Origin of the sequence: Pseudorhodoferax sp. (genome assembly GCF_047601025.1) — a bacterium.
Classification (GTDB): Bacteria; Pseudomonadota; Gammaproteobacteria; order Burkholderiales; family Burkholderiaceae_C; genus Pseudorhodoferax.
Genome location: NZ_JASGJZ010000001.1, coordinates 3,296,853 through 3,352,631, shown reverse-complemented (window position 1 = coordinate 3,352,631; position 55,779 = coordinate 3,296,853). Strand labels below are relative to the sequence as shown.

Sequence of the window (55,779 nt, the reverse complement as noted above, 5' to 3'; positions counted from 1 at the left end):
CGACAGGATCTCGGGGCGCGTGATCAGGCTGCCGGCGGCGGCCAGCGAGGCTTCGGAAAGCGCCTCGGTCACGGCGATCATCATCGGCGTGTTCTCGCGCCCGCCCGGGGCGCTGCCGCCGAATTCCTCGGGAATGGACAGGCCGAAGACACCCATCTCGCGCATCGGCTGCAGCAGCGACTCGGGCACCGTGAGGTCGTGGCGGTGGATCTTCTCGGCCTCGGGCGCGACCACGTCGGCGGCGAAGCGGCGGAAGGCGTCGCGCGCCATGGCGGTGTCTTCGTCGAGCGGCACGTCGCCGATCTCGCCATCGGCCTCGGCCACGGCCTGGCCCAGGCGGGCCAGCGCCGTCATGCTGCCGGCGGCGCTGCGCAGGCGGCGCGCCGCGCCGCTGGCGCCCAGGGCGCGCAGCGCGGCATCGTCGAGGCCGCATTCCAGGAAGATGGTGGTCAGGCGTGCCAGCACGCTGTCCAGGGCTTCGCTGGCGAAGGCCAGGCCGAGCGCGGCATCGAGCGGGGAGACCTGCCCGCCCTGGCCGGCCAGGGCCTGGGCGGCCAGCAGGTCGGCGTTGGCGAGGGCCAGTTCGTAGCTCAGGCCCTGGTTGTCGTCGAGCAGGCGGGCGTCGAGCTTGCCGCCTTGGGCGCAGCGCTGCGCGATGGCGCGGGTGGCCTGGGCGAACAGGGCCTGGAGCTGCTCCAGCAAGGCCTTGGCGTCGGTGGAGGAAAAAACGTCGGTCATGGGATGGGTTCCAAGGGTTCGGGACGGGCCCCAACGAAGAACGGACAAGGCGCTTTGCAAATGGGCAAGCGTCTTGTCCGTACCTGCTCGGGCGTCAGTGGTGGCGTGTCAGCGCACGAGGCCCGCGTCGTGCAGTTGGCCGATCCGTGCGGCGGGCAGGTCGAGCACGCGGGCCAGCACGTCGTCGGTGTGCTCGCCCAGCCGGGGCGCGCACACGCCGGGCTCGCGCGGCAGGCCCGAGAACGCCGCGGCCGCGCCGGGCGCGGGATAGCGGTGCCCGCTGGGGTGCTCCAGCTCGGTGAACATCGGCCCGGCCAGCGACAGGCGCGGATCGTCGCGCAGCGCCTGCGACAGCGTGCGGTACGGACTCCAGCACACGCCCTGCGCGTCGAAGCGGTCGCGCACCTGGGCCAGCGCAAGCGCGCCGACGGCCCGCTCGAACAGCGGGAACAGCACGTCGCGGTGCACGAAACGCAAGCCCTCGTCGCGCTCGAACGACAGGCCCAGGCGCCCCTCGATGTCCTTGACCGCGGCGGTCAGGTCCAGCGCGGCGAGCAGCGTCGTCCATTGCTTGGGCGTGATGGCCACGACCATGACGCGCTCGCCGTCCGCCGTGGCGAAGTCGCGCCCGAAGGCGCCGAACAGCGCGTTGCCGTAGCGCGGCCGGTCGCCGCCGGTCAGCACCTCGGCCACCTGGCCGGTGTTGGCGAGGGCCGCCAGCGCCACGTCGGACAGCGGCACCGTCACCTCGTGCCCGCGGCCGGTGCGCAGGCGGTCGCGCTCCGCCGCCAGCGTGGAGAACGCGGCATAGGCGCCCGCCAGCAGGTCCCAGGCGGGCAGCACGTGGTTGACCGGGTTGGCACCGCTTTCCGCGCCCCCCGTCATGTAGGGGATGCCGATGGCGGCGTTGACGGTGTAGTCCACCGCCGAGCCGCCGTCGCCCCAGCCCATGACGCGCACCGAGATCAGGTCCTCGCGGCGCTTCTTCAGCCGTTCGTGGGCGAGGAAGCCTTCCTTGGGAAAGTTCGTCACCAGGATGCCGCCGTCGGCGCCGGGGGCGGTGATGAGGTCGGCGATGAGTTCCCGACCCTCGGGGCGCGAGAAGTCGATGGCGATCGACTGCTTGCCCTTGTTCAGGCCCTCCCAGTAGAAGCTGCCCCCGCCGGGCGAGACCGGCCAGCGCTTGAAGTCGGGCCCGCCGCCGATGGGGTCGATGCGGATGACTTCGGCGCCCAGCTGGCGCAGGTGCAGCGCGCACGAGGGCGCGGCGATGAACGACGCGCATTCGATGATGCGCAGGCCGGTCAGCAGCGGCACCATCACGCCACGCGCTCGAACACGGCGGCCAGGCCCTGCCCGCCGCCGATGCACATGGTCTCCAGGCCGTAGCGGGCCTCGCGGCGCGCCAGTTCGCGCAGCATCGTCGTCAGGATGCGCACGCCCGTGGCACCCACCGGGTGGCCCAGCGAGATGCCGGAGCCGTTCACGTTCAGCCGCGCGTAGTCGCCCTCGCCGAAGCCCAGGGCCGTGGTGCAGGCCAGCACCTGGGCCGCGAACGCCTCGTTCAGCTCGATCAGGTCCAGGTCCTTCAGCGCCAGGCTCGCGCGGCGCAGCACCAGCTCGACCGCCGGCACCGGGCCGATGCCCATGCGCTCCGGCTCCACCCCGGCCACCGCCCAGTTCACCAGGCGGCCGTAGGGCTTGAGGCCCAGCGCCTCGGCCTTTTCCGGCGTGGTCACGATGCAGGCCGCGGCGCCGTCGTTCTGGCCGCTGGCGTTGCCGGCCGTGACGGTCGCCTCCTTGTCGACGCCGGCGCGCACCGGCCGCAGCGTTCCGAGGCTGTCCAGCGTCACGTCGGCGCGCGGATGCTCGTCCACCGCCAGTTCGACCGGGCCTTTGCGGCCCTTGACCGTGACCGGCACGATCTCCTCGGCGAAGCGGCCGCTCTGCTGGGCCGCCACCGCGTTGGCGTGCGAGCGCGCCGCCAGTTCGTCCTGCGCCTGGCGCGTGATGCCGTACTCGCGGCGCAGGTTCTCCGCCGTCTCCAGCATGCCGCCCGGCACCGGGTGGTGCCTGCCGCCGGAGGTGATGCGCCCGCGCGCGATGCGGTCCCAGAACGGCTGCGAGTCGCCCTTCAGGCCGAAGCGCCCGCCCAGCACGTAGTGCTCGGCCTGGCTCATGCTCTCGGCGCCGCCGGCGATCACCAGGTCGCAGGCACCGGTCTGCACGCGCATGGCCGCGTCGATCACGGCCTGCAGCCCCGAGCCGCAGCGCCGGTCGATCTGCAGCCCCGGCACGCGGATGCCCAGCTGGGCGTTCAGCGCGGCCACGCGGCCGATGGCCGGCGCCTCGCCGTTGGGGTAGCACTGGCCGAAGATCACGTCGTCGATGTGCTTGGGGTCGAGCTTGGTGCGGGCGACCAGTTCGGTCAGCACCCGCTCGGCCAGGTCGGCCGCCGGAACGTCCTTGAACATGCCGCCGTAGCGGCCCACCGGCGTGCGCACCGGTTCGCAAATGACTGCTTGTCTCATGATTTTTCTCCCTCCCGCAGGGGGATGCTTTCCAAAGGGGTGGCGGGGTCGAGGGCGGACAGGTCGCCGATCGGCTCGCCGAGGTAGCGCGCGCGGATGGCGCGCCGCATGATCTTGCCATTCTTGGTCTTGGGCAGCGTATCCACGATGTGGATGCGCGAGGGCAGCATGCCCTTGCCGACCGCCGCGACCATCGCTGTCGACAGCTCTGCCTCGCCCAGCGTCGCGCCGGGGCGGGCAACGACGAAGGCCACCGCCGTCTGGCCCTTCATCTCGTCGGGCGCGCCGATCACGCCCGCCTCGGCCACGCCAGCCTGGGCCACCAGGGCGGACTCGATCTCCGCCGGGCCGATGCGCCGGCCGCTGATCTTCAGCGTGTCGTCGGAGCGGCCGTGGATGTGCCAGAAGCCCTGGGCATCGATGCTGGCGAGGTCGCCATGCACCCACACGTCGGGCCAGCGGCTCCAGTAGGTGTCGAGGAAGCGCGCGTCGTCGCGCCAGAAGCTGTGCGCCATGCCCGGCCAGGTGTTGAGCACCACCAGCTCGCCGACCTCGTCGGTGCTGCGGCCGTCGGCGTCGAACACGTCCACGTCCATCCCCGGCACGGGACCGCAGAATGATGCGGGCGCATGGGGCGCGATGGTGTAGCCGGAGATGATGCCGCCGCCGATCTCGGTGCCGCCCGAGTAGTTCAGGATGGGCAGGCGCTTTTGGCCCACGGTCTCGAACAGCCAGTGCCAGGTCGGCTCGTCCCAGGCTTCGCCGGTGGACGCGAAGGCGCGCAGGGTGGACAGGTCGGCCTCGGGGCGCCCGCCGTCGAGCGTCGTGCGCAGGCCGCGCGCCGCCGTGGGCGCGATGCCCAGGAAGGTGGAGCGGTTGCGCTCCACGATGCGCCAGAGCCTGTCGGCATCGGGGAAGTCGGGCACGCCCTCGATCAGCACCAGGGTCGCGCCCAGGTGCAGGCCGCCGATGAGCATCAGCGGCCCGAGCATCCAGCCCATGTCGGCGATCCAGGTGACGACGTCGTCCTGCTGGATATCGAACACGTAGCCGAAGTCGATGGCCGCCTTGAGCAGCATGCCCGCGTGCGAGTGCACGATGCCCTTGGGCGCGCCGGTGGTGCCCGAGGTGTAGAGCACGAACAGCGGGTCGTTGGGGTCGAGCGCCACGGTCGCGGGCGGGGTCAGTCCGGCCAGCGTGGGCAGCGTGTCCCACCAGTGGTCGCGGCCCGCCGCCATCGGCACGTCCTGGCCGCTGTTGCGCACCACGATGGTGTGGCGCACGGAGGGGGAGATGGCGACGGCGGCGTCCGCCGTCTCCTTCATGGAGATGCGCTTGCCGCGCCGCGTGGTGCCATCGACGGTGACGAGCAGCGCCGACTCCGACGCCTGCAGCCGCGTGGCGAGGGCATCGCTGCCGTAGCCCGAGAACGCCGGCACGAAGATGGCGCCGATCTTGGCGCAGCCCATCAGCACGACCGCCGCCTCGGGCGTGGGCGGGCCGAACAGGGTGACGCGGTCGCCCTTGCCGATGCCCAGCGCCTGGATGGCACCGGCGAACACATCGACCTCGGCGCGCAGCTGCGCATAGGTCAGGGAGCGGTGGTGGCCCGCATCGGCTTCATAGACGACGGCTTTCTTGCCGGCGGTCCGCGGGTCGGCGGCATGCCGCTCCACGCAGCTCCACACGGCGTTGAGCGTCTGCCCCGCGAACCAGCGCGGGAAGGCGCGGCCGCGGCTTTCGTCGCGCACCGCGCCGGGCGTGCCCTGGAAGACGACGCCCAGGTCCTGCGCGGCTTCGGGCCAGAACCAGTCGGGCCGCTCCACCGAGGCGCGGTGGAATTCCTCCAGGCCAGCGAAGCCCCAGCGCTTCATCGAATTCGCGAGCTTGCTGCGCGCGATGTGCTCGGGCCCCGGGCGCCACACCGCGTCGGCGGCGGCACCGAATCGTGATCGTCCCCGCATGGCTCAGGCCTGCTGCGCCTGCGCCTTGGCGCCTTCACGGGTGAGCATCAGGCCGACGCGTGTGCATTCGACGACGATCTCGTCGCGCTGGTTCAGCGCGACGTGCTTGAAGGTCACGATGCCCGAGTCGTTGCGCTTCTTGGAGAGGCGGCGGTCCAGGATCTCGGTGCGCACGCGGATGGTGTCGCCGTGGAAGGTGGGCTTGGGGAACTTGATTTCCTGGAAGCCGAGGTTGCCCAGCGTGGTGCCCAGGGTGGTTTCATACACCGTGATGCCGGCCACCAGGGCCAGCAGGAACATGCTGTTGACCAGGCGCTGGCCGTAGATGCTGGTCTTGCAGTACTCCGCGTCGATGTGCAGCGGCGCGCAGTTGTAGGTCATGGCGGAGAAGAGGAGGTTGTCCGTCTCTGTCACCGTCCTGCGGATCGCGTGCTCGACGACGGAGCCAGGCTCCAGATCTTCGTAGTACATGCCGGCCATGGTTTGCTCCTTGCTGTTGGTCTGAAACGAGAAAACGCGGGCGGGGAATCCGTCCGGTGCTCCGCATCCTATGCAGCCCCTTGGACAGCATCAATTTTCCTGTTGCGAAGCACCGGTTCAGTTTTGGCGAAGCCTCGGCCCCGCCGCACATTGCTTCGCGAAGCGAGAAGCCCGGATTCGGAAATCGAAAATTGGCTTGCAGGTCCCGCTCGCTTACCGTCCGGCTCCAGCTTCATTCCACCGAGGAAACAACAACATGAGACAAGACAGCACCGGCCCGCTGGCCGGAGTCAAGATCATCGAACTCGGCGGCATCGGCCCCGGGCCTTTCGCGGCCATGCTGCTGTCGGACCTCGGGGCCGACGTGCTGCGCATCGATCGCATCACCGCCTCGGACAGCGGCATCGCCATGCCCGAGAAATTCAACCTGCTGCACCGGGGCCGGCGCTCGGTGGCGATGGACCTCAAGAAGCCGCAGGCGGTCGAGGCCGTGCGCGAGCTGGTGGCGCAGGCCGACGCGCTCATCGAGGGTTTCCGCCCCGGCGTGGCCGAGCGGCTGGGCCTCGGGCCGGATGCCTGCCTGGCCGCCAATCCGCGCCTGGTCTATGGCCGCATGACCGGCTGGGGGCAGGACGGGCCGCTGGCGCAGGCGCCGGGGCACGACCTGAACTACATCGCCCTCACCGGCGTGCTGCACTCCATCGGCACGCGCGGCGGCCCGCCCGTGCCGCCACTGAACCTGGCGGGCGACTTCGGCGGCGGCGCGCTCTACCTCGCGCTGGGCATCGTCAGTGCCATCCTGGAAGCGCGCGGCAGCGGCAAGGGCCAGGTGGTCGATGCCGCCATGGTGGACGGCAGCGCCTCGCTGATGACCCTGATGTACGGCATGCGCGCGGCGGGCGTGTGGACGGACAAGCGCGGCGACAACCGGCTCGATTCGGGCGCGCCGTTCTACGGCGTCTACGAGACCAAGGACGGCAGGCACGTCGCGCTCGCGTCGAACGAGCCGCGCTTCTACCAGGTCACGCTGGAGAAGCTGGGCCTGTCCGCCGCCGAGATCGCGGCCCTGCCCGGCCAGCACGACCGCAGCGGCTGGGACGTGCTGAAGGACACCTTCGCCCGCATCTTCAAGACGCGCACCCGCGACGAGTGGTGCGCCGTCATGGAAGGCTCCGAGGTGTGCTTCGCCCCGGTGCTGTCCATGGGCGAGGCGCCGCAGCATCCGCACCTGAAGGCGCGCGGCACCTTCGTCGAGCACGACGGCGTGGTGCAGCCCGCCCCGGCCCCGCGCTTCAGCCGCACACCCGGCGCCATCCAGCGCGGCGCACCGCAGCCCGGCCAGCACACCGACGAGGCCCTGGCCGATTGGGGGCTGGGCGAGGCCCGGCGCGCCACGCTGCGCAACGCGGGAGCCATCCAATGAGCGCGCCCAGTTCTGCTCCGCGCCCGCTGGACGGCGTGCGCGTGCTCGCCATCGAGAACTTCATCGCCGGCCCCTTCGCCTCGATGTGGCTGGCCGATGCCGGTGCCGAGGTGGTGAAGATCGAGGAGCCCGGCAAGGGCGACCATTCGCGCAGCACCAGCCCCGTGCGGCCGGACGAGCAAGGCACGCCGCAGAGCCTGTCCTTCCTGCGCTCGAACCGCAACAAGCGCAGCGTCACGCTGAACCTCAAGACCGCGGAAGGCAAGCGCGTTTTCAAGCAACTGGCCGAGAAGGCCGACATCGTGCTGGAGAACCTGCGCCCCGGCGTGATGGACAAGCTGGGCCTGGGGTATGCCGACCTGCGCGAGCTCAACCCCGGGCTGATCTACGTCGCGATCTCCGGCTACGGCCACAGCGACGTGAAGCCCAGCCCCTATACCGAACACCCGGCCTTCGACATCGTGGCCCAGGCCCTCAGCGGCCTGATGTACCGCCCCGAGCGCAGCGGTGACCGCCCGATCTACCTGGGCGTCTCGCTCGGCGACATCCAGGCCGGCATCGTCGCCGCGCAGGGCGCACTGCTGGCGTTGCTGCAGCGCGGAAAGACCGGCAAGGGGCAGAAGGTCGACGTTTCGCTGTACGACGCGGCCATGGTCATCAACGAACTGCCGATCGCCATGTATTCGGCATTCAAGGAGAAGTACCCGCCCGGTGCGCATGCCCTCACGGCGCCGTTCGGCACCTATCGCACGACGGATGGCTACATCGTCATCGCGGTGCTGGGCGAGCACGTCTGGCACCGCTTCTGCGAGGCCATCGGCCAGCCGGAACTCGCCCATGACGAACGCTTCAAGGACGGCCTGTCGCGACGCAACAACCAGAAGGCCATGGATGCCTACATCGAGCCCTGGCTGACGGTACGCACCCGCGCCGAGGCGGTGCAGGCGTTGCTCGACCACGGCGTACCGGCATCGGTGGTCAACGACGTGGACGACCTGTTCGACTGCCCGCACGTCGCGGCACGAGACATGCTCGTGCGACTCGACGATCCGCTGTGGGGCAGCGTGCAGATCCCGGGCAACCCGATCAAGATGAGCGGAGTGCCCGACATCCCCCTCGCCCACCCGCCTCGCCTTGGCGAGCACACGGACGAGGTGCTCACCGGCTGGCTGGGGCTGGCGCCGGCGGAGGTGGTGGCGCTGCGGGCGCAGAAGGTCGTATGAGCCCTGCGGGACGCGCGCCGTCCACTGCCAAGGGCCACACGGCGAAGAACCCGGCATGGGCAGTCGCTCGCACCTGCTGGACCAGGGCGGCCGGCCGATTCGGCCTCCCTTTCCTGTCCCGACCTTCGTCGCCCCCCGGCCGGTCAGACCGGTCGCTCGACGAGTTGTGCGATGAAGTTGCGCGTCGCCACCGACACGCTGCGCCCCGCGGGCGTGGCCACGAACAGGCGACGCGCCGCCCAGGGCTCGTCCAGCGGCACCGTCTGGACGAACTTCAGGTCTTGCGGCGTGAGCATGTGGTCCGGCTGGATCGTGACGCCCTGGTTCACGCGCACCAGGCTCGCGGCCGCATAGACGCTGTTGACGGAGTACTTGGGCTTGAAGGGAATGCCCGCACTCCCCGCGGCGTGGCGCACCTGTGCCATGAGGCTGGTGAACGGAGCGATGGCGATGTAGTTGTGCGCGAGCAGTTCCACGATCTTCACACCGGACTGGCGGGCCAGCGGATGGCCGATGGGCACGACGGCGACGAGCCGGTCCGTCCGGTACTCGAGCACGTTGGGAAGCTCGTCGGTCAGGCCAGGCGCCGCGGCGAAGACTCCGACATCGACTTCGCCCTGCAGCACCGTACGCACCACCTCCGGATTGGCGCCCTCGCGCAGGTCGATATCGACCTGCGGGAAGCTGCGCGCGAACTCCCCGATCTCGCGCGACAGGTACTGAAAGATGATGCCGCCGGTCGATGCGACGCGGACCAGGCCACGCACGCCCTCGGTGAATTCGCTGATGTCGCTGCGGATGTCCTCGAAGATGCCGAAGACCTGCGTCAAATGGCGCGCGAGGACGAGGCCGGCCGCCGTGGGAATGACGCCGCGCGGATTGCGCTCGAACAGCGGCATGCCGACGATCTCTTCCAGATCCTGGATGCGCTTGGTGGCCGCCGAGGCAGCGATGTTCTCGCGCGCCGCGGCCCGCCCCACCTGCCCCTCCTCCACGACCGAGAGAAACAGCTTGAGCGTGAACAGGTCGACCTGGCGGATGAGGTGGACTTTATTGAAGGCTTTGGACATTTCCAGCAGTTGACTGTACTGCCGCATCGGGCCTGAGCGCCCCATTATTTTCCCTCACTCAATCCCATAGGAGACTCCCATGACGACACAGATGAAACCCATCCGCTCCTTTCTCTTCGTTCCGGGCAACAAGGAATCGATGCTGGACAAGGCGGCCAACGCCAAGGCCGACGCACTGATCCTCGACCTGGAGGACAGCGTGCCGCCCGCGGAGAAGATCGCCGCGCGCGCGCTGGTCGCGAGGAAGATCCCCGAGCTCATTCAACAAGGCCAGCGCATCTGGGTGCGCATCAACCGCACCGCGCACGTCTATGACCTGGACGACATCATCGCCGTCGCACAGCCCGGCGTGGAAGGCATCTTCATTTCCAAGCCCTGGGGGCCCGAGGACGTGCACATGGCCTCGTGCATGATCGCCGAGGCCGAGACCCGCGCCAACCTGCCGCTGGGATCCATCCACCTGATTCCGCTGCTGGAAACCGCCCGCTCGCTGCAGCTGTGCTTCGAGATCGCGCAGATGCCGCGGGTCGTCGCGCTCGTCGGCGCCACGGCCAAGAACGCCGACGTGGGCCGCGCACTGAAGTACGTGTGGACGGCCGAGGGCCGCGAGTCCGAATACATGAAGTCCCGCGTGGTGATGGCCGCGCGCGCCGCCGGCAAGCAGCCCATCGGCGGCATCTGGCAGCAGATCAAGGACCTGGAAGGCCTGGCCAAGGCGTCCGCGTTCGACCGGCAGCTGGGCATGTCCGGCGAACTGGCCCTGCACCCGATGCAGGTGGAGACCATCAACCGCACCTACACGCCGACGGCCGAGGAAGTCGCGTACTACCAGGGCATGATCGACGCACTCGAAGAAGCCCAGAAGCAGGGCCGCGCCTCGGTCATGTACGACGGCGAGCACATCGACATCGCCCACGTCAAGACCGCGCGCGAGATCATCGAGCTGGCGCAGTCGTTCGACCGCTGACCGCCAGGGCACCCATGCCGAATGCAGTGGCCCGCCCCCTGGAGGGCATCCGGGTGCTCGATCTGACCGCCGCCCTTGCCGGGCCCTACGGCGCGCTGCTGCTGGGCGGCATGGGGGCGGAAGTGATCCATGTCGAATCGCCCGGCGGCGGCGACATCGCGCGCACCGACCCGCCTTTCGTCGGAAGCTCCGGCATCCACTTCGGCGACAGGCAGGAGGAGGACATCTCCCTGACCATGCTCAACCGCGGCCGCAACAAGAGAAAGCGTCACGCCGGATCTCCAGCCGCCGCAGGGCCATGCGCTGTTCATGCGGCTGGCGAAGGAAGCCGACGCCGTCATCGAGAACATTCAAGACGGCCGGCGTGATCTGAACCGCACTCCTTCTCTCCCTATTCCAACCATGCGCTACGAAGACTTCCAATTCATTCTTTTCGACCGGCAGCCCGACGGTGTGCTGCTCGCCACCCTGAACCGCCCCGAGGTGATGAACGCCACCAACGCGCGCCTGCACTGGGAGCTCACCCAGCTCTGGAGCGTGGTGGACCAGGACCCCACCGTCAAGGTCGTCGTGGTCACGGGTGCCGGTGATCGCGCCTTCTCGGCCGGTGGCGACCTCGCCTTCGTGGAGGAGATGACGGGCAATCACGCGGTCATGTCGGTGGTGATGAAAGAAGCCAGCGACATCGTCTACAACATGCTCGCCTGCGAGAAGCCCATCGTCACCGCCATCAACGGCGTCGCCGTGGGCGCGGGCCTGGCCGTGGCGCTGCTGGCCGACGTGAGCGTGATGGCCGAGGGCGCCCGCATCACCGACGGCCATGCCCGACTGGGCGTGTCGGCCGGCGACCACGCGGCCATCATCTGGCCCCTGCTGTGCGGGGTGGCCAAGGCCAAGTACTACCTGATGACGGCCGACTTCATCGACGGCAAGGAGGCCGAGCGCCTGGGGCTCGTCACCTTCTGCGCGCCGCAGGCCGATGTCGTGCCCAAGGCTCTGGCCATCGCCGCCAAGCTCGCGCGGGGCAGCCAGACGGCGATCCGCGCGACCAAGAAATCGCTCAACAACTGGATGCGCATGGCAGGCCCGATCTTCGACAACTCGCTGGCGCTGGAGATGCTGGGCTTCCTCGGCGCCGATGCGAGGGAAGGCGTCGACGCGCTGCGCAACAAGCGGCAGCCCGACTTCCCGTCCGCCCGCCTGCCCTCCTGAGCGACCGGCATGGCAACCAGGCTACAGGCTCCGCGGCTGCTGGCGCGCGCGTTTTCGCCCATCGAGCACACCTACACGGCGCGCGACACGCGGCTGTATGCGCTGGGCGTCGGCTTCGGCGCCGACCCGCTCGACGCCGGGCAGTTGAACTACGTCTACGGCGGCGCGGACGACGAGACGCTCCTGGCCGTGCCGACCATGGCCAACGTGCTCGCCTACCCGGGTTTCTGGGCACGCGAACCCGATACGGGCATCGACTGGCAGCGGGTGGTCCACACCGAGCAGGAGATCGTGCTGCATGCGCCCATTCCACCCTGGGGGCGCGTCATCGGCACGACCCGGGTGCGCGCCCTGTGGGACAAGGGCCCCGGCAAGGGCGCGCTGATGCTGCAGCAGCGCGAGGTGCATGACGCCGCAACGCGCCAGCCCCTGGCCACCGTGCGGCAGTTGACGCTGTTGCGCGGCGACGGCGGCTTCGGCCCCGGCGCGAGCGAAGGCGCGCCGCCTGCTCAGCATCACCTGCCCGAGCGCGCGCCGGACGCCGCGTGCGACCTCGCGACCATTCCCCAGGCGGCGCTGATCTACCGCCTGAGCGGCGACCTCAACCCCCTGCACGCCGACCCGGCGGTGGCGCACGCCGCCGGCTTCGACCGGCCGCTGCTGCACGGCATGGCCACCATGGGCATCGCGGCCCACGCCGTGCTGCGCGCGGTACTGGCCTACGACGCCACCCGCTTCGCCGGCATGCGCGTGCGCTTCACCGCGCCGGTGGTGCCGGGCGACACGCTGCGCACCGAGCTCTGGATCGACGGCAAGACCGTTTCCCTGCGCACCACAGCGCTCGAGCGTGGCGTGGTCGTTCTGAACAACGCGCGGGTCGACCTGCGCTGACCCCCCAACTTCTCGAGGAGAAACACCGTGGATCTGGGTTTGACCGGCAAAGTCGCCATCGTCACCGGCTCGGCGCGCGGCCTGGGCGCCGCCACCGCGCGCCGCCTGGCGCAGGAGGGCGCCAAGGTCGTCATCACCGACATCAACGCCGAACTGGCACAGGCCACCGCCAAGGCGCTGCAGGCCGAAGGCCTGGCCGCGCACTGCATCGTGGGCGACATCACCAAGGCCGCCGACGTGCAGCGCCTGGTCGACGACACCGTGGCCCACTTCGGCGGCGTGCACGTCCTGGTGAACAACGCCGGCGCGCCGCGCGACAGGTACCTGGTGAAGATGAGCGAGGACGACTGGGACCTGGTGATGAACGTGATGCTCAAGGGCGCGTTCCTCGCCACCAGGGCCGTGATGCCGCGCTACATCGAGCAGGGCTGGGGCCGCGTGATCAACATCAGCTCGCGCGCGCACCTGGGCAACCCCACGCAGGCGAACTACTCGGCGGCCAAGGCCGGCCTGATCGGCATGGCCAAGGCGCTGTCGCTGGAGGAAGGCCGCTACGGCGTCACGGTGAACTGCGTGGCCCCCGGCTTCATGGAAACCGAGATGATCCAGGCCCTGCCCACCTACGAGACGATCAAGGAAAAGGCCATCGCCGCCCAGCCCGTCAAGCGTGCGGGCCGCCCCGAGGACGTGGCCGACGCGGTGGCCTTCCTGGCGAGCGAACGCGCCAGCTTCATCAGCGGCGAGGTGCTGCACGTCACCGGCGGACGCTACGGTTGAAGGAAGCCAGAGCCATGCAGCAACAACAGGTATTGGAAGGCATCCGGGTCCTGGACCTGGGCCGCTACGTCGCCGGGCCGTTCTGCGCCGCCCTGCTGGGGGACTACGGCGCCGAGGTCATCCGCGTGGACCGCGTCGGCGGCAGCGAGGACCGCGACATCGTGCCCGTGTCGGAGCACGGCGACGGCGCCCTGTTCCTCCAGTCGAACCGCAACAAGCGCTCCATCAGCCTCGCCATGGACACCGAGCAGGGCAAGGCGGTGCTGCACAAGCTCATCGCACAGGCGGACGTGGTGATCGCCAACATGCCCGCGCGCACCTTGCAGAACCTGGGCCTGGACTACGAGAGCCTGCGGCGCATCAAGCCGGACGTGATCCTCACCGCCTCGTCCGCCTTCGGCGCCTCGCCCGCGCTGCGCGACCGCATCGGCTTCGACGGCATCGGCCAGGCCATCGGCGGGCTGGTCCACCTCACCGGCGAGCCCGAACGCCCCATGAAGGCCATGGTGCCGGTGGTCGACTTCGCCACCGCCATGGCCTGCGCGCTGGGCACCATGATGGCGCTGTACGAGCGCAAACGCAGCGGCATGGGGCAGGAGGTGGGCGCATCGCTGCTGCAGACCTCGCTCAACTTCTCCAGCGGCGCGCTGATCGAGGAAGCCGTGCTGCGCGTGGACCGCCAGCGCACCGGCAACCGGGCGCCGCACTACGCACCCTCGGACATCTTCCGCGTGAAGGACGGCTGGATCATCACCCAGGTGATCGGCCCGGCCATGTTCAAGCGCTGGGTGCGCCTGATCGGCAAGCCCGAGCTGCTGAACGATCCGCGCCTGCAGGACGACGGCCTGCGCGGCGCGCACGGGGAATGGCTCAGCGAGGTGATGGCCGAATGGTGCGCGCAGTTCACGCGCGAGGAAGCCATCGCCCGGCTGGAAGCGGCGCGCATCCCCGCCGGCCCGGTCAATTCGCCGCGCGAGGTGCTGGACGACCCGCTGATCCGCGAAGCCGGCGCTTTCCACGAGGTGGACTACCCCGGCGCCGCGCGGCCCGTGCCGCTGGCCGCGCCGCCGACCACCCTGTCGCGCACGCCCCCGCGCATCGAACGGCGCCCGCCCACGGCCGGGGAGCACACCGACGAGATCCTGCGGGAGCTGGGCTACTCGACCGCGCAGATCCAGGAGCTGCGCGCGGCGGGCGTGGTCTAGACCGGCCCCCGTTCTCGTAGGGACGGTTGATGGCTTGATTCTCAAGCCGCTCAGCGATTTCCGTTCCTACGGCATCGACGATGGATGCGCAGGCGGCTGGCGTCTCGGATGGACGCTTGGCTGGCTGCATCGACCCGGGAGCGCCAGTGCGAAGTTCGCGGGCGAGCGATCGCCCGGCGCCGAATGCCACTGGCGCGGGTGGTCCCAGCCACGATGGAGCGGAACATCGCCAGCCCAGCCTTGGTCTTGGTCTGCCAACTGCGCCGCTCGATGAGTCCGCATTCCGGCGTGGCGAAGAAGTTCCCGGCCATCGCGTCGCCGTAGGCGCATCGCCCACGCGGCCCATGCTCGGGCCCCATGACCTTGCAGCGCTGACCAAACGCCCCGCTTGGCTGTGTACTGGGAGGACTCAACCGAACGTCGCAGCACAGCATGTGACTGCCGAACTGCACGACTCGTTGATGGTGCTGCTCACCCGGGTCTTTCTATGCAGTCCGCAGTTCAAGGACCGGCGCACTTCGGGCCCACCAAAACAAAAGGCCACCTTGCAGGTGGCCTCGTGCGCTGATTGAACAGCATTTTTTGGTGGGCGGTGCAGGCTTCGAACCTGCGACCCCTGCCGTGTGAAGGCAGTGCTCTACCCCTGAGCTAACCGCCCTGAATCGTGTTCAGGAAAGCCTGTGATTATGCCATAGTTTTTTCGGCGATCCGCCAGACCGTCTTGCCGCCGGTCGACTTGTCGAGCTGCGCCAGCAACGCCTCGTGCGCGGCGAGCTCCGCCTCGCTGGCCTGCAGCACCGGCAGCGCCACGGCCGAGAGGTCGATCCGCGGCACGTCGGCCGCCACGGCCTCGACGGTCTCGACCTCGATCAGCAGCGCGTCCTGGCCGCGCGTCATGTTGATGTAGACGTCGGCCAGCAGCTCTGCGTCCAGCAGCGCGCCGTGCAGCGTGCGGCCGGAGTTGTCGACCTCGAGCCGGCCGCACAGCGCATCCAGCGAGTTGCGCTTGCCCGGGAACATCTCCTTGGCCAGCGCCAGCGAGTCCACGACGTTGTCGACGATGCCGGTGATCGGCCCGCGGCCCAGCAGCTCCAGCTCCTTGTTCAGGAAGCCGACGTCGAACGGCGCGTTGTGGATGATGACCTCGGCGCCCTGCAGGTACTCCAGCAGCTCGTCCGCGATCTCCGCGAACTTGGGTTTGTCGCGCAGGAACTCGTTGCTGATGCCGTGCACCTTCAGCGCGTCCTCGTGGCTGTCGCGCTCGGGGTTCACGTAGAAGTGCTTGTTGTGGCCGGTCAGCTTGCGGTTGAGCAGTTCCACGCAGCCGATCTCGATGATGCGGTCGCCGGTGGCGGCCGACAGGCCGGTGGTTTCGGTGTCGAGGACGATCTGGCGCATCAGTGGTTCTCGCGCGCGTGGTTGATCGTGTAGCGGGGGATCTCCACGGTCAGATCCTGCTGCGCGACGAGCGCCTGGCAGGACAGACGCGACTGCGGCTCCAGGCCCCAGGCCTTGTCGAGCAGGTCTTCCTCGTCTTCCTCCAGCTCGTTCAGCGAGTCGAAGCCCTGGCGCACGACCACGTGGCAGGTGGTGCAGGCGCAGCTCATGTCGCAGGCGTGCTCGATGGCGATGCCGTTGTCCAGCAGCGCTTCGCAGATGCTGGTGCCGGGCGCGGCGCGCAGTTCCGCGCCGGCGGGGCAGATCTCGGGATGGGGCAGGACCTTGATCAGCGGCATGGTTCAGACGGATTCGATGTTCTTGCCGGACAGGACCTGCCGGATGCCGGCGTTCATGCGCGCGGCGGCGAAGGATTCGGTGCCCTTGGCCAGGCGCTCGGTGGCCTCGGCCATGGCGGCGGCCTGGTCCGAGGACCGGGCCTGGCGGGCGGCGGTGATCAGCGCCTGGATGGCGTCGCGCTCGGCGGGCGACAGCAGATCGCCGTCGGCCTGCAGCGCGCTCTGCGTGGCCAGCACCATGCGGTCGAGCTCGACGCGGGCCTCGACCACGGCGCGGGCCTGCATGTCCTGGCTGGCGGTGGCGAAGCTGTCCTGCAGCATGCGGGCGATCTCCTCGTCGGACAGGCCGTAGGAGGGCTTGACGTCCACGTGCGCCTCCACGCCGCTGGTCAGCTCGCGCGCGCCCACGGTCAGCAGGCCGTCGGCGTCGACCGTGAAGGTCACGCGGATGCGCGCCGCGCCGGCGGCCATCGGTGGGATGCCGCGCAGCTCGAAGCGCGCCAGGCTGCGGCAGTCGACCACGAGGTCGCGCTCGCCCTGCACCACGTGCAGAGCCAGGGCGGTCTGGCCATCCTGGTAGGTCGTGAAGTCCTGCGCCATCGCGGTCGGGATGGTCTGGTTGCGCGGCACGATGCGCTCGACCAGGCCGCCCATGGTCTCGATGCCCAGTGACAGCGGGATCACGTCCAGCAGCAGCAGGTCGGCCGCGCCGCTGTTGCCGGCGAGCTGGTCGGCCTGCACGGCCGCGCCCAGCGCCACGACCTCGTCGGGATTCAGGTTGGTCAGCGGCGGGCGGCCGAAGAACGCCTCGACGGCCGTGCGGATCTGCGGCATGCGCGTGGCGCCTCCCACCAGCACGGTGCCCTGCACCTCGGCGGGCGTCAGCCGGGCGTCGCGCAGCGCCTTGCGCACCGCGGCCATGGTGCGGTCCGTCAGATGCCGGGTGCAGGCCTCGAAGTCGGTGCGCGCGACGTCCAGCGCCAGGGTACGGTCGCCCAGGGCCGCGTGCAGCGGCACGCGCTCCGCCGTGCTCAGCGCTTCCTTGGCCGCCCGCGCCGCCAGCCGCAGCACGGCCTGCTGGCGGGCGTCCGCGGCCTGGATGCCGCTGGCCTGCTGCGCCCAGTCAGCCAGCGCGCGGTCGTAGTCGTCGCCGCCCAGCGCGGAATCGCCGCCGGCCGCGATGACCTCGAACACCCCGCGCGACAGGCGCAGGATGGAGATGTCGAAGGTGCCCCCGCCCAGGTCGTACACCGCGTAGACGCCCTCGCTGGCGTTGTCCAGGCCGTAGGCGATCGCGGCGGCGGTCGGCTCGTTGATCAGCCGCAGCACGTTCAGGCCGGCCAGCTGCGCCGCGTCCTTGGTGGCCTGGCGCTGCGCGTCGTCGAAATAGGCCGGGACCGTGATGACGGCGCCGTACAGGTCGGCGTCGAAGCTGTCTTCGGCGCGCTGGCGCAGCGTCGCCAGGATCTCGGCGCTGACCTCCACCGGCGACTTGGGGCCGGCCACGGTCGCGATGCGCAGCATGCCGGAGGCGGCCTCGTCCACGAGCTGGTAGGGCAGCTGCGCCCCGGCCACGTCGGCCGCGCCGCGGCCCATCAGCCGCTTGACCGAGGCGATGGTGTTGGCCGGGTCCGCGGCCAGGGCCGCCAGCGCGTCGTGGCCGATCTGCCGGCCCGGGCCGCCGGCCTGCGGCGGCAGATAGCGCACGACCGACGGCAGGATCACCCGGCCCTGGTCATCGGGCAGGCATTCGGCCACGCCGCTGCGCACGGCCGCCACCAGCGAATGCGTGGTGCCCAGGTCGATGCCGACGGCGATGCGGCGCTGGTGCGGGTCGGGCGAGAAGCCGGGTTCGGAAATCTGAAGAAGCGCCATCGGTTCATTCTCCCCCGGATGCATCGGCCCCGGCATCGGCGCAGGCATCGCGCCGGTCCTGCACCGAGGCCTGCAGCCGCTCGATGAACATCAGCGCGCGGACCTGGGCCGCCGCGGCAATCGGGTCGTCCTGCTCGTCCAGCAGCTGCGCGCAACGCGCCAGCAGGCTGTCGCGCTCGGCGGCCAGTTCGCGCGCCAGCGCGTCGCAGTCGGCCACGGTGCGGGCCTCGTCGAGCTGCTCGTGCCACTGCATCTGGCGCACCAGGAACTCGGGCGGCATCTTGGTGTTGCCGTGCACGTCGACCGGCGCGCCGCGCAACTCGCACAGGTAGGCTGCGCGCCTCAACGGATCACGCAGGCGCTGCCAGGCTTCGTTGATGCGCACCGACCATTGCATGGCCACGCGCCGGGCCGCCGCGCCCTGGCTGGCGAAGCGGTCGGGATGCGCTTCACGCTGCAGCGCCTTCCAGCGTGCCTGCAGGGCCTGCACGTCCTGCGCATGGCGGCGCGGTACATCGAACAGTTCGAAATCGTCGGATTGGAGATTCATCGCCATGTCGCGCCGCGGGGCGCACCATGAAAAAACCGCCATCACGCTGCACGATGCGGCGCCATGGCGGTCGTCGGGACGTCAGGTCAGACGCGGAAGCTCTCGCCGCAACCGCAGCGGTCGCGCTCGTTCGGGTTGTCGAAGCGGAACCCTTCGTTGAGCCCTTCGCGCACGAAATCGAGCCTGGTGCCGTCCAGGTACGGCAGGCTCTTGGGATCGACCAGCACCTTGACGCCGTGCTCCTCGAACACCACGTCCTCGGGGCCGGGCTCGTCCACGTATTCGAGCTTGTAGGCCAGGCCGGAGCAGCCGGTGGTCTTCACGCCCAGCCGCACGCCCACGCCCCTGCCGCGCTTGGCAAGGTAGCGGGTCACGTGGCGCGCGGCCGCCTCGGTCAGGGTCACCGCCATGTCAGTGGACGGGGGCCGGCTGGTGTTTCTTGCGATAGTCGTCCACGGCCGCCTTGATCGCGTCCTCGGCCAGGATGGAGCAATGGATCTTGACCGGGGGCAGCGCCAGTTCCTCGGCGATCTGGCTGTTCTTCAGCGCCGCGGCCTCCTCCAGCGTCTTGCCCTTGACCCACTCGGTGACGAGTGAGGACGAGGCGATGGCCGAGCCGCAGCCATAGGTCTTGAAGCGCGCGTCCTCGATCACGCCGGTCTGCGGATTGACCTTGATCTGCAGCTTCATCACGTCGCCGCAGGCCGGTGCGCCGACCATGCCGGTGCCGACCGACTCGTCGCCCTTGTCGAAGGAGCCGACGTTGCGCGGGTTTTCATAGTGGTCTACGACCTTGTCCGAATAAGCCATGGTGTTCTCTCCCGTTTCGTTCGATCCGTCGTGTCAGTGCGCCGTCCACTGGATGGAGGCGAGGTCCACGCCGTCCTGGTACATCTCCCACAGGGGGCTCAGCTCGCGCAGCTTCGCCACGTTCTGGCGGATCGCCTGCACGGCGTAGTCGATGTCGGCCTCGGTGGTCCAGCGGCCGATCGTCATGCGCAGGCTGCTGTGGGCCAGTTCGTCGCTGCGGCCCAGCGCACGCAGCACGTAGCTCGGCTCCAGGCTGGCCGAGGTGCAGGCCGAGCCGCTGGACACCGCCAGCCCCTTGATGCCCATGATCAGCGACTCGCCTTCCACGAAGTTGAAGCTCATGTTCAGGTTGTGCGGCACGCGCCGGGTCGGATGGCCGTTGATGAACACCTGGTCGATGTCCTGCAGCCCCGCCAGCATGCGGTCGTGCAGCGCCTGGATACGCCGGTTCTCGGCATGCATCTCTTCCTTGGCGATGCGGTAGGCCTCGCCCATGCCGACGATCTGGTGCGTCGGCAGGGTGCCCGAGCGCATGCCGCGCTCATGGCCGCCGCCGTGCATCTGCGCCTCGATGCGGATGCGCGGCTTGCGCCGCACGTACAGCGCGCCGATGCCCTTGGGGCCGTAGGTCTTGTGCGCGGTCAGGCTCATCAGGTCGACCTTCAGCGCCTGCAGGTCGACGTCCACGCGGCCGGTGGCCTGGGCGGCGTCCACATGGAACACCACGCCCCTGGCACGGCAGATCTCGCCGATGGCGGCGATGTCCTGCACCACGCCGATCTCGTTGTTCACGAACATCACGCTGGCCAGGATGGTGTCGGGCCGGATCGCCGCCTCGAAGGCCGCGAGGTCCAGCAGCCCGTCGGGCTGCACGTCCATGTAGGTGACCTCGAAGCCCTGGCGCTCCAGCTCGCGGCAGGTGTCCAGCACGGCCTTGTGCTCGGTCTTGACCGTGATGATGTGCTTGCCCTTGCCCTTGTAGAAATGGGCCGCGCCCTTGAGCGCGAGGTTGTCGGACTCGGTCGCGCCGGAGGTCCAGATGATCTCGCGCGGGTCGGCGTTGACCAGCGCGGCGACGTGTCCACGCGCCGTCTCTACCGCGGCTTCCGCCTCCCAGCCCCAGGCGTGGCTGCGCGAAGCCGGGTTGCCGAAATGCTCGCGCAGCCAGGGGATCATGGCCTCCACCACCCGCTCGTCGCAGGGGTTGGTGGCGCTGTAATCCATGTAGATCGGGAAATGCGGAGTTGTGGACATTGGCTAGCTTTCAGTCTCGGCTGGCTGGAGAGGCGGCGGGCACGAGCGGTTCAGGATTTGGCAAAGGCGTTGCCGAGCGCGAACACGGAATTCGGCGCGTTCACGCGGATCGGCTTGACCACCGGCGTCGGCGAGATGGCGCGCTTGAGCATCGGCTTGTTCTCCACCTGCACGCCCTTGGCCAGTTGGTCGTCGACCAGCTTTTGCAGCGTCACGGAATCCAGGAACTCGACCATGCGCTGGTTCAGCGCGGCCCACAGCTCGTGCGTCATGCAGCGGCCGGCGTCGCCCAGGCAGTTCTCCTTACCGCCGCACTGAGTGGCGTCGATCGGCTCGTCGACGGAGACGATGATGTCGGCCACGGTGATGTCGGCGGCCTTGCGGCCCAGCGTGTAGCCGCCGCCGGGCCCGCGCGTGGATTCCACGAGGTCGTGCCGGCGCAGCTTGCCGAACAGCTGCTCCAGGTAGGACAGCGAGATCTGCTGGCGCTGGCTGATGGCGGCCAGCGTCACCGGGCCGTTGTTCTGGCGCAGGGCCAGATCGATCATGGCTGTGACCGCAAAGCGGCCTTTGGTCGTGAGACGCATCGCAAGCTCCTTTGTTGCTTGACCTACCGTTGAAGCCGGGTCTGGATAAGCACCCGGCCACCGCGCCGTTCACCGTCTCCCACTGGATGCGTGGCAGCGGCCGAGCCCTGGATCACTGGACTTCCTCGATGCGCCTTGGTTCCCGATCAATTAACTCAAGTATAGCAGAAATCCCTATTGAATCGCTCGGGTTTGACAGTCAGGCGCCGGGGACCGTGTCGCTGCCGGCCGCACCGAAGGCCTGCGCCTTGAGTTGCGCCAGTTGGTCGCGCACGCGGGCCGCCTTCTCGAATTCGAGGTTGCGGGCGTGCTCCAGCATCTGCTTTTCCAGCCGCTTGATCTCGCGCGCGACGTCCTTCTCGCTCATGTCCTCGACCTTGGCGCGCTGCAGCGCGGCCTGCTCCAGGCGCTCGGCCTCCTTGCCCGACTTCTCGCTGTAGACGCCGTCGATCAGGTCGCGCACCTGCTTCACGATGGTCCTGGGCACGATGCCGCGCGCCGCGTTGTGGGCGATCTGCTTGGCGCGGCGGCGCTCGGTCTCGTCGATCGCGCGGCGCATGGAATCGGTGATGCCATCCGCATACAGGATGGCCTTGCCCCCGGCATTGCGCGCCGCCCGGCCGATGGTCTGGATCAGCGAGCGCTCGGAGCGCAGGAAGCCCTCCTTGTCGGCGTCCAGCACCGCCACCAGCGACACCTCGGGCAGGTCCAGCCCCTCGCGCAGCAGGTTGATGCCGACCAGCACGTCGAAGCTGCCCAGGCGCAGGTCGCGCAGGATCTCCACCCGCTCCACCGTGTCGATGTCGGAGTGCAGGTAGCGCACGCGCACGCCGTTGTCAGCCAGGTAGTCGGTCAGCTGCTCGGCCATGCGCTTGGTCAGCGTGGTGATCAGCACGCGCTCGTCGCGCTCCACGCGCAGCCGGATCTCCTGCAGCACGTCGTCGACCTGGGTCGCGGCCGGCCGCACCTCGACCTCGGGATCGACCAGGCCGGTCGGCCGTACCACCTGCTCCACCACCTGGCCGGCATGCGTCTTCTCGTAGTCGGCCGGCGTGGCCGAGACGAACACCACCTGGCGCATGCGCCGCTCGAACTCCTCGAACTTCAGCGGCCGGTTGTCCAGCGCGCTGGGCAGGCGGAAGCCGTATTCCACCAGCGTGGTCTTGCGCGAGCGGTCGCCGTTGTACATGGCGCCGAGCTGGCCGATCAGCACGTGGCTCTCGTCCAGGAACATCAGCGCGTCCTTGGGCAGGTAGTCGGTCAGCGTCGAGGGCGGGTCGCCCGGCGCGGCACCCGACAGGTGCCGCGTGTAGTTCTCGATGCCCTTGCAGTGGCCGACCTCGCTGAGCATCTCCAAGTCGAAGCGGGTGCGCTGCTCCAGCCGCTGCGCCTCGACCAGCTTGCCGGCATCGACCAACTGCTTGACGCGCTCGTTCAGCTCGATCTTGATGGTCTCCACCGCGCTCAGCACCTTGTCGCGCGGCGTCACGTAGTGGCTGCTGGGGTAGACCGTGAAGCGCGGGATCTTCTGCTTGATCCTGCCGGTCAGCGGATCGAACAGCAGCAGCGACTCGATCTCGTCGTCGAACAGCTCGATGCGCACGGCCAGCTCGGAGTGCTCGGCCGGGAACACGTCGATGGTGTCGCCGCGCACGCGGAACTTGCCGCGCTGGAAATCCTGGTCGTTGCGCTGGTACTGCATGCGGATCAGCTGCGCGATCACGTCGCGCTGGCCCATCCGGTCGCCGGCGCGCAGCGTCATGATCATGCGGTGGTAGCTCTCGGGCTCGCCGATGCCGTAGATCGCCGAGACCGTCGCCACGATCAGCACGTCGCGCCGCTCCAGGATGCTCTTGGTACACGACAGCCGCATCTGCTCGATGTGCTCGTTGATCGCCGAGTCCTTCTCGATGAACAGGTCGCGCTGCGGCACGTAGGCCTCGGGCTGGTAGTAGTCGTAGTAGCTGACGAAGTACTCGACCGCGTTCTTCGGGAAGAACTCGCGGAACTCACTGTACAGCTGCGCCGCCAGCGTCTTGTTCGGCGCGAACACGATGGCCGGGCGGCCCAGTTGCGCGATCACGTTGGCCATGGTGTAGGTCTTGCCCGAGCCGGTGACGCCCAGCAGGGTCTGGAACACCTCGCCGTCGCGCACGCCCTCGACCAGCCGGGCGATGGCCTCGGGCTGGTCGCCGGCCGGCGGATAGGGCTGGAACAGCTCGAACGGCGAATCGGGAAAGTGGACGAAGGCGCCCTTCTTTTCCTCGGGCGGGGTGTCCAGGACTTCTGGCATACGGAATCCGATCGTGGCAGGAATGCATAGAATTGTTGCCCGGCCGCTGCCGGCCGCCTCGCCGCTGCGCGAGGGGCAACACACCAGGTTAGCGCAGCACGGCCCGCATCCGCTAGCCACAACCCTCTGCAGGAACTCTCATGTCTTTGTTCTCCGCCGTCGAGATGGCACCGCGCGACCCGATCCTGGGCCTGAACGAGCAGTTCGCCGCCGACACCAACCCCAACAAGGTCAACCTGGGCGTGGGCGTGTACTACGACGACAACGGCAAGCTGCCCCTGCTGGAATGCGTGCAGAAGGCCGAGCGCGCGATGATGGAAGCGCCCAAGGCCCGCGGCTACCTGCCCATCGATGGCATCGCCGCCTACGACAGCGCCGTCAAGAACCTGGTATTTGGGGCCGACAGCGAGCCCGTCAAGAGCGGCCGCGTCGCCACCGTGCAGGCCCTGGGCGGCACCGGCGGCCTGAAGGTGGGCGCGGACTTCCTGAAGCACCTGAAGCCCGGCGCCAAGGTGCTGATCAGCGATCCGAGCTGGGAGAACCACCGCGCGCTGTTCACGCAGGCCGGCTTCGAGGTCCAGACCTACCGCTACTACGACGCCGCGCGCCGCGGCGTCGACTTCGACGGCATGCTGGCCGACCTGAAGGCCGCGGCGCCCGGCACCATCGTGGTGCTGCACGCCTGCTGCCACAACCCGACCGGCTACGACATCACGCCCGCGCAGTGGGACCAGGTCGTCGCCGTGCTGAAGTCGCAGGATCTGGTGCCGTTCCTGGACATGGCCTACCAGGGCTTCGGCCAGGGCATCGCCGAGGACGGCGCCGCGGTCGCCAAGGCCGTGGCGGCCGGCCTGTCGTTCTTCGTCTCGACCTCGTTCAGCAAGAGCTTCAGCCTGTACGGCGAGCGCGTCGGCGCGCTGTCGGTGCTGTGCCAGGACAAGGCCGAGGCCGACCGCGTGCTGAGCCAGCTGAAGATCATGGTCCGCACCAACTACAGCAACCCGCCCACGCACGGCGGCGCCGTGGTGGCCGCGGTGCTGAACACGCCCGAGCTGCGTGCGCTGTGGGAGCAGGAGCTCGCCGGCATGCGCACCCGCATCAAGCAGATGCGCGTCGCCCTGGTGGACAAGCTCAAGGCCGCCGGCGTGCAGCGCGACATGGACTTCATCACCACCCAGGTCGGCATGTTCAGCTACTCGGGCCTGACCAAGGACCAGATGGTGCGCCTGCGCAGCGAGTTCGGGGTCTACGGCACCGACACCGGCCGCATGTGCGTGGCCGCGCTGAACAGCCGCAACATCGACTACGTCTGCGCCAGCATCGCCAAGGTGCTGTGAGGCGTCAGCCGAAGAACCAGTAGCACACGCCGATCGAGGCCAGGATGCCGGCCAGGTCGGCGGCCACCGCGCAGGCCACGGCATGGCGTGCGCGCTGGATGCCCACCGACCCGAAGTACACCGCCAGCACGTAGAACGTGGTTTCGGTGCTGCCCTGCACCGTGGCGGCCAGCAGGCCGGCGAAGCTGTCCACCCCCCGGCTCTGCATGGTCTCGATCATCATGGCGCGGCCGGCGCTGCCCGAGAACGGCTTGACCAGCGCGGTCGGCATCGCGTCGACGAAGCGCGCATCCCAGCCCGCCAGCTCCACCACCCGGCGCAGTCCCTCCAGCGCCAGGTCCAGCGCGCCGGATGCCCGCAGCACGCCGACCGCGCACAGCATCGCGACCAGGTAGGGCAGCAGGTTCTTCGCGACGTCGAAGCCCTCCTTCGCGCCGGCGACGAAGGACTCGTAGACCGGCACCCGCCGGCAGGCGCCCGCCACCACGAACAGCAGCACGATGCCGAACAGCGTGAGGTTGCCCAGCAGCGAGGACAGCGCCGCCAGCGCCGAGGCCGACAGCCCGGCCAGCACCGCCATGCAGCCGCCCAGCAGCAGCGCCCCGGGCAACAGGTAGGCCAGCACCACCGGATCCCACAGCCGCAGCCGTTGCACGGCCGCCACGGCCAGCAGCGCCACCAGCGTGCCGGCGGCATTGGCCAGCAGGATCGGCAGGAACACCAGCGTGGGGTCGGCCGCGCCCTGCTGCGCCCGGTACATGAACACGCTGACCGGCAGCAGCGTCAGCGCCGAGGCGTTCAGCACCATGAACAGGATCTGCGCGTCGCTGGCCACCGTGGAACGCGGGTTGAGGTCCTGCAGCGAACGCATCGCCTTCAGGCCGATCGGCGTGGCGGCGTTGTCCAGCCCCAGCGCGTTGGCGGCGAAATTCAGCGTGACCAGCCCCAGCGCCGGATGGCCCGGCGGCACCTGCGGCATCAGGCGGCACAGCAGCGGCGACAGCCAGCGCGCCAGCCGGTCCACCAGGCCGGCCTGCTCGGCGATCCGCAGGAAGCCCAGCCACAGCGTCAGCGTGCCGAACAGCAGCACCATCACCTCCACCGACAGCTTGGCCATGCCGAACAAGGCCTGCACCATGGCCGCGAACACTTCGGCGTCGCCACCGGCCAGCCAGCGCCACAGCGCGCTGGCGCCGGCCGTCAGGAAGAAGGCCAGCCACAGGCCGTTCAGCATGGAGAACCCCTCGCGCGCATCGGGCCGGCAGTGTAGTGGGCGGCCATGGTGCGCAATTCGCAACAGCTTGCGACAGCGCGCGCCCGGTCGGTGTTTTTCCGCTGTGCAAGAAAGTCGGACAACTGCTATATTGCTGCGCTGCAACATAGCCCTCCACTCCGCCTGCCCGCGATGCTGTACCAGATTTACGAAGCCCAACGCTCCCTGATGGAGCCGTTCGCCGAATTCGCCAACGCCGCATCCAAGCTGTTCGGCAATGTCAATTCACCGCTCGGCCACAACCCGTTCTCGCAACGCGTGGCCGCCAGCTACGACCTGCTGTACCGGCTGGGCAAGGACTACGAGAAGCCGGAATTCGGCCTGCGCACCGTGGCCGTCGGGGACGTGGACGTGGCGATCCACGAGCGCGTGGAGGTCGACAAGCCCTTCTGCGAACTGCGCCGCTTCAAGCGCTTCACCGACGACGCGGCGACGCTGGCGACGCTGAAGAATCAGCCCGCCGTGCTGATCGTGGCGCCGCTGTCCGGCCACTACGCCACGCTGCTGCGCGACACGGTCAAGTCCATGCTGAGCGGCCACAAGGTCTACATCACGGACTGGAAGAACGCGCGGCTGGTGCCGCTGTCCGAGGGCGAGTTCCACCTGGACGACTACGTCAACTACGTGCAGGAGTTCATCCGCCACCTGCAGAACGTCTACGGCGACTGCCACGTGATGAGCGTCTGCCAGCCGACGGTGCCGGTGCTGGCGGCCGTTTCGCTGATGGCCTCGCGCGGCGAGCGCCTGCCGCTGTCCATGACCATGATGGGCGGCCCGATCGATGCGCGCAAATCGCCGACGGCCGTGAACAACCTGGCCATGAACAAGAGCTTCCAGTGGTTCGAGAGCCACGTGATCTACCGCGTGCCCCACAGCTTCCCGGGCGCCGGGCGCCGCGTGTACCCCGGCTTCCTGCAGCACGCCGGCTTCGTGGCGATGAACCCCGACCACCACGCCAAGAGCCACTACGACTACTTCGAGCACCTGCTGAAGGGCGACGACGTCAGCGCCGAGGTGCACCGCAAGTTCTACGACGAGTACAACGCGGTGCTCGACATGGATGCGGACTACTACCTGGAAACCATCGCCACGGTGTTCCAGGACTTCAAGCTGGTCAACGGCACCTGGCAGGTCCGCAACGCCGCGGGCGAGCCGGAGCTGGTGAAGCCGCAGGACATCCGGAACTGCGCGCTGCTGACCATCGAGGGCGAGCTGGACGACATTTCCGGCTCCGGCCAGACCGCCGCCGCGCACGATCTGTGCACCGGCATCGACCAGAACCAGCGGCAGCACTTCGAGGTCGAGGGCGTAGGCCACTACGGCATCTTCAGCGGCCGGCGCTGGCGCGAGAGCGTATACCCCACGGTGCGCGACTTCATCCTGGCGCACAACCAGGGCGCCGCCCCCAGCAGCGAGCGCAGCGCCGCCGTGGCGCGCGCGGCTGCCCAGGCCGTCGAGAAGACCGCTGCCTGAGTCTCCGCGGTGCTCCCGCTGGCCGAGCGTGTGCTCGATGCGCTGCCGCAGACGCAGTGCACGCGCTGCGGCTACCCCGACTGCGCCGGCTATGCCCGCGCCATCGCCGATGGCGAGGCTCCCATCAACCGCTGCGCCCCGGGAGGCCTGCAGGGCATCGAGCGCCTGGCCAGGCTGACCGGCCAGCCCGCCGTGCCGCTGGACCCGGACCACGGCCCGGAAGCGCCGCGCCAGATGGCCTGGATCGACGAGGCCTGGTGCATCGGCTGCACGCTGTGCATCAAGGCCTGCCCGGTCGACGCCATCATTGGCAGCCACAAGCTGATGCACACCGTCGCCGAGGCCCATTGCACCGGCTGCGAACTGTGCATTCCGGCGTGTCCGGTGGACTGCATCCGGCTGGAGCCCGCGACCGGCAGCCGCACCGGCTGGGACGCCTGGTCGCCCGCACAGGCCGAGGCCGCGCGCAGGCGCTATGCGGCGCACCAGCGCAAGCTGGATCCGGCGCCGGTGCCGGCGGCTACCGAGCCCGATCTCCCTGCGTCGGCCGGCGACCCGGCGGCAGCCGCCCGCCGCGCCCTGGTCGAGGCGGCCCTGGCGCGCGCCCGGGTCCGCCGCGGCTGAGGGACGCTCAGCCCGGCAGGCCCAGCGCCGCGACGACCTCCGGCGGCGCCTGCACGAGTTCGATCAGCACGCCCTCGCCCGCGATCGGGAAATCCTCGCTGGCGCGGGGATGCAGGAAGCAGATGTCGTAGCCGGCCGCGCCCTTGCGGATGCCGCCGGGCGCGAAGCGCACGCCCTGGGCCGTGAGCCACTCCACGGCGCGCGGCAGGTCGTCGATCCACAGGCCCACGTGGTTCAGCGGCGTGGCGTGCACGGCGGGCTTCTTCTCGGGGTCCAGCGGCTGCATCAGGTCGACCTCGACCTTGTACGGGCCGCTGCCGATGGCGCAGATGTCCTCGTCCACGTTCTCACGCTCGCTGCGGAAGGTGCCGGTGACCGAAAGGCCCAGCATGTCCACCCACAGCCGCTGCAGGCGCTGCTTGTCCGGCCCGCCGATCGCGATCTGCTGGATGCCGAGGACTTTGAAGGGACGTTGGCTCATGACAGGGACTCCTCTTCAGGCGAATTCGATGATGGGCTGGTCCACGGCCAGGCTCTCGCCCTTGGTTGCCAGCACCTTGCCGACGACGCCGTCCGCCGTGGCGAACAGCACGTTCTCCATCTTCATGGCCTCGATCACGGCCACGCGCTCGCCGGCCTGCACCGCCTGGCCGGGCTGCACCGCGACCTCGACCAGCAGGCCCGGCATCGGCGACAGCACGAAGCGGCTCATGTCCGGCGGCGCCTTGTAGGGCATCAGCGCGAACAGCTCGGCCGTGCGCGGCGCCAGCACCAGCGCGTCGAGCTGCGTGCCGTTGTGCTGCACGCGAATCGCCAGCGGGCCCGACTGCACGCCGCGCTCCACCTGGGCGCTGAAGGGCTGGCCGTTGCAGGTGCCGGCCAGCCGGACCGCGCCCAGCCGCGAGGCGCTCGCCAGCGCATAGCTGCGGGAGCCGACCTGCACGGAGGCCTGGCCCGACGCGGCGTCGAAGCCGTCCACGCGCACCGGCGTGGACTTGTGGTGGCCGTCCGGCCCCAGCGCCACGACCACGAAGTCCTCGCCGATCTCGATCTCGTGGCCGGCCATCTGGCCGCTGATGCCGGCCGCGCGGCCGCGGTAGCGCCGGTGCGCGTAGGCCGCCAGCGCCAGCAGGAAGTCCGGGTCGTCATGCGGCACGTCCTCGGCGCGGAAGCCGTGGGCGTAGTGCTCGGCGATGAAGCCGGTGTTGAAATCGCCGGCCACGAACTTCGGATGCGCCAGCAGCGCGGCCTGGAACGGGATGTTGCTGCTGATGCCGCGGACCACGAAGCCGTTCAGCGCCTCGCGCATCTTGGCGATCGCCTCCGTGCGGTCGCGCCCGTGCACGATCAGCTTGGCGATCATCGAGTCGTAGTACATCGGGATCTCGCCGCCGTCCTGCACGCCAGTGTCCACGCGCACGCCGTACAGGTGGGCGGTATCGGCCGCGAACATGGTCTGCTCCGGCGGCGCGAAACGCACCAGCCGGCCCGTGGACGGCAGGAAGCCGCGGAACGGATCCTCGGCGTTGATGCGGCACTCGATGGCCCAGCCGTCGCGCCGGACGTCGGCCTGCGTGATCGGCAGCCGCTCGCCGGCCGCCACGCGGATCATCAGCTCCACCAGGTCCAGGCCGGTGATGCACTCGGTCACCGGATGCTCGACCTGCAGCCGCGTGTTCATCTCCAGGAAGTAGAAGCTCTGGTCCTTGCCGACCACGAACTCCACCGTGCCCGCGCTCTGGTAGTCCACCGCCTTGGCCAGCGCCACGGCCTGCTCGCCCATGGCCTTGCGCGTGGCGTCGCTGATGAAGGGCGAGGGCGCCTCCTCGATGACCTTCTGGTGGCGGCGCTGGATCGAGCACTCGCGCTCGTTCAGGTAGACCACGTTGCCGTGGGCGTCGCCGAGCACCTGGATCTCGATGTGGCGCGGCTCCTCGACGAACTTCTCGATGAACACGCGGTCGTCGCCGAAGCTGTTGCGCGCCTCGTTGCGGCAGGAGGTGAAGCCGTCGAACGCGTCCTTGTCGTTGAAGGCCACGCGCAGGCCCTTGCCGCCGCCGCCGGCGCTGGCCTTGATCATCACCGGGTAGCCGATGTCCTTGGCGATCTGCACGGCCTGCTCGGGCGTGTCGATCGGATCGTTGTAGCCGGGGATGGTGTTGACCTTGGCTTGCTTGGCCAGCTTCTTGGAGGCGATCTTGTCGCCCATGGCCGCGATCGAATGGTGCTTGGGACCGATGAAGACGATGCCCTCCTCCTCGACCCGGCGGGCGAAGGCCTCGTTCTCCGACAGGAAGCCGTATCCCGGGTGCACGGCCTCGGCGCCGGTCTGCTTGCAGGCTTCGATGATCTTGTCGGCCAGCAGGTAGCTCTCGCGGCTGGGCGGCGGACCCAGGCGCACGGCCTCGTCGGCCAGTTCGACGTGGCGTGCGTCCTTGTCGGCGTCGGAGTAGACGGCCACGGTGGCGATGCCGAGCTTCTTGGCCGTCTTGATGACCCGGCAGGCGATTTCGCCGCGGTTGGCGATCAGGATTTTCTTGAACATGGCGGTTCCTTGCGATTCATGGGTGCAGGACCTGCACGCCGGGCGCCTGCTGCTGCAGCGCGGCGATGAAGCCTGCCTTGTCCCTGGGAGATACGAGCACGGCCTGGTGGCGCCCATAGGCGATGTGCAGCCGGTCGAGCGACAGCGCCGGCGAGGACACCAGGCTGCGCGACGGCCGCACCGAGCGGATCTGGTCCAGCGCGATGGCCGAGCGGAACGGGCCGCAGCGCACCCGCAGCTGGCCGTCGGCCAACTCGTAGCGCGTGTCGACCAGCAGCCACAGCGGCAGGCCCACCGCCAGGGCCGCGGCGACGGCGGCCACGGCGATCCCCCCGCTGCCGGCGTGCGCCAGCGCCCGGGCCAGCGCCCACAGCACCGCCAGCGCGGCGGCGCCCAGCACGAGCACCAGCCACAGGTCGACCTTGGACGCGAAGCGCATGCGGGCCCGGCGGCTGGCTTACAGCGGGATGTTCCCGTGCTTGCGCCACGGGTTCTCGAGCTTCTTGTCGCGCAGCATCACCAGCGAGCGGCAGATGCGCTTGCGCGTCTCGTGCGGCAGGATCACGTCGTCGATGAAGCCGCGCGCGCCGGCCACGAAGGGGTTGGCGAAGCGCGCCTTGTACTCGGCCTCGCGCGCGGCCAGCTTGGCCGGGTCGCTCTTGTCCTCGCGGAAGATGATCTCCACCGCGCCCTTGGCGCCCATCACCGCGATCTCGGCGTTCGGCCAGGCGAAGTTCACGTCGCCGCGCAGGTGCTTGGAGCTCATCACGTCGTAGGCGCCGCCGTAGGCCTTGCGCGTGATGACGGTGATCTTGGGCACGGTGCACTCGGCGTACGCGTACAGCAGCTTGGCGCCGTGCTTGATGATGCCGCCGTACTCCTGGCTGGTGCCCGGCATGAAGCCCGGCACGTCCACGAAGGTGACGACCGGGATGTTGAACGCGTCGCAGAAGCGCACGAAGCGCGCGGCCTTGATCGAGCTCTTGATGTCCAGGCAGCCGGCCAGCACCAGCGGCTGGTTGGCGACGATGCCCACCGTCTGCCCCTCCATGCGCGCGAAGCCGACCACGATGTTCTTGGCGTAGTCGGGCTGGATCTCGAAGAAGTCGCCGTCGTCCACCGTCTTGGTGATCAGCTCCTTCATGTCGTAGGGCTTGTTCGGGTTCTCCGGCACCAGCGTGTCCAGGCTCATGTCCTGGCGGTCGGCCGGATCGTTGCTGGGCCGCACGGGCGGCTTGTCCCGGTTGTTCAGCGGCAGGTAGTTGTACAGGCGGCGCAGCATCAGCAGCGCCTCGACGTCGTTCTCGAACGCCAGGTCGGCCACGCCGCTCTTGGCGGTGTGGGCGGAGGCGCCGCCCAGCTCCTCGGCCGTCACGTCCTCGTGCGTCACGGTCTTCACCACCTCGGGGCCGGTGACGAACATGTAGCTGGAGTCCTTCACCATGAAGATGAAGTCGGTCATCGCCGGCGAGTACACCGCGCCGCCGGCGCAGGGGCCCATGATCATGCTGATCTGCGGGATCACGCCCGAGGCCATCACGTTGCGCTGGAACACCTCGGCATAGCCGCCCAGCGAGGCCACGCCCTCCTGGATGCGCGCGCCGCCCGAGTCGTTCAGGCCGATGACCGGCGCGCCGACCTTCATGGCCTGGTCCATGACCTTGCAGATCTTCTCGGCGTGCGCCTCGGACAGCGCGCCGCCGAACACCGTGAAGTCCTGGCTGAAGACGAACACCAGCCGGCCGTTGATCATGCCGTAGCCGGTGACCACGCCGTCGCCGGGGATCTTCTGCCCGGCCATGCCGAAGTCGCTGCAGCGGTGCTCGACGAACATGTCCCATTCCTCGAAGGTGCCGTCGTCCAGCAGCAGCTCGATGCGCTCGCGCGCGGTGAGCTTGCCCTTCTTGTGCTGCGCGTCGATGCGCTTCTGGCCGCCGCCCAGGTTGGCCTGCGCGCGGCGGCGTTCGAGTTCTTCGAGGATGTCCTTCATGGTGTCCTGCGGGTGTCGTTGGTATCGATGGCTATGGATTCGGTGGCTGCGCGGCGGCGCCTGAAAGCTGGAGCAGCTGCCGGGCCGCCGCCGACGCCGGCAGCCGGCCGGCCGCGACCTCGGCGGTGATGGACGGCAGGCGCTCGCGCACGCCGGGATGCTGGCGGAAGGCCTGCTTCAGCCCGGCCTGGATACGCTCCCACATCCAGGCCAGCGCCTGCTTCTCGCGCCGCGCGGCGAGGCGGCCGTTGGCGGCCTGGATCTCCCGGAATGCGCTCACCGCGGCCCAGAAGCGGTCCACGCCGGCGCCGGTGAGCGCGCTGAGCTGGATCACCTGCGGCAGCCAGAAGCGCACCTCGGCGCCGCTGTGGGCATCGTGCATCGCCTGCGCGTGCTCGGGGTTGCCGTGGTGGCCGAACAGGCGCAGCGCCGAGGTGATCTGGGCCTGCGCGCGCGTGGCGGCGTCCTTGTCCAGGTCGGCCTTGTTGATGACCACCAGGTCGGCCAGCTCCATCACGCCCTTCTTGATGGCCTGCAGGTCGTCGCCCGCGTTGGGCAGCTGCAGCAGCACGAACATGTCGGTCATGCCGGCCACCGCCGTCTCGCTCTGGCCCACGCCCACGGTCTCGACGATCACGATGTCGTAGCCGGCCGCCTCGCACACCAGCATGGCCTCGCGCGTCTTCTCGGCCACGCCGCCCAGCGTGCCCGACGAGGGGCTGGGACGGATGTAGGCCTGCTCCTGGACGGACAGCATCTCCATCCGTGTCTTGTCGCCCAGGATGGCGCCGCCCGAGACGGTGGACGAGGGATCGATCGCCAGCACCGCGACACGGTGGCCCTGGCCGATCAGGAACAGCCCCAGCGCCTCGATGAAGGTGGACTTGCCCACGCCCGGCACGCCGGAAATGCCGAGCCGAAAGCTCCTGCCCGTGTGCGGCAGCAGGGCCGTCAGCAGTTCGTCCGCCTGCGCGCGGTGGTCGGCGCGGGTGGATTCGAGCAGGGTGATGGTCTTGGCCAGCGCGCGGCGCTGGGCCATGCCCGGGGTGCCGATCAACGCCTGCTGCAGGAGAGCGCCCGCCGGATTCAGCATGCCGGTTCCCGGCCGGCACGCCAGCGGTCGTGCGGATGCACGGAGATGACGCCTGCCACGACGCCCCTCAGGCCGCCACCGCCGCGCGGATCTGCTCCAGCACGTCCTTGGCGCTGGCCGGGATCGGCGTGCCCGGCCCGTAGATGCCCTTGACGCCGGCCTCGTACAGGAAGTCGTAGTCCTGCCGCGGGATCACGCCGCCGACGAAGACGATGATGTCGTCCGCGCCCTGCTTCCTCAGTTCCTCGATGATGGCCGGCACCAGCGTCTTGTGGCCGGCCGCCAGCGTGGAGACGCCGACCGCGTGCACGTCGTTCTCGATCGCCTGGCGCGCGCATTCCTCTGGCGTCTGGAACAGCGGGCCCATGTCCACGTCGAAGCCCAGGTCGGCGTAGGCCGTGGCCACCACCTTGGCGCCGCGGTCGTGGCCGTCCTGGCCCAGCTTGGCGATCATCACGCGCGGGCGGCGGCCCTGCTCCTCGGCGAAGGCGCTGATCTCTTCCTTGAGCTTGTCCCAGCCCTCGGCCGAGTCGTAGGCCGCGGCGTAGACGCCGGTGACCTTCTGCGTGTCGGCGCGGTGGCGGCCGAACACCTTCTCCAGCGCGTCGCTGATCTCGCCGACGCTGGCGCGCAGGCGCACGGCGTCGATCGCCAGCGCCAGCAGGTTGCCGGTGTTGCTCTCGGCCGCGGCCGTCAGCGCCTCCAGCGCGGCCTGCACTTTGGCCGCGTCGCGGGTGGCGCGCATCTTCTGCAGCCGCGCGACCTGGGCCTCGCGCACCTTCACGTTGTCGATGGCCAGGATCTCGACCGGGTCCTCGTTCTGCAGCTTGTACTTGTTGACGCCGACGATCACGTCCTTGCCGGAGTCGATGCGCGCCTGCTTGTCGGCCGCGGCGGCCTCGATCTTGAGCTTGGCCCAGCCGGAATCGACGGCCTTGGTCATGCCGCCCATGGCCTCGACCTCCTCGATGATCTCCCAGGCCTTGTCGGCCATGTCCTGCGTCAGCCGCTCCATCATGTAGCTGCCGGCCCAGGGATCGATCACGTTGGTGATGTGGGTTTCCTCCTGGATGATCAGCTGCGTGTTGCGCGCGATGCGGGCGCTGAACTCGGTGGGCAGCGCGATGGCCTCGTCCAGCGCGTTGGTGTGCAGGCTCTGCGTGCCGCCGAACACCGCCGCCATGGCCTCGATGGTGGTGCGCACCACGTTGTTGTACGGGTCCTGCTCGGTCAGGCTCCAGCCCGAGGTCTGGCAGTGCGTGCGCAGCATCAGGCTCTTGGGGTTCCTGGGCTCGAACTCCTTCATGATCCGGCACCACAGCAGCCGCGCCGCGCGCATCTTGGCGACTTCCAGGTAGAAGTTCATGCCGATGGCCCAGAAGAAGGACAGGCGCCCGGCGAAGTCGTCCACGTTCAGGCCCTTGGCCAGCGCGGTCTTCACGTACTCCTTGCCGTCGGCCAGCGTGAAGGCCAGTTCCAGCGCCTGGTTCGCGCCGGCCTCCTGCATGTGGTAGCCGGAGATCGAGATCGAGTTGAACTTCGGCATGTTCTTCGCCGTGTACTCGATGATGTCGCCGATGATCCGCATGCTCGGCCCGGGCGGGTAGATGTAGGTGTTGCGGACCATGAACTCCTTGAGGATGTCGTTCTGGATGGTCCCGGACAGCTGGCCCTGCGACACCCCCTGCTCCTCGGCCGCGACCACGTAGCCGGCCAGCACTGGCAGCACCGCGCCGTTCATCGTCATCGACACGCTGACCTTGTCCAGCGGGATGCCGTCGAACAGGATCTTCATGTCCTCGACCGAATCGATCGCCACGCCGGCCTTGCCGACGTCGCCGGTCACGCGCGGATGGTCGCTGTCGTAGCCGCGGTGCGTGGCCAGGTCGAAGGCCACGGAAACGCCCTGCCCGCCCGCGGCCAGCGCCTTGCGGTAGAAGGCGTTGGATTCCTCGGCCGTGGAGAAGCCCGCGTACTGGCGGATGGTCCACGGCCGCACCGCGTACATCGTGGCCTGCGGGCCGCGGATGTAGGGCTCGAAGCCGGGCAGCGTATCGGTGTAGCGCAGGCCCTGCAGGTCGGCCGCGGTGTAGAGCGGCTTGACGACGATGCCGTCCGGCGTGACCCAGTTCAGCGCGGAGACATCGCCGCCGCGTGCGGACTTGGCGGCAGCCTTGGTCCAGGCGTCGAGCGAGGCAGGGGCGAACGTGGGCGGGTCAGAGGGCATGGCGGTCAACCGGTGGGAAATGGGCGGCGGATGTCAGGGTCATCCCGGAATGGGCAAGCGCAGTCTATATTATTCATAATTATTGATGCAATTGGAACGCCAACCGCCTGTCGTATGACCGTCGCCACCCTGGTCCCCCGCGCGCTCTACGAGGAAGTCGCCGAAGCCCTGCGGCAGCGGATCTACAGCCGCGAGCTGCCGCCGGGCAGCTGGATCGACGAAGTGCGGCTGGCCGAGCACTACGGCATCAGCCGCACGCCGCTGCGCGAGGCGCTGAAAGTGCTGGCGGCCGAAGGCCTGGTGACGATGAAGGTGCGGCGCGGCGCCTACGTGACCGAGGTTTCCGAGACCGACCTGAACGAGGTCTTCCACCTGCTGGGCCTGCTGGAGGCCGATGCCGCCGCCGACGCCGCGCGCCTGGCGACGCCGGCGCAGCTGGCCGAACTGGAGGCCCTGCACGCCGAACTGGAGGCGGCCGAGGGCAACGAGGCCTTCTTCGCGGTCAACGTGCGCTTCCATGCGCGGCTGCAGTCGATCGCCGGCAACCGCCGGCGCGAGGCGATGGTCGGGGACCTGCGCCGGCTGATGCAGCTGGTGCGCATCAGCTCGCTGCACAAGAGCGGCCGCATCGCCGAGTCGCGGCAGGAGCACCGCGACATCATGGACGCGCTGCGCCGGCGCGACCCGGAAGCGGCCCGCGCCCGCATGCAGGCGCACGTGCGCCACGGGCGCGACGCCGCCGCCTGAGCCCCCATCGCCCGCCGGGAGCCGGCGGCTTCAGGTTGCCGCCGGCCGCCGGCGCCCCTTGTTCAGGAAGCTGGCATTGCCCAGCCCGGTGCCGATCGTCAGCACCGCCCAGCGCTTCACGTCGCACATGAACGGCAGTTCCGACAGCCCCTGCACCACGGCGTCGTTGTGCATCAGCACCTGCGTGGCATGGCCGCCGATCACCGGCAGCTGGTCGCGCAATGCCGTGGGCAGGTGGAAATGTTCGGACGACCAGTCGCCCGGCAGGTTCTGCGCGCCGCGCGCGATCGTGCCGTCCGCGCGGATCAGCCCCGGGCAGGCGATGCCCACGAAGGGCGCGAGGCGCAGACGCTTGCGCGCGGCCCAGTCGATCAGACGCTGCAGCATGGCCGCCAGCCGCGCGACCAGCGCGGTGCGGCTGGGCGCGTCGTCCGCATGGCGCCACTTGCACCGGCGCACGACCTTGGCGCGCGACAGGTCCGCGGCCTTGCCGCGCCGCAGCTTCACGATGCCGCAGCGCACGTTGGTGCCGCCGATGTCGACGGCCAGCAGGGCCTCGGCATGCTCGACGACGGCCGGCGGCGCCAGGTGCACCCAGCCGATCAGGCCGCCGTCGTCCACCTCGTGCCGCAGCCGCGCCAGCTCCACCGGGATGTCGGCCACCTGGCACAGCGCGGCCGCCTGCAGGATCGCGCACTCGCCGACCTGGCTCTCGGGAAAGCCGCCGCCGATCACGATGCGCTGCACGCCGCGCCAGGCCTTCTGGCGCATGAAGCGCTGGATCACCTGCGTCAGCTCCAGCGCGAACTCCTCGATCGCGCCGCGCACCAGGTCCGCCGCCGGCGTGGCCGTGTCGCCCTCCAGCGCGGCGTCCAGCCGCTTCTTGCCCAGGCGCGACGACGGCCGCCGCCCGAACGGGTCCTGGCGGCCCTTGCTGCGGTAGCGGCGGCGCCAGTCCTCGACCAGCGCGCGGAAGGCCGTCTGGCTGGCGCGGTCGCCGACGAAGCCCTCCTCGTCGCGCACTTCCAGGTTGTAGCCCCGGATGCGCACCGCCGGCAGTTCCGGCGTGCCGTGCTCGGAGCCGACGGCGCTGGGCAGGTGGCGGGATCGGGCGGCGGGCATGGCGCCATCGTGCCGCGCCGGCCGCCGGCCCGCCGCAGGCCGCCGCCGGCGCCGCGTGTAGGCCGCCAGGCCAAGGCAAGGCCGTCCGGGGCAGGCCGCCGCCCGGCCGGCGTCCGCGCAGCCTGGACAGAGCACTGCGCGCACCGCGATACGGAGAATGCGGCGCGCGGCCGCCCCGTCCGGCCGCCGCTGTGGCATGGTCGGGCCCTGTCACCACACCGCACCGAGAGCCAGCCCATGCCCGCCCCGCGCAAGCGCGCCGCCACCATCCGCGACGTCGCCGAGGCCGCCCAGGTCTCCACCGCCACCGTCTCCAAGTACGTCAACGGCAACCAGCGCTTCACGGCCGAGGTGGAGGCGCGCATCGCCAGCGCCGTGCGCCAGCTCGGCTATTCGATGAATCCGATGGCCAAGAGCATGATCACCGGGCGCACCGGCAACGTCGGCATCATCATCCTGGACATCCGCAACCCCTATTTCACGAGCCTGGTCAAGGGCGCGTCGCGCGTGGCGGCCGGCGCCGGGCTGAACCTGATCTTCGCGGACGCCGAGGAAAGCACCGCGCCCGAGCTGGGCGTGCTGGCCTCGCTGTGCCGGCGCGTGGACGGACTGATCGTCAGTACCCGCCTGCCGGCGCCGGTGATCGAGAGCCTGTACCACAGCGGCACGCCGGTCGTGTTCTACGGCCGCCCCTCCCCCTACACCGACCGGCACAGCGTGGGCTGCGACAACTACCTGGCCGGGCTGATGCTGGGCCGCCACCTGCGCGACCTGGGGCACCGGCGCATCGGCTACCTGGGCTTCCCGGGCGCGCGCTGGAGCGCCGAGCGCGCGCGCGGCCTGCGGGACGCCTTCGCCGGCGTGCAGGCCAGCTTCCGCAGCTTCGACGCCGCCGCCCCCTCGTCGGAGGAAGGCGAGCGCCTGGCCTCCACCATCCTGCTGTCGCAGGAGCCGGACGACGCCATCGTGGCCTACAACGATCTGCTGGCCATGGGCCTGCTGCTGGAGGCCAAGTCGCTGGGCATCCGGGTGCCCGAGCAGGTCTCGGTGGCCGGTTTCGACAACATCGCCTACGGCCGGCTGGCCAGCCCGTCGCTGACCAGCGTGGACATGATGGGCGAGGCCACCGGCGAGCTGGCCATGCGCAAGCTGATCGGCGTGATCCAGGGCGAGGACACCCCGCAGGAGGACGACGTGCTGCCGAGCCGCATCGTCGTGCGCGAATCCACCTGCAGGCGAAACCCCGGGTAAACGATTAGCCTGGAGAGATTGACGATCGGCCTCCCATGCAGGAGCATTTGCGAAGTTAAACGTTTACTCGCACTCCTCGACGATGGCCATGCCCGACCCCGATCCGCTTTCCTCCGACGCACCGTCGCCCCGCCTGCGGCGCCTGCTGCTGACCGGCGCCGCCGGCGGCCTGGGCCAGGTGCTGCGCGAGCGCCTCGCACCGCTGGCGCAGGTGCTGCGCGTGTCCGACATCGCCGCGCTGGGCGCGCCGCACGGCCCGCACGAGGAGGTGCGGCCCTGCGACCTGGCCGACAAGCAGGCCGTCGATGCGCTGGTGGCCGGCTGCGACGCCATCGTGCACCTGGGCGGCGTGTCGGTGGAGCGGCCGTTCGAGGAGATCCTGGAGGCCAACATCAAGGGCGTCTACCACGTCTACGAGGCCGCGCGCCGCCACGGCGTGCGCCGCGTGGTGTTCGCCAGTTCCAACCACGTGATCGGCTTCTACCGGCAGACCGAGCGGCTGGACGCCGGCGTGCCGCGCCGGCCCGACGGCTACTACGGCCTGTCCAAGTCCTTCGGCGAGGACGTGGCGCAGTTCTACTTCGACCGCTACGGCATCGAGACCGTCAGCATCCGCATCGGCTCCTCGTTCCCCGAGCCGCTGAACCGCCGGATGATGAACACCTGGCTCAGCTACGACGACCTGCTGCGGCTGGTCGAGAAAGCGCTGTTCACGCCCGGCGTAGGCCACACCGTGGTCTACGGCGCCTCGGCCAACCGGACCGTCTGGTGGGACAACCACGCCGCCGCCCGCCTGGGCTGGGTGCCGCGCGACAGCTCGGAGGTCTTCCGCGCCAAGGTCGAGGCGCAGCCGCCGCTCGCGCCCGACGACCCGAACGCGCTCTACCAGGGCGGCGCCTTCACCACGCAGGGCCCGTTCGAGGACTGAGAGGATGGCCGAGCTGGTCCTCGACGCCCGCAACGGCACCGGCGAGAGCCCGGTGTGGCATGCCGGCGAGCAGGCGCTGTACTGGGTCGATATCCCGGGCCGGGCCATGCACCGCTGGTCGCCCACGCAGGGCCACCGCCGCTGGAGCACCGCCGAGATGCCGGCCTGCATCGCCGCCACGGCCGTGCCGGGGCGCTGGATCTGCGGCATGGAAAGCGGCATCTTCGCGCTGCAGCTGCAGGACGACGGCCAGGTGCGCGCCGACCGCCTGGCCGCGGTGCGGCACGCCGCCCCGGCCATGCGCTTCAACGACGGCCGCTGCGACCGCCAGGGCCGGCTGTGGGCCGGCACCATGTGCCTGGACATGGCGGCCGCGGTCCGCGCCGGCGCCTGGTACCACTACGCCGCCGGCGACACCGCGCTGCCCGCGCGGCTGGCGGACTTCATCGTGCCCAACGGCCTGGCCTTCAGCCCCGACGGGCGCACCATGTACGTGTCGGACTCGCACCCCGACGTGCAAGCGGTCTGGGCCTTCGACTACGACCCCGACAGCGGCACGCCGAGCGGGCGCCGCCTGTTCGTCGACATGCGCCCCCTGCCCGGCCGCCCCGACGGCGCCGCCGTCGACGTGGACGGCTGCTACTGGATCTGCGGCAACGACGCCGGCCTGGTGCACCGCTTCACGCCCGCGGGCCGGCTCGACCGTTCGCTGGCCGTGCCGGTCCGCAAGCCGGCCATGTGCGCCTTCGGCGGCGCGCGGCTCGACACCTTGTACGTGACCTCGATCCGGCCGGCCGGCGACCTGTCGGACCAGCCGCTGGCCGGCGGCGTGTTCGCGCTGGCCCCGGGCACCCAGGGCCTCGCGGAACCGGCCTTCCGCAGCTGACCCGCTCTCTCTTCACCACAACCACAGAGGACGACACACCATGATCCGCACAACCCTCCTCGCGCTGGCAACCGGCGCGCTCGCCCTGTCGGCCCAGGCGGTCGAGTTCCGCTCGGCCGACGTGCACAACAGCGACGACTACCCCACCGTCGCTGCCGTCAAGCACATGAGCCAGCTGCTGGAGCAGCGCAGCGGCGGCAAGTACAAGATCAAGGTCTTCAACAAGAGCGCGCTGGGCTCGGAGAAGGAGACGCTGGACCAGGTCAAGATCGGCGCGCTCGAACTCAACCGCGTGAACATCAGCTCGCTGAACTCGCTCTGCGCGAAGACGCTGGTGCCCACCATGCCGTTCCTGTTCGACTCGATCCCGCACATGCGCAAGGTGCTGGACGGCCCGGTCGGCGAGGAGATCCTGAAGGGCTGCGAGGGCCAGGGCCTGGTCGGCCTGGCCTTCTACGACTCGGGCGCGCGCTCGATCTACGCCAAGAAGCCGGTGCGCACGCTGGCCGACGCCAAGGGCCTGAAGATCCGCGTGCAGCAGTCCGACCTGTGGGTGGCGCTGGTCAGCGCCATGGGCGCCAACGCCACGCCCATGCCCACCGGCGAGGTCTACACGGCGCTCAAGACCGGGCTGATCGACGCGGCCGAGAACAACATCCCCTCCTACGAAGGCTTCAAGCACTACGAGGCGGTCAAGGTCTACTCGTACACCGAGCACTCGATGGCGCCGGAGATGCTGGTCATGTCCAAGGTGGTGTTCGACAAGCTCCCGCCGGCCGACCAGGCGCTGTTCCGCGCCGCGGCCAAGGAATCTGTGACGTTCCAGCGGCAGAAGTGGGACGAGCAGGAGGCCAAGGCGCTGGACATCGTGACCAAAGCCGGCGCCCAGCTGGTGAAGGACGTGGACAAGGCCGCCTTCAAGGCCGCGATGCAGCCGGTCTACGCCAAGTTCATCACCACGCCCGACCTGCAGCGCCTCGTCAAGGCTGTGCAGGACACCCACTAAGAACCGCTGCCCGCCGGCTCCCCGCCGCGCCGCGCGCGGGGGGCGTTCCCACCGGAACCCCGCCATGAACACCCCCCTGCCCTCGGCCACGGCCGCTGCCGCCAGCGCGGCGGCCGCGCCCGTCGCCCCCGCCGTCGACCCGGAGCACACGCGCCCGCCGGCGCGCCACTGGTACGCCCGGCTGTGCGCCTTCCTGAGCAAGGCCAGCCTGGTCCTGGCCATCTGCGGCCTGGCCGGCATCATCCTCAGCGTGCAGATCCAGGTGGTCGGCCGCTACGTCTTCAACGACACGCCGACCTGGACCGAGGCGCTGGCGCTGCAGCTGGTGCTGTACGTGACGGCGCTGGGCGTGGCGGTGGGCGTGCGCGATGCCGGCCACATCGGCCTGGAGTCGCTGGTCTCGCTGCTGCCGGAGTCGCTGCGGCTGAAGGTGGAGGTGCTGATCCATGCGCTGGTGGCGCTGTTCGGCGCCATCATGGTCCAGAGCGGCTGGCTGTGGACGCGGCTCAAGTGGGGCGAGCTCGACCCCATGCTGCAGATGCCGGTGGGCATCGACTACCTGTCGCTGGTGATCGCCGGCACGCTGATCGTGCTGTTCAGCATCGAGCACATCGTGGCGCTGCTGCGCCACGAAGACGTCGTCCCCGCCTGGTATTGAAGAAGCACCATGGAACTGACCGTCCTGTCCCTCAGCTTCGCGGTGCTGCTCGTCCTGGGCGTGCCGGTGGCCTTCTCGATCGGGCTGGCCTCGGTGGCCACCGTCCTGTACGCTGGCATGCCGGTCGCCGTCGTCTTCCAGAAGATGGTCGGCGGCATGCAGGTGTTCTCGTTCCTGGCGATCCCGTTCTTCGTGTTCGCCGGCGAGCTGATGCTGTACGGCGGCATCGCCGACCGCATCGTGCGCTTCGCCAACAGCCTGGTCGGCCACGTGCGCGGCGGCCTGGGCATGAGCAACGTGATGGGCTGCACGCTGTTCGGCGGCGTCGCCGGCTCGCCGCTGGCCGACGTCTCGGCCATGGGCAGCGTGATGATCCCGCTGATGAAGAAGGAAGGCTACGACGCCGACTACGCCGTCAACGTGACCACGCACGCGGCCCTGGTCGGCGCGCTGATGCCGACCTCGCACAACCTCATCATCTTCACGCTGGCCACCACCGGCATCGCCTCGGTCAGCGTGTTCAGCCTGATCCTGGCCGGCGTGATCCCGGCGCTGATCCTGACCGCCTGCAACCTGGCCGCCGCCTACTGGGTGGCGATCAAGCGCGGCTACCCCACGCGCGGCCGCTTCCCGGGCTGGAAGGAGGTGCTGCTGTCCTTCCTCGGCGCGCTGCCGGGCCTGCTGATCGTCGTCATCATCCTGGCCGGCATCCTGTCGGGCGTGTTCACGGCCACGGAATCGGCCGCCACCGCCGTGTTCTGGGCGCTGCTGGTCACGGTGCTGGTCTACCGCTCGCTGTCGTGGAAAGACTTCCTGAAGGCCTGCGCCAAGGCCTGCAAGACTACCGGCGTGGTGCTGCTCCTGATCGGCATCAGCTCGGCCTTCGGCTACTTCATGGCGCTGTACGAGGTGCCGCAGAAGACCGGCGAGCTGATGCAGTCCGTCAGCTCCAGCCCCTGGGTCATCTTCCTGATGATCAACGTGCTGCTGTTCGTGCTCGGCACCTTCCTCGACATGGCGGCCACGATCCTGATCTGCACGCCGATCTTCCTGCCGATCGCCGCGCACTTCGGCATGGACCCGGTGCAGTTCGGCATCGTCATGCTGATCAACTGCGCGCTGGGCCTGAACACGCCACCGGTGGGCGTCACGCAGTTCGTCGGCTGCGCCATCGGCGGCGTCTCGGTCGGGCAGGTCATGAAGTCCATCCTGCCGTTCTACGGCGCGCTGACGGCCACGCTGCTGCTGGTCACCTACGTGCCGGCGTTCTCGCTGTGGCTGCCGGGGTTGTTCAAGTGACCCTGGATTCGGCAGAGACCGCATGACGCGCCTGCGCATCGCCGTCGTCGGCGCCGGCATGGCCGCGCCGCCGCACCTGCGGAGCCTGCGCGACCTGCAGGACCGGGTGGAACTGGCCTGGGTCTGCGGCCGCGACCCCGCGCGGCTGCAGCGCCTGCAGGCCGAGGGCGTGCTGCCCGCCAGCGCCCGGCTGACCACCCGGCTGGACGACGTGCTGGAAGACACCGGCGTCGGCGCCGCGCTGGTGCTGACGCCGCCCGACACCCACCTGGCCCTGGGCGAGCGCCTGGCCGCCGCCGGCAAGCACCTGCTGGTCGAGAAGCCGCTGGCACTGACCGCCGCGCAGGCCGAGGCCCTTGTGGCCGCCTGCGAGCGCCACGGCGTGCGCCTGGCCGTGATGCTGCAGCACCGCGCCAGCCCCGCCGCGCTGCAGCTGGCCGAACTGGTGCGCAGCAGCGCGCTGGGCCGCCTGACCGGCGCCAGCGCCAGCGTGCGCTGGTGGCGCCCGCAGAGGTACTACGACCAGCCCGGCCGCGGCACGCTGGCGCGCGACGGCGGCGGCGTGCTGATGACACAGGCCATCCACACGCTGGACCTGCTGCTGCACCTGGCCGGCACGCCGCAGCGCGTGTCCGGCCTGGCCGCCACCACGCCGGTGCACCGCATGGAAACCGAGGACCGGGCCTGCGCCGTGCTGCAGTGGGCCGGTGGCGCCATCGGCGTGCTGGACGCCACCACCGCCGCCTGGCCCGGCTATCCCGAGCGCATCGCGCTGGACTTCACCCAGGCCACGGCCACGCTGCAGGCCGGCGCGCTGCGCTTGGAGCGCCCCGGCGCCGCACCGCTGCTCGTCGGCCAGCCCCAGGCCAGCGGCGGCGGCGCCGATCCGATGGCGTTCGACCACGCCGGCCACCGCGCCGTGCTGCAGGACTTCCTGGCCGCTGTCGCCGAGGGGCGGCCTGCGCTCACCGAGGGCCGCTCGGCCCTGGCCGCGCAGCGCCTGGTCGAAGCCGTGCTGCAGTCCGCGCGCACCGGCAGGGCCGTGGCGCTCTGACGCGGTCCGGGCCCGCATCGTCAATACGGAGGATGACAGCCGCGCCGCCCGGCGCTGCAATCGGCTTTCCGACCACTGCCCCGGGAGCCGCCATGATCCTCGTCGATGCACACACCATGCGCGAGACCGCGCCCCGCTTCAGCGGGCAGCTGGCCGAGCGGCAGGACGTCATCATCGCCGCCGTCGGCGAGGTGCTGGCGCCCACGCTGGCCGCGTACGCCATCGACACGCGGCTGCGCATCGCGCACTTCCTGGGCCAGACCTGCCACGAGTCGGCCGGCTTCCGCACCACGGAGGAGTTCGCCAGCGGCGACGCCTACGAGGGGCGGCGCGACCTCGGCAACAGCAAGCCTGGCGACGGCCGGCGCTACAAGGGCCGCGGCCTGCTGCAGCTGACCGGCCGCGCGAACTACCGCGACGTCGGCCGCCGGCTGGGCGTGGACCTGGAAGCCGACCCCGAGCGCGCGGCCGATCCGGTGCTGTCGCTGCGCATCGCCTGCGAGTTCTGGAAGAAGCACCGCATCAACGACGCCTGCGACCAGGACGACGTGCTGCTGGTCACCAAGATCGTGAACGGCGGCAGCAACGGCCTGGCCGACCGCCGCGCCTGCACCACCAAGGCCAAGGCGTCGATCGCGCGGATCGAGGGCTTCGTGCTGGCCGGCCAGGCGCCGCCGGCGGCCGGGCGGCCGGTGCTGCGCCGCGGCTCGCAAGGCGATGCCGTGGCCGAACTGCAGCGCACGCTGCAGAAGCTGGGCTTCATGGTCGCGGTGGACGGCGACTTCGGCGCGGGCACCGAAGTCGCGGTCGCCGCCTTCCAGCGCGGCCACGGGCAGGGCGTGGACGGCATCGTCGGCCGCGACACCTGGGAGGCGCTGGAGGCCGCGGCCGGAGCCACGGCACCCGCACCGCGCACCGCATCCCGCGCCGCTCCCCGCGGCGCCGTCAAGGCACCGAGGGCGAGAAAAAAGGCCGCCAAGGCCGGCTCGCGGGCGTAGCCCGGCCGCGCCCCTGCCGCTGCACGCCCGCCACGCCGGCGTCCGCGGCGTGAACGCCTGACCAGGGCGTCCACCGCGCGGGCTCATGCGCTCCGTCGCAGCTCAGGCCTGGCGAAGCGACGGTTCTCGAGCACCGGCAGCGATCGGCGGGCATGCGCGATGCGGGCAGGGTCGATGTCCGCGAATACCAGCGCGGGCGCCTCGGCGGCGCGGGCGATGGCCACGCCCAGCGGGTCCACCACCATGCTCTGGCCAATGTTGCGCTCGCCGCATTCGCCGGTGGCAACTACATAGCAAGTGTTGTCCAGCGCGCGGGCAGCGAGCAGGACTTCCCAGTGCGCCTCCTTGAGCGGCCCCTTGACCCAGGCAGCCGGCAGCACCAGAACATCCGCGCCGTCTACCGCCAGGCACCTTGCGAGCTCTGGAAAGCGCAGGTCATAGCACGTCATCAGGCCGACCTTCATGCCCGCGACATCGACCAGCGGCGGCACCTCGTCGCCAGGCACAACGTTGGTGGACTCCTTCATGGAAAAGGCGTCGTAGAGATGCAGTTTTCGATACTGCGCCAGCACCTTGCCATTGCGCAGGGCAACCAGGACATTCCAGACCTTGTGATCCGAGGCCGGCACATGGATGCACATCATGACCGTAAGGTCGGAGCCGAGGCTTGCCTGCAGCAATTGCGCCATGAACGGGCCATCCATCGGCTGCGCAGCCCTGCGGACCAGGTCGGGATCGGCAATGTCGCGGGCGAGTATGCCTTCGGGCAAGACAAGCAGGTGCGCCCCGCCATCTCGAGCCTTGGCCATCAGGTCAAGACAGATTTCGGAATTCTTCTGCCATTCGCGCTGAACGGCGAATTGACCGAGTGCAACTTTGAGCATGATTCAACTTTCAAGAGACAGTTACGCAGCCATCGGGAACAGATCCCGCGGCGACAGACATTCCGGCGTGATCAATTGGGCGTGCATTTCCCGCCCGAAGTCGGCGATCATCTTCTCGTTCGGACCGAAGCCGTTACGGTTCCAGTTCCCCGGCAAATCACCGGCTGTCTGCCGCAACTCGTCCAGGATCCAAGGCGTGGTGTCGGCGTACTTTCGCCGCTTTTCGATCCACACGCGAGCGGACTCGTCGAGCACTTCGCTGAGCGCCTGCGGCAAGGTCGGATGATCGGCCACGATGGCAGGCTTGATGCCCAGTACATGGATGCCCGGTACATAGCCGACCAATCGGAAATATTCGATTTCCGCTTGACGGCAGTGGGGTAGAAGCTGCCGCAGGCCTGATCCAGGATCGAAGAATCCCGGCGGCATGAATGCCGTGAAAACCGCGTCGAGTTCACCACCGCGCAGCAGTTCCACCAAGGGGCGCTCTCCGACCACGGCCTCTATGCGCCCCGGGCGCCCGAAACCTTCGAGCCGATCCGCCATGATGGGATGTTGCGCCGTGAGCCTGCTGGCATACCATCGAACATCTTCGACTCCAATCCCTGCCTGGCTCAATATCGCCCGCGTCCACACATTTCCGGAATCCTGCCAGCCGGTCAGGCCGATGCGCTTGCCGCGAAGCTGGTGGATCTCGGTGATCGGACTATCGCCCGCCGTGATGATGCAGCGGTGCCGAAAAGCGCGCATCAGGAAATGCGGTACCCCTACGATGGACATGTCTCCGCGTGCGCGCCCCTGGGCATAGCGGCTGAACGACATCTCGCCGGCGTCATACAGCGGGTTGGTCGCCAGGTCGGAAGGCACGGTTTCGATCCGATGAACCTGGATATCGAAGGCATCGGCCCGGACGTCGCCGAGCGCCAACGGAACCATGTAGTCCCAATCGCGCACCATGAGCCTGATTTTCGGTTTCATGCGAATCTCGCTCAATTCAGCGTGATATGGCGATCCGTCGCCAGCCTGCGCCAGACCTCGCGGCTTTTGCGCTGTTCCTGGACCAAGGCATCTCCCACCATGCCGTCGGGCTCCTGCCCCATGGCTGCCAGATCTGCCTTGACCTTGGGCGTGGCAACCGCTTCCTTCAGGGCCACCTGCAGCTTCTGCACTACCGTGGGAGGCGTCGCGCGTGGCGCGTACAGCCCCGTCCATCCGAGCAGCTGCAACTGGGGGTGGCCCAGCTCGGACACGGTGGGCACGTCCGGCAAGGCTGCCAGCCGCTTCTCGCCGGTAGTGGCCAGGGCCCGGAGCTTGCCCGACTTGATCAGCTGCATGGTGGCGGACGGCGTATCGAATTGCATGTCCACCACGCCTCCCAGCAAATCCATCTGCGCAGGCCCCGGCCCTTTGTAGGCAACGTGCAGGAGCCTGGTGTCGGTGATCGATGCGAGCATTTCCCCCAGCAGGTGTGGATTGGTCGCCTGGCCTGCACTGGCATAGGTCAGCTTGCTCGGCTGCGCTTTGGCCGCGGCGATGAGGTCGGCGAGACTCTTGATCCTGGAGTCGCCATTGACCACCAGCAGGAACGGAGACGTGGCCACCCGGCCGATCGCAGCGAAGTCCTTGTCGGTGTCGTAGGGCAGCTTGCGCTGCGAGACGGCAGGCAGCATCACCATGACACTGGAAGCGCCTGCCAGCAGCGTATAGCCGTCCGCCGGCGCCTTTGCGACGAGATCTGCGCCGATGGAGCCACCCGCGCCGGGCCGGTTGTCGATGACCACAGGCTGCCCCAGCCGACGCCCCAGTTCTTCGCCAAGCATGCGGGCGATGGCGTCCGAGGCAGAGCCAGCCGTGGTATGCACGATCAATTTGACCGGCCGTGCCGGATATGCATCCTGTGCGTGGGATTGAGTAAGCAACGCCATTCCAGCGGCCAGGATGAGCGAACGGACGGATTGATGCATGGTTGTGCTCTTTCGGAATCTAAAAATACGCAACGACCGGAATCGATGGGCAGAAGCCCTATCTCTGGAAAATCACCGGACTCCTGGGCCGTTCATCCACCGCAAGCGAGAACACGTCGGGGCGCGAGTAGTGGCCGACCACGTCGAAGTCGTAACGGGCTTTCGTCAATTCACCCAGGTCAATGCGTGCCGTGAGCAGGCCGGTTTCATTCCTGAGCGGACCCGCCAGCACATCGCCCATGGGGCCGACGATCACGCTGTTGCCCTGGATCAACGGGAGTTCCGCGTCCCAATGGGGCACGTCGATTCCCAGGGCCTTGGGCGTCGGTTGCACCTGGCAGGCGCTGACGAGAAACAGCCGGCCTTCGTGCGCGATGTGCCGCATGGACGCCTGCCAGATATCGCGCGCATCGACGGTGGGAGCGCACCACACTTGCACGCCTTTGGCATACATGGCCGTGCGCAGCAGCGGCATGTGGTTTTCCCAGCAGATCGCGGCGCCGACACGGCCAACGGGCGTGTCCACCGTGGTCAGGGTCGAGCCATCCCCCTGGCCCCAGATCAGGCGCTCCGTGCCGGTAGGCATCAACTTGCGGTGCTTGGCGATCAGCCCGCCCTCGGGCGAGAAGAACAAGGCGGTGCAGAACAGCGTGTTACCGCCGCGCTCGATGACGCCGACGACCAGGTGCGCTCCAGTGCGCTGCGACAACTCCGCCAATGCGTCGGTTTCCGGGCCGGGCAGGTCAACGGCGTTGTCGAAGTACCGTGCATAGGCGGCGCGGCCCTGCGGCAGGCGGTAGCCCAGGTAGGTACCGAAGATCTCTCCCTTGGGATAGCCACCGAGCAATGCCTCGGGCATGACGACGAGGCTCGCGCCTGACGCGCGAATCTGCTCTTCGAAGGAGAGGATGCGTTGCAAGGTGGCTGCCTTGCCTTCGGGCGACGAGCCGATCTGCAGCGCGGCCACGACGGTTTCTTGGGTCATTGCAAGTCCATGGAGGGTGGAGTTGCCGCCATCGTGGCATCGGTGTGATCATTCATCAATCGACAATCGTCCACATCTGATATGAACGAAATTGATTTCAACAACGTCGACCTGAACCTCCTCAAAGTCTTCGAAGCGTTGTACGAGGAAGGAGGCGCCGGGCGTGCCGCCATCCGGCTGGGCCTGACCCAGTCCGCCGTCAGTGCGGCTCTCGGCCGCTTGCGCGTGCTCTACTCCGACCACCTTTTCGAACGCACCGGGCGCGGCCTGCGGCCCACGTCCAAAGCCGAGGAATTGCGGCCACTGATCGCCGAAGCCCTGGACAAGCTGCGGCAGACCATTGCGCGTACCACCTCTCTTCAAGAGGGCTACGGCAACCGTGTGCTGACACTGGGACTTTCGGACGACTATGAAATCGCGTTGGGCGCGATGCTCATCAGGCGCATACGGAACATGGCACCGGGATTGCGCATGATCCTGCGGCAAACGCACAGCCTGATCGCGGGTGAAGCCCTGATGGCACGCACCATAGACCTCAGCCTGACGGCCGGGGGAGCGACTTCGCGCACACTGGGCCGGCAGGCCCTGGGCACAGGAGGATATGCCTGCCTATTGGACGCGGATCACGCACCGCAAGGCGGATTGACCCTCGACGAATATTTGCGCCGCGAGCACATCCTCATCTCCTCCGGCGGATTCGTGGGAGTCGTCGATGAAGCGATGAAGGGACTGGGACGCAAGCGACGGATTCTGGCCTCTACCACGCATTTCGCCGTACTGCCCCACTTGCTGGTCGGCAGCGATTTTGTTTCCACACTGCCCTTGCACGCCGCTCGCGCGCTCGCAATCGGAAATTCGTTGCTGTGCGTGGAATGCCCGATCGCACTGCCTTCATATTCCATAGAACTGGGATGGCGTTCCGACAGCCTGCGCGATCCCGCCATCCAGTTCCTGAAAACGATCGTCGTGGACTCATTCCAGACGCTGTTGGCAGCATCCACTCCCACCGTGGCACCTTTGGCGCAATCTCAAGCACGGCCCGGCACCGCCTAGTCCAGGCCGCCGATACCGCGCGACTCCCGGACACCGGGGCACCAGGGGACTCGCACGCAGTCGCGCCCGGCCGCCCCGCTCACAGGCTGAACACCTGCTCGGGGCGGGGCACGGCGGCCGGCCAGTCCAGTTTCCGCTGGATGCGCTCGCGCAGCGCCTCGGACGCCTGCGGTTCCCCGTGGACGATGAACACCCGCCGGGGCGCTCGCCGGAAGCCGGACAGCCAGCGCATCAGCTCGTCGCTGTCGGCATGCGCCGAGAGCATCGGCAGTTCGGCGACTTCGGCGTTCACCGGCACCCATTGGCCGAACATCCTGGTCTCGCGCGCACCGTCGAGCAGCTTGCGGCCGCGCGTGCCGGCGGCCTGGAAGCCCGAGAACAGCAGGGTGTTGCGATGGTCGGGCGCGAACGCCGCGATGTGGTGCAGCACGCGCCCGCCGGTGGCCATGCCGCTGGCGGAGATGATCACCTTGGGGTAGCGGTTGGCCGACAGCGCCTTCGACTCCTCGACGTCGCGCACGCAGACCACCGCGTCGCAGGCGGCCTCGTAGTCCCGCGCGGACAGGCGGTGGTCGTCCGGATAGGCGTGCATCAGGTCGCTCGCGCTGGTCGCCATCGGGCTGTCCAGATAGATCGGGACGTTGCGCAGCCGGCCGGCGCGGCGCAGCAGCCACAGGTCGTAGATCAGCGACTGCGCGCGCCCGACGGCGAACGCCGGCACGACCACGGTGCCGCCGCGCTGCACGGTGCGCTCGATCACGGCGCCCAGCGCTCCCGCCGGGTCGGCGCGGTCGTGGCGGCGGTCGCCGTAGGTGGACTCGATCACCACGTAGTCGGCCTCGGGCACGCTTTCGGGATCGTGCATCACGGGATCGCCATAGCGGCCCACGTCGCCGGAGAACACGATGCGCCGGCCGCCGATGTCGATCTGGGCGCTGGCGGCGCCGAGGATGTGCCCGGCGCGCCGCAGCAGCAGCGCCGCGCCGCCGGGCAGTGCGACCTCGCGGCGCAGCGGCGCCGTGGCGAACATGCCGATCGCGCGCTCGGCGTCGGCGACGCGGTACAGCGGCAGCGCCGGCTTGTGCTTGCTGAAGCCCTTGCGGTTGGCGAAGTCGGCATCCTTCTCCTGGATGAAGGCGCTGTCGCGCAGGATCAGGGCCGCGACGTCGCGGGTGGCGGAGGTGGCGTGGATGCGGCCGGCAAAGCCGTCGAGCGCCAGCCGCGGCAGGTAGCCGCAGTGGTCCAGGTGCGCGTGGGTGAGCACCACCGCGTCGATGTCGCGCGGATCGACCGGCAGGCGCTGCCAGTTGAGTTCGCGCAGGTTCTTCAGGCCCTGGAACAGGCCGCAGTCGACCAGGATGCGGGTGTCGCCGCAGGTCAGCAGGTGCTTGGAACCGGTGACGGTGCCGGCGGCACCCAGGCAGGTCAATGACAGCATGGAGTCCTCTTTCTGGTGGATCGGGCCGCCGCCATCCGGCGCCGGCATCCTGCCGGCCGAGCATGCGCCCGGGCGGCGCCACGCCGATTCCGGAAACACCCTGTGGCGGGCATCCCTTCGGCGCTCAAGCCGCGGCGCGGCCGAAGGCCTCGCCCAGGAACTCGACGAACGCGCGTACGCGCACCGGCCTCTGCGGCGCCGGACCCGTTCACCGTCGACAACGCGCGCTGCGCGACGCCGGCCGCGACACGCCTCCGCCGCTGGCCGGCGACGCCGTGCGCTACGCGGCGCAGCAACTGGCCTGGAACATCGCCCAGGCCAACGGCGCCGCGCTGATGGCCGACTACATGAAGTCCTCCGGCGTCCACGGGTGCTTCGGCACGCATGAGGCCAATGGCGCGCCCCACCTGGTGGCCGCTCAGGGTGCCGGGCCAGCCTTGCGCCTGGGCCGGCAACGCATCGAGGCAGCGCCGCGCGCCGTCGACGAACACCATCTCGCGCATGCGCTGCGGCAGCGCGCCGCCGCTGGCACGCCGCGCGCCGGTCTCGGTGGCCGCGTGCCGGAGCATCGGCGCCACCCATGCGCCCACGCCCTCGGCCGGCCGGTACATCAGCTCGGGCAGCGCATCGATCAGGGGCATGCCGCATGCATCAGCCGGCACAAAATTTCAAGCCGCTGACAAATCCGCCTTAAGATTGTTGCAATAAGCATCCAGAGCAACACGTAGGCAGCGAGCGACGAAGCCATGGCAAGACGGCGCGCACCCTCCTCCTCGCTGGAGAACCTTCTCGACCTCGTGGCCCTGCTGCCCTGGTGGGCCGGCGTGGGGCTGGCGCCGCTGGCGTATTGGTGGCTGCACGGCGTGGCGACGCGACCCATGCAGACCGCGCAAACCGCGCAAACCGCGCAGCAGATCAGCGACATGCTGCCGCAGATGCTGTGGCAGGGCTTCGCCACCAGCGGCCAATACCTGATCCCCTTCGTCTGCCTGCTCGGCGCCCTGATGTCGGCGCTGCGCCGGCGCAAGCGCCGCGCGCTGTTCCACCCGGCCAGCCAGGCCGGTGGCGCCGACGCGCTGCAGGGCATGTCGTGGCGGGAATTCGAGATGCTGGTCGGCGAAGGCTTCAAGCGGCGCGGCTACGGCGTGCGCGAGAACGGCGGCGGCGGTGCCGATGGCGGCGTGGACCTGGTGCTGACCAGGGGTGGCGAGAAGTTCCTGGTGCAGTGCAAGCAGTGGAAGGCGTTCAAGGTGGGCGTCTCCACGGTGCGCGAGCTGTACGGCGTGATGGCGGCCGAGGGGGCGGCGGGTGGATTCGTCGTCACGTCGGGGCGGTTCACCAAGGAGGCCGAGGCGTTTGCCGCAGGGCGCAACGTCGAGCTGGTCGATGGACCCGCGCTCGCGGCGTTGCTGCAGGCCGCGCGCAAGGCGGGTGCCGGCGGGCCGGGTGTCAGCGCCGCGGCCAACGCCCCGCGCCTTCCGACCGATCCCGGTCCACACATGGCGCGTGGCCCATCCGCCGCAGATGCAGCACCGGGCTGCCCGCGTTGCGACCGCCCCATGGTGCGGCGCACGGCCCGCAAGGGACCGGAGGCCGGCAAGGAGTTCTGGGGATGCTCCGGCTACGCCCAAGGCTGCCGCGGCACGCGGGAGATCGGCGCATCGTGACCGGCCGCCCGTTGCTGGACATGCTGCGCCGGCCCGCACTGCTCGCCATCTTGGCAATGACCTGCCAGGTGGCGCTGGGCCAGCGCCTGCCCGCACCGAGCCGCGAGGTGTACCGCTGCGAACTGGACGGCAAGGTCAGCTACTCGGACGCGCCCTGCCTGGGCGCCCGGCGCGTGAACGTCGAGCCGACACGCGGGCTGAACAAATCGTCGGGCACGGAAAGAACCGGGGCCGATGTGCGGCAGGAGCGCAACGATGAAATGGTGGCCGATGCACTGCGGCCGGTGTTTGGAGAAAGTGCGGAACAACGGGCGCTGCGACTGCGCAGGGCGAAGCTGGACCCGCATGCACGGGCTGCCTGCACCAAGCTGGATGCCAGCATCCCTTTGCTGGAACGGGAACAGGGACAGGTTTCGAAAGTGGACCGCAGTCGCGTGGAAGAGCGGTTGCTGGCGGAGCGGCAGCAGTTTCAACGGTTGGGGTGCTGAATGGCCGGGCACGGTCAAGTAGATGCAAGCAAAAAGGCAAGACCCCGACAGTGGGGGCTCCACTTGGCGGCGATGGACTTGTGGATCTATGCCGGCTCGCCCAGGCCACGCACTTCAGACATGCCTGCGGCACTTGCAGACTTATGTCTGCCATTTAGCATGGCCTGATTCAGGCTCGCCGAAGTCTTCAGGCTCACGGGCCGTCATCACCAAAAATTTAGGCGGCCTAATTCTGCAACTCTTTCATCGAAATGATGAAGAATCAATGTGTTTCCGGCGACTGCCGTTGACTTGGGCCGCAATCGGCAAGTAGGATCAGTGGGTCTAAATTTAGTTATGCCTCACAAGAGAGAATCGAATGTCCGTCCCCAATACCAACGACGCCAAAGTTCAGGCAGTCATCTCGTACTTCAAGAGGGTCGATGCCGGTGACGCAAGCTACCTCGACCTGTTTGATGACAACGTGAAGTTCTTCTTCCCAAAGTTCGGTACAACCCAAGGCAAGAATTCTCTTGTCGCATTCGGCGAGAGGATTGGCGCCTCACTCGGAGGAATCTGGCACGACATCCCAAATTTCAATTTCATTGTGTCCGGCTCAACTATTGTTGTTGAGGGGCAAGAAGGCGGCAGGATGAAAGATGGAACTGTGTGGCCAGACAATCAAGTGTCTCAAGGGCGCTTTTGTAGCGTGTTCGAGTTCTCTGGCAACCTTATAACGAGAATGTACATTTACGTTGATCCGGATTTCCCAAGTCATGACGCAGAAAGAATTTTAATTCTCCACCGTCCTGCAAGTGAGGCATAACAATTCATTCAAGCCGACCTTGCTTCGCAAGGCAGCTTAATTCAGGCGTTAGCCAATGCAACTTGACGCACTGCGCAAGGAAAAGTTAATGATTGAATGCCCACAGTGTCACAGCTTATCGACCGTCCCGATCATCTACGGAAGGCCAACTGTCGAGCTAGAACACGCAGCATCTCGTGGTCTAGTGGAACTTGCCGGGTGCATCGTCGAGACGGATAGCCCAACGATGCGCTGCCTAGATTGCCACAATGCTTGGCAGAAATTCAACAATGACATATCAGTTTCCACCATCACGGCGAAACTTGATCGCATCAAAAGCATAGTAGAGCGCCACCTATTTCCAATTCATGCGGGAATGGTATCGTCGGAACTATTTGATGATGACTGGCAGTTTGATG

54 protein-coding genes and 1 tRNA gene (2 of these 55 running past the window's edge) are annotated in these 55,779 nt (G+C 69.0%); 26 read left to right on the top strand and 29 right to left on the bottom strand.

The features are described from left to right. The 5 genes from QM782_RS15755 to QM782_RS15735 all read right to left on the bottom strand — a co-directional run. Positions 1-738: the 5' end (the start) of an acyl-CoA dehydrogenase family protein gene (locus QM782_RS15755; protein ID WP_415203848.1), read on the bottom strand. It extends 921 nt beyond the left edge of the window; 738 of the gene's 1,659 nt are visible here — the first part of the coding sequence; its start codon is at positions 736-738; its stop codon lies off the left edge, out of view. A 108-nt stretch (positions 739-846) separates the two neighbouring features. After that, a complete protein-coding gene (locus tag QM782_RS15750; protein ID WP_415205660.1) occupies positions 847-2,058 on the bottom strand; it encodes a CoA transferase in 1,212 nt (403 codons plus the stop codon). Beyond that, a complete protein-coding gene (locus QM782_RS15745) occupies positions 2,058-3,269 on the bottom strand; it encodes an acetyl-CoA C-acetyltransferase (RefSeq protein ID WP_415203847.1) in 1,212 nt (403 codons plus the stop codon). The genes QM782_RS15750 and QM782_RS15745 overlap by 1 nt, the downstream gene beginning before the upstream one ends. Further along, a complete protein-coding gene (locus tag QM782_RS15740; protein ID WP_415203846.1) occupies positions 3,266-5,233 on the bottom strand; it encodes an AMP-binding protein in 1,968 nt (655 codons plus the stop codon). The genes QM782_RS15745 and QM782_RS15740 overlap by 4 nt, the downstream gene beginning before the upstream one ends. A 3-nt stretch (positions 5,234-5,236) precedes the next feature. Beyond that, on the bottom strand, positions 5,237-5,785 hold the full coding sequence (locus QM782_RS15735) for a MaoC family dehydratase (protein WP_415205659.1): 549 nt from the start codon (positions 5,783-5,785) through the stop codon (positions 5,237-5,239). Positions 5,786-5,969: 184 nt separating this feature from the next. On the opposite strand from QM782_RS15735, the gene QM782_RS15730 reads away from it, so the two are divergent. Together QM782_RS15730 and QM782_RS15725 are read left to right on the top strand one after the other, a co-directional pair. Beyond that, the gene (locus QM782_RS15730; protein ID WP_415203845.1) at positions 5,970-7,136 is read left to right on the top strand and encodes a CaiB/BaiF CoA transferase family protein; all 1,167 of its coding nucleotides are present in this window, start codon (positions 5,970-5,972) and stop codon (positions 7,134-7,136) included. Continuing rightward, positions 7,133-8,359, top strand: coding sequence for a CaiB/BaiF CoA transferase family protein (locus tag QM782_RS15725; RefSeq protein WP_415203844.1), 1,227 nt, complete (start codon positions 7,133-7,135; stop codon positions 8,357-8,359). The genes QM782_RS15730 and QM782_RS15725 overlap by 4 nt, the downstream gene beginning before the upstream one ends. 143 nt (positions 8,360-8,502) lie before the next feature. On the opposite strand, the gene QM782_RS15720 is transcribed toward QM782_RS15725, so the two are convergent. Next, entirely contained in the window at positions 8,503-9,429 is a 927-nt protein-coding gene (locus tag QM782_RS15720; RefSeq protein ID WP_415203843.1) for a LysR family transcriptional regulator, read from the bottom strand. 79 nt (positions 9,430-9,508) lie between these two features. Here QM782_RS15720 and QM782_RS15715 point away from each other — a divergent pair, with 79 nt between their 5' ends. Genes QM782_RS15715 through QM782_RS15690 form a run of 6 tightly spaced genes read left to right on the top strand, consistent with a single transcriptional unit; the run spans position 9,509 to position 14,481 of the window. Then, entirely contained in the window at positions 9,509-10,396 is an 888-nt protein-coding gene (locus tag QM782_RS15715; RefSeq protein ID WP_415203842.1) for an HpcH/HpaI aldolase/citrate lyase family protein, read from the top strand. Positions 10,397-10,410: 14 nt separating this feature from the next. Next, positions 10,411-10,764 carry a CoA transferase gene (locus QM782_RS15710; protein ID WP_415203841.1) on the top strand — a complete coding sequence of 118 codons (354 nt, stop codon included), beginning with the start codon at positions 10,411-10,413 and terminating at the stop codon, positions 10,762-10,764. Between the two features lie 34 nt (positions 10,765-10,798). Then, the gene (locus QM782_RS15705; RefSeq protein WP_415203840.1) at positions 10,799-11,608 is read left to right on the top strand and encodes an enoyl-CoA hydratase/isomerase family protein; all 810 of its coding nucleotides are present in this window, start codon (positions 10,799-10,801) and stop codon (positions 11,606-11,608) included. Between the two features lie 9 nt (positions 11,609-11,617). Further along, positions 11,618-12,499, top strand: a complete 882-nt coding sequence (locus tag QM782_RS15700; RefSeq protein ID WP_415203839.1) for a MaoC/PaaZ C-terminal domain-containing protein — start codon at positions 11,618-11,620, stop codon at positions 12,497-12,499. A 27-nt stretch (positions 12,500-12,526) separates the two neighbouring features. Continuing rightward, entirely contained in the window at positions 12,527-13,276 is a 750-nt protein-coding gene (locus tag QM782_RS15695; protein WP_415203838.1) for an SDR family NAD(P)-dependent oxidoreductase, read from the top strand. Positions 13,277-13,290: 14 nt separating this feature from the next. Beyond that, positions 13,291-14,481, top strand: coding sequence for a CaiB/BaiF CoA transferase family protein (locus QM782_RS15690; protein WP_415203837.1), 1,191 nt, complete (start codon positions 13,291-13,293; stop codon positions 14,479-14,481). A 583-nt stretch (positions 14,482-15,064) separates the two neighbouring features. On the opposite strand, the gene QM782_RS15685 is transcribed toward QM782_RS15690, so the two are convergent. The 10 genes from QM782_RS15685 to uvrB form a co-directional block, all read right to left on the bottom strand. Then, positions 15,065-15,139: transfer RNA gene (locus QM782_RS15685), tRNA-Val, on the bottom strand. Between the two features lie 26 nt (positions 15,140-15,165). Continuing rightward, entirely contained in the window at positions 15,166-15,882 is a 717-nt protein-coding gene (gene dnaQ, locus QM782_RS15680) for a DNA polymerase III subunit epsilon (RefSeq protein WP_415205658.1), read from the bottom strand. Beyond that, positions 15,879-16,217 (bottom strand): ISC system 2Fe-2S type ferredoxin, encoded by a 339-nt coding sequence (fdx, locus tag QM782_RS15675; protein WP_415203836.1) that lies wholly within the window; start codon positions 16,215-16,217, stop codon positions 15,879-15,881. The genes dnaQ and fdx overlap by 4 nt, the downstream gene beginning before the upstream one ends. A 3-nt stretch (positions 16,218-16,220) precedes the next feature. Continuing rightward, the gene (gene hscA, locus QM782_RS15670) at positions 16,221-18,092 is read right to left on the bottom strand and encodes a Fe-S protein assembly chaperone HscA (RefSeq protein ID WP_415203835.1); all 1,872 of its coding nucleotides are present in this window, start codon (positions 18,090-18,092) and stop codon (positions 16,221-16,223) included. 4 nt (positions 18,093-18,096) lie between these two features. Continuing rightward, the gene (gene hscB / locus QM782_RS15665) at positions 18,097-18,642 is read right to left on the bottom strand and encodes a Fe-S protein assembly co-chaperone HscB (protein ID WP_415203834.1); all 546 of its coding nucleotides are present in this window, start codon (positions 18,640-18,642) and stop codon (positions 18,097-18,099) included. 86 nt (positions 18,643-18,728) lie between these two features. Continuing rightward, on the bottom strand, positions 18,729-19,052 hold the full coding sequence (gene iscA, locus QM782_RS15660; RefSeq protein ID WP_415203833.1) for an iron-sulfur cluster assembly protein IscA: 324 nt from the start codon (positions 19,050-19,052) through the stop codon (positions 18,729-18,731). Between the two features lies 1 nt (position 19,053). Further along, positions 19,054-19,452 carry a Fe-S cluster assembly scaffold IscU gene (gene iscU, locus QM782_RS15655; RefSeq protein ID WP_415203832.1) on the bottom strand — a complete coding sequence of 133 codons (399 nt, stop codon included), beginning with the start codon at positions 19,450-19,452 and terminating at the stop codon, positions 19,054-19,056. A 33-nt stretch (positions 19,453-19,485) separates the two neighbouring features. After that, positions 19,486-20,706: an IscS subfamily cysteine desulfurase gene (locus QM782_RS15650; RefSeq protein ID WP_415203831.1), complete on the bottom strand. Its 1,221-nt coding sequence runs from the start codon at positions 20,704-20,706 to the stop codon at positions 19,486-19,488. 50 nt (positions 20,707-20,756) lie between these two features. Continuing rightward, positions 20,757-21,293 carry a Fe-S cluster assembly transcriptional regulator IscR gene (gene iscR, locus QM782_RS15645; RefSeq protein ID WP_415203830.1) on the bottom strand — a complete coding sequence of 179 codons (537 nt, stop codon included), beginning with the start codon at positions 21,291-21,293 and terminating at the stop codon, positions 20,757-20,759. 199 nt (positions 21,294-21,492) lie between these two features. Continuing rightward, entirely contained in the window at positions 21,493-23,586 is a 2,094-nt protein-coding gene (gene uvrB / locus QM782_RS15640) for an excinuclease ABC subunit UvrB (protein ID WP_415203829.1), read from the bottom strand. Between the two features lie 140 nt (positions 23,587-23,726). On the opposite strand from uvrB, the gene QM782_RS15635 reads away from it, so the two are divergent. Continuing rightward, positions 23,727-24,923: an amino acid aminotransferase gene (locus tag QM782_RS15635; RefSeq protein ID WP_415203828.1), complete on the top strand. Its 1,197-nt coding sequence runs from the start codon at positions 23,727-23,729 to the stop codon at positions 24,921-24,923. Between the two features lie 4 nt (positions 24,924-24,927). On the opposite strand, the gene QM782_RS15630 is transcribed toward QM782_RS15635, so the two are convergent. Further along, positions 24,928-26,157: a nucleoside recognition domain-containing protein gene (locus tag QM782_RS15630; protein WP_415203827.1), complete on the bottom strand. Its 1,230-nt coding sequence runs from the start codon at positions 26,155-26,157 to the stop codon at positions 24,928-24,930. A gap of 171 nt (positions 26,158-26,328) precedes the next feature. Here QM782_RS15630 and QM782_RS15625 point away from each other — a divergent pair, with 171 nt between their 5' ends. Both QM782_RS15625 and QM782_RS15620 read left to right on the top strand, forming a co-directional pair. Beyond that, a complete protein-coding gene (locus tag QM782_RS15625; RefSeq protein ID WP_415203826.1) occupies positions 26,329-27,669 on the top strand; it encodes a polyhydroxyalkanoate depolymerase in 1,341 nt (446 codons plus the stop codon). 9 nt (positions 27,670-27,678) lie between these two features. Continuing rightward, entirely contained in the window at positions 27,679-28,293 is a 615-nt protein-coding gene (locus QM782_RS15620) for an RnfABCDGE type electron transport complex subunit B (protein ID WP_415203825.1), read from the top strand. A 7-nt stretch (positions 28,294-28,300) separates the two neighbouring features. Here the strand turns inward: QM782_RS15620 and QM782_RS15615 are convergent, their stop codons facing one another. The 6 genes from QM782_RS15615 to scpA form a co-directional block, all read right to left on the bottom strand. Further along, positions 28,301-28,774, bottom strand: a complete 474-nt coding sequence (locus QM782_RS15615; protein ID WP_415203824.1) for a VOC family protein — start codon at positions 28,772-28,774, stop codon at positions 28,301-28,303. 15 nt (positions 28,775-28,789) lie between these two features. Continuing rightward, the gene (locus tag QM782_RS15610) at positions 28,790-30,838 is read right to left on the bottom strand and encodes an acetyl-CoA carboxylase biotin carboxylase subunit (RefSeq protein ID WP_415203823.1); all 2,049 of its coding nucleotides are present in this window, start codon (positions 30,836-30,838) and stop codon (positions 28,790-28,792) included. A 16-nt stretch (positions 30,839-30,854) separates the two neighbouring features. Next, the gene (locus QM782_RS15605; RefSeq protein ID WP_415203822.1) at positions 30,855-31,277 is read right to left on the bottom strand and encodes a PH domain-containing protein; all 423 of its coding nucleotides are present in this window, start codon (positions 31,275-31,277) and stop codon (positions 30,855-30,857) included. An 18-nt stretch (positions 31,278-31,295) separates the two neighbouring features. Beyond that, positions 31,296-32,828 (bottom strand): acyl-CoA carboxylase subunit beta, encoded by a 1,533-nt coding sequence (locus QM782_RS15600; RefSeq protein WP_415203821.1) that lies wholly within the window; start codon positions 32,826-32,828, stop codon positions 31,296-31,298. Positions 32,829-32,859: 31 nt separating this feature from the next. Next, a complete protein-coding gene (meaB, locus tag QM782_RS15595; RefSeq protein WP_415203820.1) occupies positions 32,860-33,921 on the bottom strand; it encodes a methylmalonyl Co-A mutase-associated GTPase MeaB in 1,062 nt (353 codons plus the stop codon). Between the two features lie 67 nt (positions 33,922-33,988). Then, positions 33,989-36,148, bottom strand: coding sequence for a methylmalonyl-CoA mutase (gene scpA, locus QM782_RS15590; protein WP_415203819.1), 2,160 nt, complete (start codon positions 36,146-36,148; stop codon positions 33,989-33,991). Positions 36,149-36,262: 114 nt separating this feature from the next. Between scpA and QM782_RS15585 the strand changes: the two genes are divergently transcribed. Beyond that, on the top strand, positions 36,263-36,895 hold the full coding sequence (locus tag QM782_RS15585) for a GntR family transcriptional regulator (protein ID WP_415203818.1): 633 nt from the start codon (positions 36,263-36,265) through the stop codon (positions 36,893-36,895). Between the two features lie 30 nt (positions 36,896-36,925). Here the strand turns inward: QM782_RS15585 and QM782_RS15580 are convergent, their stop codons facing one another. Beyond that, entirely contained in the window at positions 36,926-38,017 is a 1,092-nt protein-coding gene (locus QM782_RS15580; protein ID WP_415203817.1) for an ROK family protein, read from the bottom strand. 237 nt (positions 38,018-38,254) lie between these two features. On the opposite strand from QM782_RS15580, the gene QM782_RS15575 reads away from it, so the two are divergent. The 8 genes from QM782_RS15575 to QM782_RS15540 all read left to right on the top strand — a co-directional run bounded on the left by QM782_RS15575 (position 38,255) and on the right by QM782_RS15540 (position 46,097). Continuing rightward, a complete protein-coding gene (locus QM782_RS15575) occupies positions 38,255-39,268 on the top strand; it encodes a LacI family DNA-binding transcriptional regulator (RefSeq protein WP_415203816.1) in 1,014 nt (337 codons plus the stop codon). An 88-nt stretch (positions 39,269-39,356) separates the two neighbouring features. Next, complete coding sequence (locus QM782_RS15570) at positions 39,357-40,196, top strand: NAD-dependent epimerase/dehydratase family protein (RefSeq protein WP_415203815.1); 840 nt, start codon at positions 39,357-39,359, stop codon at positions 40,194-40,196. A 4-nt stretch (positions 40,197-40,200) separates the two neighbouring features. Then, positions 40,201-41,082: an SMP-30/gluconolactonase/LRE family protein gene (locus QM782_RS15565; protein ID WP_415203814.1), complete on the top strand. Its 882-nt coding sequence runs from the start codon at positions 40,201-40,203 to the stop codon at positions 41,080-41,082. A 40-nt stretch (positions 41,083-41,122) separates the two neighbouring features. Next, positions 41,123-42,088 carry a TRAP transporter substrate-binding protein gene (locus tag QM782_RS15560; RefSeq protein WP_415203813.1) on the top strand — a complete coding sequence of 322 codons (966 nt, stop codon included), beginning with the start codon at positions 41,123-41,125 and terminating at the stop codon, positions 42,086-42,088. 64 nt (positions 42,089-42,152) lie between these two features. Then, positions 42,153-42,746, top strand: coding sequence for a TRAP transporter small permease (locus QM782_RS15555; protein WP_415203812.1), 594 nt, complete (start codon positions 42,153-42,155; stop codon positions 42,744-42,746). A gap of 9 nt (positions 42,747-42,755) precedes the next feature. Then, entirely contained in the window at positions 42,756-44,045 is a 1,290-nt protein-coding gene (locus QM782_RS15550) for a TRAP transporter large permease (RefSeq protein ID WP_415203811.1), read from the top strand. A gap of 22 nt (positions 44,046-44,067) precedes the next feature. After that, positions 44,068-45,099: a Gfo/Idh/MocA family protein gene (locus tag QM782_RS15545; protein WP_415203810.1), complete on the top strand. Its 1,032-nt coding sequence runs from the start codon at positions 44,068-44,070 to the stop codon at positions 45,097-45,099. Positions 45,100-45,191: 92 nt separating this feature from the next. After that, on the top strand, positions 45,192-46,097 hold the full coding sequence (locus tag QM782_RS15540) for a peptidoglycan-binding protein (RefSeq protein WP_415203809.1): 906 nt from the start codon (positions 45,192-45,194) through the stop codon (positions 46,095-46,097). Positions 46,098-46,180: 83 nt separating this feature from the next. Here QM782_RS15540 and QM782_RS15535 read toward each other — a convergent pair whose 3' ends face one another. Genes QM782_RS15535 through QM782_RS15520 form a run of 4 tightly spaced genes read right to left on the bottom strand, consistent with a single transcriptional unit; the run spans position 46,181 to position 49,930 of the window. Beyond that, a complete protein-coding gene (locus QM782_RS15535) occupies positions 46,181-46,981 on the bottom strand; it encodes a deaminated glutathione amidase (RefSeq protein ID WP_415203808.1) in 801 nt (266 codons plus the stop codon). A 21-nt stretch (positions 46,982-47,002) separates the two neighbouring features. Further along, positions 47,003-47,959: an ABC transporter substrate-binding protein gene (locus tag QM782_RS15530; protein WP_415203807.1), complete on the bottom strand. Its 957-nt coding sequence runs from the start codon at positions 47,957-47,959 to the stop codon at positions 47,003-47,005. Between the two features lie 11 nt (positions 47,960-47,970). Next, positions 47,971-48,945, bottom strand: a complete 975-nt coding sequence (locus tag QM782_RS15525) for a Bug family tripartite tricarboxylate transporter substrate binding protein (RefSeq protein ID WP_415203806.1) — start codon at positions 48,943-48,945, stop codon at positions 47,971-47,973. Positions 48,946-49,003: 58 nt separating this feature from the next. Continuing rightward, positions 49,004-49,930: a carbon-nitrogen hydrolase family protein gene (locus QM782_RS15520; protein ID WP_415203805.1), complete on the bottom strand. Its 927-nt coding sequence runs from the start codon at positions 49,928-49,930 to the stop codon at positions 49,004-49,006. An 81-nt stretch (positions 49,931-50,011) separates the two neighbouring features. Here QM782_RS15520 and QM782_RS15515 point away from each other — a divergent pair, with 81 nt between their 5' ends. Further along, the gene (locus QM782_RS15515; protein WP_415203804.1) at positions 50,012-50,983 is read left to right on the top strand and encodes a LysR family transcriptional regulator; all 972 of its coding nucleotides are present in this window, start codon (positions 50,012-50,014) and stop codon (positions 50,981-50,983) included. A gap of 79 nt (positions 50,984-51,062) precedes the next feature. Here the strand turns inward: QM782_RS15515 and QM782_RS15510 are convergent, their stop codons facing one another. Further along, positions 51,063-52,421 carry an MBL fold metallo-hydrolase RNA specificity domain-containing protein gene (locus QM782_RS15510; RefSeq protein ID WP_415203803.1) on the bottom strand — a complete coding sequence of 453 codons (1,359 nt, stop codon included), beginning with the start codon at positions 52,419-52,421 and terminating at the stop codon, positions 51,063-51,065. A gap of 62 nt (positions 52,422-52,483) precedes the next feature. Between QM782_RS15510 and QM782_RS15505 the strand changes: the two genes are divergently transcribed. The 5 genes from QM782_RS15505 to QM782_RS15485 form a co-directional block, all read left to right on the top strand. Beyond that, on the top strand, positions 52,484-53,101 hold the full coding sequence (locus tag QM782_RS15505; RefSeq protein WP_415203802.1) for a hypothetical protein: 618 nt from the start codon (positions 52,484-52,486) through the stop codon (positions 53,099-53,101). A gap of 66 nt (positions 53,102-53,167) precedes the next feature. Beyond that, positions 53,168-54,088, top strand: a complete 921-nt coding sequence (locus QM782_RS15500) for a restriction endonuclease (RefSeq protein WP_415203801.1) — start codon at positions 53,168-53,170, stop codon at positions 54,086-54,088. An 11-nt stretch (positions 54,089-54,099) separates the two neighbouring features. Further along, positions 54,100-54,576, top strand: coding sequence for a hypothetical protein (locus QM782_RS15495; RefSeq protein WP_415203800.1), 477 nt, complete (start codon positions 54,100-54,102; stop codon positions 54,574-54,576). 358 nt (positions 54,577-54,934) lie between these two features. Next, positions 54,935-55,381 carry a nuclear transport factor 2 family protein gene (locus QM782_RS15490; RefSeq protein WP_415203799.1) on the top strand — a complete coding sequence of 149 codons (447 nt, stop codon included), beginning with the start codon at positions 54,935-54,937 and terminating at the stop codon, positions 55,379-55,381. Between the two features lie 55 nt (positions 55,382-55,436). Further along, a protein-coding gene (locus QM782_RS15485; protein ID WP_415203798.1) for a hypothetical protein crosses the window boundary here: on the top strand, positions 55,437-55,779 show its beginning. It continues 344 nt past the right edge of the window; the window shows 343 of its 687 coding nt (coding positions 1-343); the start codon lies at positions 55,437-55,439; the stop codon falls past the right edge of the window.

Coding starts and splice junctions, on each gene's coding strand:
- QM782_RS15750 (WP_415205660.1), bottom strand. CDS start 2,058: ATGGTGCCGCTGCTGACCGGCCTGCGCATCATCGAATGCGCGTCGTTC.
- QM782_RS15745 (WP_415203847.1), bottom strand. CDS start 3,269: ATGAGACAAGCAGTCATTTGCGAACCGGTGCGCACGCCGGTGGGCCGC.
- QM782_RS15740 (WP_415203846.1), bottom strand. CDS start 5,233: ATGCGGGGACGATCACGATTCGGTGCCGCCGCCGACGCGGTGTGGCGC.
- QM782_RS15730 (WP_415203845.1), top strand. CDS start 5,970: ATGAGACAAGACAGCACCGGCCCGCTGGCCGGAGTCAAGATCATCGAA.
- QM782_RS15725 (WP_415203844.1), top strand. CDS start 7,133: ATGAGCGCGCCCAGTTCTGCTCCGCGCCCGCTGGACGGCGTGCGCGTG.
- QM782_RS15720 (WP_415203843.1), bottom strand. CDS start 9,429: ATGTCCAAAGCCTTCAATAAAGTCCACCTCATCCGCCAGGTCGACCTG.
- QM782_RS15715 (WP_415203842.1), top strand. CDS start 9,509: ATGACGACACAGATGAAACCCATCCGCTCCTTTCTCTTCGTTCCGGGC.
- QM782_RS15710 (WP_415203841.1), top strand. CDS start 10,411: ATGCCGAATGCAGTGGCCCGCCCCCTGGAGGGCATCCGGGTGCTCGAT.
- QM782_RS15705 (WP_415203840.1), top strand. CDS start 10,799: ATGCGCTACGAAGACTTCCAATTCATTCTTTTCGACCGGCAGCCCGAC.
- QM782_RS15700 (WP_415203839.1), top strand. CDS start 11,618: ATGGCAACCAGGCTACAGGCTCCGCGGCTGCTGGCGCGCGCGTTTTCG.
- QM782_RS15690 (WP_415203837.1), top strand. CDS start 13,291: ATGCAGCAACAACAGGTATTGGAAGGCATCCGGGTCCTGGACCTGGGC.
- fdx (WP_415203836.1), bottom strand. CDS start 16,217: ATGCCGCTGATCAAGGTCCTGCCCCATCCCGAGATCTGCCCCGCCGGC.
- hscA (WP_415203835.1), bottom strand. CDS start 18,092: ATGGCGCTTCTTCAGATTTCCGAACCCGGCTTCTCGCCCGACCCGCAC.
- hscB (WP_415203834.1), bottom strand. CDS start 18,642: ATGAATCTCCAATCCGACGATTTCGAACTGTTCGATGTACCGCGCCGC.
- iscA (WP_415203833.1), bottom strand. CDS start 19,052: ATGGCGGTGACCCTGACCGAGGCGGCCGCGCGCCACGTGACCCGCTAC.
- iscU (WP_415203832.1), bottom strand. CDS start 19,452: ATGGCTTATTCGGACAAGGTCGTAGACCACTATGAAAACCCGCGCAAC.
- QM782_RS15650 (WP_415203831.1), bottom strand. CDS start 20,706: ATGTCCACAACTCCGCATTTCCCGATCTACATGGATTACAGCGCCACC.
- iscR (WP_415203830.1), bottom strand. CDS start 21,293: ATGCGTCTCACGACCAAAGGCCGCTTTGCGGTCACAGCCATGATCGAT.
- uvrB (WP_415203829.1), bottom strand. CDS start 23,586: ATGCCAGAAGTCCTGGACACCCCGCCCGAGGAAAAGAAGGGCGCCTTC.
- QM782_RS15635 (WP_415203828.1), top strand. CDS start 23,727: ATGTCTTTGTTCTCCGCCGTCGAGATGGCACCGCGCGACCCGATCCTG.
- QM782_RS15630 (WP_415203827.1), bottom strand. CDS start 26,157: ATGCTGAACGGCCTGTGGCTGGCCTTCTTCCTGACGGCCGGCGCCAGC.
- QM782_RS15625 (WP_415203826.1), top strand. CDS start 26,329: ATGCTGTACCAGATTTACGAAGCCCAACGCTCCCTGATGGAGCCGTTC.
- QM782_RS15615 (WP_415203824.1), bottom strand. CDS start 28,774: ATGAGCCAACGTCCCTTCAAAGTCCTCGGCATCCAGCAGATCGCGATC.
- QM782_RS15610 (WP_415203823.1), bottom strand. CDS start 30,838: ATGTTCAAGAAAATCCTGATCGCCAACCGCGGCGAAATCGCCTGCCGG.
- QM782_RS15605 (WP_415203822.1), bottom strand. CDS start 31,277: ATGCGCTTCGCGTCCAAGGTCGACCTGTGGCTGGTGCTCGTGCTGGGC.
- QM782_RS15600 (WP_415203821.1), bottom strand. CDS start 32,828: ATGAAGGACATCCTCGAAGAACTCGAACGCCGCCGCGCGCAGGCCAAC.
- meaB (WP_415203820.1), bottom strand. CDS start 33,921: ATGCTGAATCCGGCGGGCGCTCTCCTGCAGCAGGCGTTGATCGGCACC.
- scpA (WP_415203819.1), bottom strand. CDS start 36,148: ATGCCCTCTGACCCGCCCACGTTCGCCCCTGCCTCGCTCGACGCCTGG.
- QM782_RS15585 (WP_415203818.1), top strand. CDS start 36,263: ATGACCGTCGCCACCCTGGTCCCCCGCGCGCTCTACGAGGAAGTCGCC.
- QM782_RS15580 (WP_415203817.1), bottom strand. CDS start 38,017: ATGCCCGCCGCCCGATCCCGCCACCTGCCCAGCGCCGTCGGCTCCGAG.
- QM782_RS15575 (WP_415203816.1), top strand. CDS start 38,255: ATGCCCGCCCCGCGCAAGCGCGCCGCCACCATCCGCGACGTCGCCGAG.
- QM782_RS15570 (WP_415203815.1), top strand. CDS start 39,357: ATGCCCGACCCCGATCCGCTTTCCTCCGACGCACCGTCGCCCCGCCTG.
- QM782_RS15565 (WP_415203814.1), top strand. CDS start 40,201: ATGGCCGAGCTGGTCCTCGACGCCCGCAACGGCACCGGCGAGAGCCCG.
- QM782_RS15560 (WP_415203813.1), top strand. CDS start 41,123: ATGATCCGCACAACCCTCCTCGCGCTGGCAACCGGCGCGCTCGCCCTG.
- QM782_RS15555 (WP_415203812.1), top strand. CDS start 42,153: ATGAACACCCCCCTGCCCTCGGCCACGGCCGCTGCCGCCAGCGCGGCG.
- QM782_RS15550 (WP_415203811.1), top strand. CDS start 42,756: ATGGAACTGACCGTCCTGTCCCTCAGCTTCGCGGTGCTGCTCGTCCTG.
- QM782_RS15545 (WP_415203810.1), top strand. CDS start 44,068: ATGACGCGCCTGCGCATCGCCGTCGTCGGCGCCGGCATGGCCGCGCCG.
- QM782_RS15540 (WP_415203809.1), top strand. CDS start 45,192: ATGATCCTCGTCGATGCACACACCATGCGCGAGACCGCGCCCCGCTTC.
- QM782_RS15535 (WP_415203808.1), bottom strand. CDS start 46,981: ATGCTCAAAGTTGCACTCGGTCAATTCGCCGTTCAGCGCGAATGGCAG.
- QM782_RS15530 (WP_415203807.1), bottom strand. CDS start 47,959: ATGAAACCGAAAATCAGGCTCATGGTGCGCGATTGGGACTACATGGTT.
- QM782_RS15525 (WP_415203806.1), bottom strand. CDS start 48,945: ATGCATCAATCCGTCCGTTCGCTCATCCTGGCCGCTGGAATGGCGTTG.
- QM782_RS15520 (WP_415203805.1), bottom strand. CDS start 49,930: ATGACCCAAGAAACCGTCGTGGCCGCGCTGCAGATCGGCTCGTCGCCC.
- QM782_RS15515 (WP_415203804.1), top strand. CDS start 50,012: ATGAACGAAATTGATTTCAACAACGTCGACCTGAACCTCCTCAAAGTC.
- QM782_RS15510 (WP_415203803.1), bottom strand. CDS start 52,421: ATGCTGTCATTGACCTGCCTGGGTGCCGCCGGCACCGTCACCGGTTCC.
- QM782_RS15505 (WP_415203802.1), top strand. CDS start 52,484: ATGCGCCCGGGCGGCGCCACGCCGATTCCGGAAACACCCTGTGGCGGG.
- QM782_RS15500 (WP_415203801.1), top strand. CDS start 53,168: ATGGCAAGACGGCGCGCACCCTCCTCCTCGCTGGAGAACCTTCTCGAC.
- QM782_RS15490 (WP_415203799.1), top strand. CDS start 54,935: ATGTCCGTCCCCAATACCAACGACGCCAAAGTTCAGGCAGTCATCTCG.